General features: G+C 71.2%; 49 protein-coding genes (2 of these 49 only partly in view). 31 read left to right on the top strand and 18 right to left on the bottom strand.

Features of this window, described 5'->3' with window-relative positions; all coding sequences use genetic code 11:
• The 4 genes from ASC56_RS14900 to ASC56_RS14885 form a co-directional block, all read right to left on the bottom strand.
• Positions 1 to 72, bottom strand: partial view of an NAD(P)/FAD-dependent oxidoreductase gene (locus ASC56_RS14900; RefSeq protein ID WP_055491853.1) — the start only. It extends 1,425 nt beyond the left edge of the window; the window shows 72 of its 1,497 coding nt (coding positions 1-72); its start codon is at positions 70 to 72; its stop codon lies beyond the left edge, outside the window.
• A 503-nt stretch (positions 73 to 575) separates the two neighbouring features.
• Positions 576 to 1,211: a TetR/AcrR family transcriptional regulator gene (locus ASC56_RS14895; RefSeq protein ID WP_055491852.1), complete on the bottom strand. Its 636-nt coding sequence runs from the start codon at positions 1,209 to 1,211 to the stop codon at positions 576 to 578.
• 56 nt (positions 1,212 to 1,267) lie between these two features.
• Positions 1,268 to 3,352, bottom strand: a complete 2,085-nt coding sequence (locus ASC56_RS14890) for a YhgE/Pip domain-containing protein (protein WP_055491851.1) — start codon at positions 3,350 to 3,352, stop codon at positions 1,268 to 1,270.
• Positions 3,324 to 4,262, bottom strand: coding sequence for an ATP-binding cassette domain-containing protein (locus ASC56_RS14885; RefSeq protein WP_055491850.1), 939 nt, complete (start codon positions 4,260 to 4,262; stop codon positions 3,324 to 3,326). Before ASC56_RS14885 ends, ASC56_RS14890 begins: the two co-directional genes overlap by 29 nt.
• Before the next feature lie 192 nt (positions 4,263 to 4,454).
• Here ASC56_RS14885 and ASC56_RS14880 point away from each other — a divergent pair, with 192 nt between their 5' ends.
• The 3 genes from ASC56_RS14880 (at position 4,455) to ASC56_RS14870 (ending at position 6,630) form a co-directional block, all read left to right on the top strand.
• Positions 4,455 to 4,994, top strand: a complete 540-nt coding sequence (locus ASC56_RS14880) for an SAV_6107 family HEPN domain-containing protein (RefSeq protein ID WP_055491849.1) — start codon at positions 4,455 to 4,457, stop codon at positions 4,992 to 4,994.
• A gap of 204 nt (positions 4,995 to 5,198) precedes the next feature.
• The gene (locus tag ASC56_RS14875; protein ID WP_055491848.1) at positions 5,199 to 5,969 is read left to right on the top strand and encodes a methyltransferase; all 771 of its coding nucleotides are present in this window, start codon (positions 5,199 to 5,201) and stop codon (positions 5,967 to 5,969) included.
• A 277-nt stretch (positions 5,970 to 6,246) separates the two neighbouring features.
• Positions 6,247 to 6,630 (top strand): DUF3040 domain-containing protein, encoded by a 384-nt coding sequence (locus ASC56_RS14870; RefSeq protein ID WP_055491847.1) that lies wholly within the window; start codon positions 6,247 to 6,249, stop codon positions 6,628 to 6,630.
• Between the two features lie 160 nt (positions 6,631 to 6,790).
• On the opposite strand, the gene ASC56_RS14865 is transcribed toward ASC56_RS14870, so the two are convergent.
• The 4 genes from ASC56_RS14865 to ASC56_RS14850 all read right to left on the bottom strand — a co-directional run bounded on the left by ASC56_RS14865 (position 6,791) and on the right by ASC56_RS14850 (position 12,674).
• Entirely contained in the window at positions 6,791 to 9,298 is a 2,508-nt protein-coding gene (locus ASC56_RS14865; RefSeq protein ID WP_055491846.1) for a DUF3488 and transglutaminase-like domain-containing protein, read from the bottom strand.
• The gene (locus tag ASC56_RS14860; protein WP_055491845.1) at positions 9,295 to 10,653 is read right to left on the bottom strand and encodes a DUF58 domain-containing protein; all 1,359 of its coding nucleotides are present in this window, start codon (positions 10,651 to 10,653) and stop codon (positions 9,295 to 9,297) included. The genes ASC56_RS14865 and ASC56_RS14860 overlap by 4 nt, the downstream gene beginning before the upstream one ends.
• Entirely contained in the window at positions 10,653 to 11,681 is a 1,029-nt protein-coding gene (locus ASC56_RS14855; RefSeq protein ID WP_055491844.1) for a MoxR family ATPase, read from the bottom strand. Before ASC56_RS14855 ends, ASC56_RS14860 begins: the two co-directional genes overlap by 1 nt.
• A gap of 387 nt (positions 11,682 to 12,068) precedes the next feature.
• On the bottom strand, positions 12,069 to 12,674 hold the full coding sequence (locus tag ASC56_RS14850; RefSeq protein WP_079102500.1) for a carbonic anhydrase: 606 nt from the start codon (positions 12,672 to 12,674) through the stop codon (positions 12,069 to 12,071).
• 376 nt (positions 12,675 to 13,050) lie between these two features.
• On the opposite strand from ASC56_RS14850, the gene rsmH reads away from it, so the two are divergent.
• The 16 genes from rsmH to ASC56_RS14770 all read left to right on the top strand — a co-directional run bounded on the left by rsmH (position 13,051) and on the right by ASC56_RS14770 (position 31,063).
• Positions 13,051 to 14,007 (top strand): 16S rRNA (cytosine(1402)-N(4))-methyltransferase RsmH, encoded by a 957-nt coding sequence (gene rsmH, locus ASC56_RS14845; RefSeq protein WP_079102499.1) that lies wholly within the window; start codon positions 13,051 to 13,053, stop codon positions 14,005 to 14,007.
• A gap of 210 nt (positions 14,008 to 14,217) precedes the next feature.
• Positions 14,218 to 14,781, top strand: a complete 564-nt coding sequence (locus tag ASC56_RS14840) for a septum formation initiator family protein (protein WP_055491842.1) — start codon at positions 14,218 to 14,220, stop codon at positions 14,779 to 14,781.
• Positions 14,782 to 14,786: 5 nt separating this feature from the next.
• Positions 14,787 to 16,739: a penicillin-binding protein 2 gene (locus tag ASC56_RS14835; protein ID WP_305793668.1), complete on the top strand. Its 1,953-nt coding sequence runs from the start codon at positions 14,787 to 14,789 to the stop codon at positions 16,737 to 16,739.
• A 225-nt stretch (positions 16,740 to 16,964) separates the two neighbouring features.
• Entirely contained in the window at positions 16,965 to 18,485 is a 1,521-nt protein-coding gene (locus tag ASC56_RS14830; protein WP_055491840.1) for a UDP-N-acetylmuramoyl-L-alanyl-D-glutamate--2,6-diaminopimelate ligase, read from the top strand.
• 4 nt (positions 18,486 to 18,489) lie between these two features.
• Positions 18,490 to 19,905, top strand: coding sequence for a UDP-N-acetylmuramoyl-tripeptide--D-alanyl-D-alanine ligase (gene murF / locus ASC56_RS14825; RefSeq protein WP_055491839.1), 1,416 nt, complete (start codon positions 18,490 to 18,492; stop codon positions 19,903 to 19,905).
• Positions 19,902 to 20,975: a phospho-N-acetylmuramoyl-pentapeptide-transferase gene (gene mraY, locus ASC56_RS14820; RefSeq protein WP_055491838.1), complete on the top strand. Its 1,074-nt coding sequence runs from the start codon at positions 19,902 to 19,904 to the stop codon at positions 20,973 to 20,975. Before murF ends, mraY begins: the two co-directional genes overlap by 4 nt.
• Complete coding sequence (murD, locus tag ASC56_RS14815) at positions 20,957 to 22,384, top strand: UDP-N-acetylmuramoyl-L-alanine--D-glutamate ligase (protein ID WP_199835990.1); 1,428 nt, start codon at positions 20,957 to 20,959, stop codon at positions 22,382 to 22,384. Before mraY ends, murD begins: the two co-directional genes overlap by 19 nt.
• A 147-nt stretch (positions 22,385 to 22,531) precedes the next feature.
• Complete coding sequence (gene ftsW / locus ASC56_RS14810; RefSeq protein ID WP_055491836.1) at positions 22,532 to 23,869, top strand: putative lipid II flippase FtsW; 1,338 nt, start codon at positions 22,532 to 22,534, stop codon at positions 23,867 to 23,869.
• Positions 23,870 to 23,875: 6 nt separating this feature from the next.
• A complete protein-coding gene (gene murG, locus ASC56_RS14805) occupies positions 23,876 to 24,967 on the top strand; it encodes an undecaprenyldiphospho-muramoylpentapeptide beta-N-acetylglucosaminyltransferase (RefSeq protein ID WP_055491835.1) in 1,092 nt (363 codons plus the stop codon).
• A gap of 25 nt (positions 24,968 to 24,992) precedes the next feature.
• Positions 24,993 to 25,778, top strand: a complete 786-nt coding sequence (locus ASC56_RS14800) for a cell division protein FtsQ/DivIB (protein ID WP_055491834.1) — start codon at positions 24,993 to 24,995, stop codon at positions 25,776 to 25,778.
• A 279-nt stretch (positions 25,779 to 26,057) separates the two neighbouring features.
• Positions 26,058 to 27,245, top strand: coding sequence for a cell division protein FtsZ (ftsZ, locus tag ASC56_RS14795; RefSeq protein ID WP_055491833.1), 1,188 nt, complete (start codon positions 26,058 to 26,060; stop codon positions 27,243 to 27,245).
• Complete coding sequence (gene pgeF / locus ASC56_RS14790; RefSeq protein ID WP_055491832.1) at positions 27,242 to 27,970, top strand: peptidoglycan editing factor PgeF; 729 nt, start codon at positions 27,242 to 27,244, stop codon at positions 27,968 to 27,970. The genes ftsZ and pgeF overlap by 4 nt, the downstream gene beginning before the upstream one ends.
• A 6-nt stretch (positions 27,971 to 27,976) precedes the next feature.
• Positions 27,977 to 28,696: a YggS family pyridoxal phosphate-dependent enzyme gene (locus tag ASC56_RS14785; RefSeq protein ID WP_055491831.1), complete on the top strand. Its 720-nt coding sequence runs from the start codon at positions 27,977 to 27,979 to the stop codon at positions 28,694 to 28,696.
• Between the two features lie 129 nt (positions 28,697 to 28,825).
• Entirely contained in the window at positions 28,826 to 29,467 is a 642-nt protein-coding gene (gene sepF / locus ASC56_RS14780) for a cell division protein SepF (protein WP_055491830.1), read from the top strand.
• Positions 29,468 to 29,520: 53 nt separating this feature from the next.
• A complete protein-coding gene (locus ASC56_RS14775) occupies positions 29,521 to 29,811 on the top strand; it encodes a YggT family protein (protein WP_055491829.1) in 291 nt (96 codons plus the stop codon).
• Between the two features lie 52 nt (positions 29,812 to 29,863).
• Complete coding sequence (locus tag ASC56_RS14770; protein ID WP_055491828.1) at positions 29,864 to 31,063, top strand: DivIVA domain-containing protein; 1,200 nt, start codon at positions 29,864 to 29,866, stop codon at positions 31,061 to 31,063.
• Positions 31,064 to 31,265: 202 nt separating this feature from the next.
• On the opposite strand, the gene ileS is transcribed toward ASC56_RS14770, so the two are convergent.
• Positions 31,266 to 34,397: an isoleucine--tRNA ligase gene (gene ileS, locus ASC56_RS14765; RefSeq protein ID WP_055491827.1), complete on the bottom strand. Its 3,132-nt coding sequence runs from the start codon at positions 34,395 to 34,397 to the stop codon at positions 31,266 to 31,268.
• Positions 34,398 to 34,998: 601 nt separating this feature from the next.
• On the opposite strand from ileS, the gene ASC56_RS43105 reads away from it, so the two are divergent.
• The 6 genes from ASC56_RS43105 (at position 34,999) to ASC56_RS14730 (ending at position 41,697) form a co-directional block, all read left to right on the top strand.
• Entirely contained in the window at positions 34,999 to 36,924 is a 1,926-nt protein-coding gene (locus ASC56_RS43105; RefSeq protein WP_371330066.1) for a TraR/DksA C4-type zinc finger protein, read from the top strand.
• Positions 36,925 to 37,005: 81 nt separating this feature from the next.
• A complete protein-coding gene (lspA, locus tag ASC56_RS14750; RefSeq protein WP_055491825.1) occupies positions 37,006 to 37,683 on the top strand; it encodes a signal peptidase II in 678 nt (225 codons plus the stop codon).
• 52 nt (positions 37,684 to 37,735) lie between these two features.
• Positions 37,736 to 38,680 carry an RluA family pseudouridine synthase gene (locus tag ASC56_RS14745; protein ID WP_055491824.1) on the top strand — a complete coding sequence of 315 codons (945 nt, stop codon included), beginning with the start codon at positions 37,736 to 37,738 and terminating at the stop codon, positions 38,678 to 38,680.
• The gene (locus ASC56_RS14740) at positions 38,677 to 39,144 is read left to right on the top strand and encodes a GNAT family N-acetyltransferase (protein ID WP_055491823.1); all 468 of its coding nucleotides are present in this window, start codon (positions 38,677 to 38,679) and stop codon (positions 39,142 to 39,144) included. Before ASC56_RS14745 ends, ASC56_RS14740 begins: the two co-directional genes overlap by 4 nt.
• Before the next feature lie 129 nt (positions 39,145 to 39,273).
• Positions 39,274 to 40,860 carry a Na+/H+ antiporter gene (locus ASC56_RS14735; protein ID WP_055491822.1) on the top strand — a complete coding sequence of 529 codons (1,587 nt, stop codon included), beginning with the start codon at positions 39,274 to 39,276 and terminating at the stop codon, positions 40,858 to 40,860.
• Between the two features lie 96 nt (positions 40,861 to 40,956).
• Positions 40,957 to 41,697 carry an SDR family NAD(P)-dependent oxidoreductase gene (locus tag ASC56_RS14730; RefSeq protein ID WP_055491821.1) on the top strand — a complete coding sequence of 247 codons (741 nt, stop codon included), beginning with the start codon at positions 40,957 to 40,959 and terminating at the stop codon, positions 41,695 to 41,697.
• 11 nt (positions 41,698 to 41,708) lie between these two features.
• Here the strand turns inward: ASC56_RS14730 and ASC56_RS14725 are convergent, their stop codons facing one another.
• Entirely contained in the window at positions 41,709 to 42,818 is a 1,110-nt protein-coding gene (locus ASC56_RS14725) for a mechanosensitive ion channel family protein (protein WP_055491820.1), read from the bottom strand.
• A gap of 104 nt (positions 42,819 to 42,922) precedes the next feature.
• Between ASC56_RS14725 and ASC56_RS14720 the strand changes: the two genes are divergently transcribed.
• Positions 42,923 to 43,492: a dienelactone hydrolase family protein gene (locus tag ASC56_RS14720; RefSeq protein ID WP_055491819.1), complete on the top strand. Its 570-nt coding sequence runs from the start codon at positions 42,923 to 42,925 to the stop codon at positions 43,490 to 43,492.
• Positions 43,493 to 43,555: 63 nt separating this feature from the next.
• Here ASC56_RS14720 and ASC56_RS14715 read toward each other — a convergent pair whose 3' ends face one another.
• The 3 genes from ASC56_RS14715 to ASC56_RS14705 form a co-directional block, all read right to left on the bottom strand.
• Complete coding sequence (locus ASC56_RS14715; RefSeq protein WP_055491818.1) at positions 43,556 to 44,395, bottom strand: thioredoxin domain-containing protein; 840 nt, start codon at positions 44,393 to 44,395, stop codon at positions 43,556 to 43,558.
• Between the two features lie 95 nt (positions 44,396 to 44,490).
• Complete coding sequence (locus tag ASC56_RS14710; protein ID WP_055491817.1) at positions 44,491 to 45,168, bottom strand: hypothetical protein; 678 nt, start codon at positions 45,166 to 45,168, stop codon at positions 44,491 to 44,493.
• A gap of 114 nt (positions 45,169 to 45,282) precedes the next feature.
• A complete protein-coding gene (locus tag ASC56_RS14705; protein ID WP_055491816.1) occupies positions 45,283 to 46,608 on the bottom strand; it encodes a DUF2252 domain-containing protein in 1,326 nt (441 codons plus the stop codon).
• A 293-nt stretch (positions 46,609 to 46,901) separates the two neighbouring features.
• Here ASC56_RS14705 and dnaE point away from each other — a divergent pair, with 293 nt between their 5' ends.
• On the top strand, positions 46,902 to 50,441 hold the full coding sequence (dnaE, locus tag ASC56_RS14700) for a DNA polymerase III subunit alpha (protein ID WP_055491815.1): 3,540 nt from the start codon (positions 46,902 to 46,904) through the stop codon (positions 50,439 to 50,441).
• 102 nt (positions 50,442 to 50,543) lie between these two features.
• On the opposite strand, the gene ASC56_RS37960 is transcribed toward dnaE, so the two are convergent.
• On the bottom strand, positions 50,544 to 50,723 hold the full coding sequence (locus ASC56_RS37960) for a hypothetical protein (protein WP_079102497.1): 180 nt from the start codon (positions 50,721 to 50,723) through the stop codon (positions 50,544 to 50,546).
• Positions 50,724 to 50,946: 223 nt separating this feature from the next.
• On the opposite strand from ASC56_RS37960, the gene ASC56_RS14695 reads away from it, so the two are divergent.
• The 4 genes from ASC56_RS14695 to ASC56_RS14680 all read left to right on the top strand — a co-directional run bounded on the left by ASC56_RS14695 (position 50,947) and on the right by ASC56_RS14680 (position 54,971).
• Positions 50,947 to 52,161 carry an NYN domain-containing protein gene (locus ASC56_RS14695; protein ID WP_055491941.1) on the top strand — a complete coding sequence of 405 codons (1,215 nt, stop codon included), beginning with the start codon at positions 50,947 to 50,949 and terminating at the stop codon, positions 52,159 to 52,161.
• Between the two features lie 183 nt (positions 52,162 to 52,344).
• Positions 52,345 to 53,316 (top strand): ABC transporter ATP-binding protein, encoded by a 972-nt coding sequence (locus ASC56_RS14690; RefSeq protein WP_055491814.1) that lies wholly within the window; start codon positions 52,345 to 52,347, stop codon positions 53,314 to 53,316.
• Between the two features lie 115 nt (positions 53,317 to 53,431).
• The gene (locus ASC56_RS14685; protein WP_055491940.1) at positions 53,432 to 54,250 is read left to right on the top strand and encodes an ABC transporter permease; all 819 of its coding nucleotides are present in this window, start codon (positions 53,432 to 53,434) and stop codon (positions 54,248 to 54,250) included.
• A gap of 34 nt (positions 54,251 to 54,284) precedes the next feature.
• On the top strand, positions 54,285 to 54,971 hold the full coding sequence (locus tag ASC56_RS14680; protein WP_055491939.1) for a DUF2567 domain-containing protein: 687 nt from the start codon (positions 54,285 to 54,287) through the stop codon (positions 54,969 to 54,971).
• Positions 54,972 to 55,169: 198 nt separating this feature from the next.
• Here ASC56_RS14680 and ybaK read toward each other — a convergent pair whose 3' ends face one another.
• The 4 genes from ybaK to ASC56_RS14660 form a co-directional block, all read right to left on the bottom strand.
• Complete coding sequence (gene ybaK, locus ASC56_RS14675; RefSeq protein WP_055491813.1) at positions 55,170 to 55,673, bottom strand: Cys-tRNA(Pro) deacylase; 504 nt, start codon at positions 55,671 to 55,673, stop codon at positions 55,170 to 55,172.
• Between the two features lie 25 nt (positions 55,674 to 55,698).
• Entirely contained in the window at positions 55,699 to 56,439 is a 741-nt protein-coding gene (locus tag ASC56_RS14670) for an LON peptidase substrate-binding domain-containing protein (protein WP_055491812.1), read from the bottom strand.
• A gap of 11 nt (positions 56,440 to 56,450) precedes the next feature.
• Positions 56,451 to 57,533: a hypothetical protein gene (locus ASC56_RS14665; RefSeq protein WP_055491938.1), complete on the bottom strand. Its 1,083-nt coding sequence runs from the start codon at positions 57,531 to 57,533 to the stop codon at positions 56,451 to 56,453.
• Positions 57,534 to 57,662: 129 nt separating this feature from the next.
• A protein-coding gene (locus ASC56_RS14660; RefSeq protein ID WP_055491811.1) for a hypothetical protein crosses the window boundary here: on the bottom strand, positions 57,663 to 57,671 show its end. 1,572 nt of this gene lie beyond the right edge of the window; the window shows 9 of its 1,581 coding nt (coding positions 1,573-1,581); its start codon lies beyond the right edge, outside the window; it ends in the stop codon at positions 57,663 to 57,665.

Raw genomic sequence — 57,671 nt, 5'->3', positions numbered from 1 at the left:
GCCCGCGACGGCGAGCCGGGCGGCGGCCGCCATCGCGCCCATCCCGGCGCCGATCACCGCAATCCGTGCCATGCCAGCGACTCTATAGGCCGCCGCCGACAATCCCGCCGCGCGCCCCTGACCAGTCCTTTCGGGGACCTCACCGGCTTCGCCGCCGACCGGGTGAGTGCCGATACGGACGCGAAGCCCATCAGTGGGCCCCGGAGCGTCCTGGGGATGAGTGCGCGCGAGTGAGTATCCGTACCTAGGCAGTGAGAGTACGCGCGCGGATGGGGGCCGACCTGCGCGAACGAGAGAGTGGAGACACGGAAAGGGGTACGGCTCCGGCACCGCCGACACGGGGCGGCGGAACGGTGCCCGCCCCTGGCCGCTCCTTCCGTCGTCCCCTACGGCGGAAGCGAGACAGGGGGAGACCCGGGGGAACGACCGAACGGGGGTCCAACGGGGGACGACGGGGGAGCACGACGGAGCGCCGGTTCGAGGCGGCCCGCGGGAGACGCGGCCACCCCGACCGGCGCTTTCGTCCGCCCCGCTCCCTGATACTCCAGCAGCGGTTCGTGTCCTGAGCTGCGTCTTTACTGACGGGCGCCGCTCACGCGCCCCTGGAGCAGCCGCGACAGCGAGGCGTGGACGTCGTCCAGGGAGCGCTCCGGCTGGAACGCCTGCCAGTCCAGGGCCGCGACCAGAACCATCCCGACCAGCGCGGCAGCCGTCAGCGGGATGTCGATCTCGTCGCTGAACTCGCCGTTCGCCACGCCGTCGCGCAGCACGCGCTCGATCACCGCGACGACCTGCTGCCGGACCACCATGAGCGTGGACTGCCAGGCCCGGTTGGTGCGCCACAGCTCGGCCACGTACAGCTGGGTGAAGGCCGGGTAGCGGGCGATGAAGCCGAGTCCCGCGCGGATCATCGCGTCCAGGGCGTCCACCTTGGTGCCGCCGGCCAGATCCGTGTTCTCGGCCGCCTCCTGCAAGGACGCGGTCAGGAGCCCCACACCGTGCCGCAGCAGTTCCTCGAAGAGGACGGACTTGCTCGCGAAGTTGTAGTAGACCGTGCCCTTGGCGACCCCGGCCCGTTCGGCGATCTCGTCGACGGTGGTCGCGGAGAACCCCTGCTCCGCGATCAGGGTGACGGCTGCTTCGTAGAGCTTCTGCCGGGTCGCCTCACGACGGCTCGAACCGCCTCCCGCGGCGGCGCTGCTGCGTTCCATGGCCCTGATTGTCACAGGCACCGCCGCCCCGGAGGGCGCAGGCCCGGCCACGGCCGTCACAGGCTCAGCTCCGGGTGCAGCCGGTCGAGGGTCCACACCTGCCTGCGGCGGGCCGACAGGGCGGTGAGCGCGAGGGCGCCCGCGGTGAACGCCGTCAGCACGGCGCACGCCTGCCACACCGGCCCGAGTCCGCCGCCCGTGATGAGCCGCCTGAGGGCCTCGACGACGTAACTCATCGGCAGGAAGGGGTGGATCGCGTTGAAGAAGCCGGGACTGGTCTGCACGGGGTACGTGCCGCCCGCGGAGGTCAGCTGGAGCATCAGCAGTGCGAGGACGAGGATCCGGCCCGCCGCGCCGAATCGCGCGTTCAGCCACTGGACGATCGCCGCGAAGCACGCCGCCACCAGGAACAGGAAGCCGATCGTCCCGGCCGCCCGCAGCATCCGCAGGCCGATCGCCCAGTGCAGCACGGCCATGAGGGCGGCCGTCTGGAGCACACCCACGGCGGCCACCGGAAGCCAGCCCGCCAGCGCGATCCGCCAGGCCGAGGCGCCCGCCGCGAGCGCGCGCCGGTTCAGCGGCGGGATCAGCATGTACGCCACCATCGCACCCACCCACAGCGACAGCGGGATGAAGTACGGGGCGAAGCCGGTGCCGTAGTTGGGGGCCTTGTGCAGGTCGTTGGTGGCGAGGTGCACCGGGTCGGACATCACCTCCGTGTGCCGGTCGCGGTCCTGCTTGCCGTAGTCCGGGATCTTCCCCGCGCCGTCGTGGAGTCCGCCGGCGAGCTTCCCGGAGCCGTCGACGAGCTTGTACATGCCTCCGTTGAGGTCGATCGCCCCGGTCGTCAGCTTGCCGACGCCCGCGTCAAGGTCCGCCGCGCCCGTCCTGGCGGTGCCGAGGCCGGTGTGCAGCTTCCGGGCCCCCTTGGCGACCTCGGCGGCGCCCCTGTTGAGCGCGTCCACCTTGGTGACCGCGTTGTCGAGGTCCTCGGACAGGTGCGGTGCCGCCTTGGCGAGCGCCCGGGCCTGCCGCTGGAGGGTCTTGAGGTCCCGCTGCATGCCGGTCATGTCGCCGTGGTAGTCCTGTACCACGGTGTTCACGTCCTTGGCGAGACGGGCCGCCTGGGCCGCCGCGTCCTTCGCCTTCTCGAGGTCGTCGCACGCCGGGTCGGGCACGAGCTGCTCGACGCAGCGCCTGCGGTAGACCGCGTCCAGCGCTTCGGACGCCTTGCGGGTGCCGTCCGCCGCGATGGGGGCCGTGGTGACGAACGTGTCGAGGTGGCCGCTGATCACATCCGCCGAATCGGCCACCACGGTCGCGGTGTCGGCGATCTGCCTGCCGTTGTTCTTCAGGAAGGGCCGCACCTGGTCGGCCGCCCCGTGCACCCGGTCGGCCAGCGCCTGCGTGCCGTCCGCGACCTGTTGCGCGCCGTCCTCAAGGTCGCCCGCGCCCGTGTCGAGCTTGTTCACACCGCTCGAGAGCTTCCCGCTGCCGTTCCTGGCCTGCCCGAGTCCGTCGGCGAGGTCCTTGGAACCCTTCTCCGCCTTCCCGATGCCGCCCGTGAGCCGGTCGGCGCCCTTGGCGGCCTTCACCGTCGCACCGTGGATGTCGGAGAACGAGATGTAGATCCTGTCGAGGAACGACCGCGACGCCTTCGTGGAGGCCGCCGCGCGCACCTCGTTGAACACCGTCTTGGAGATCTGCCCGACGATGTAGTTGTTCGCGTCGTTCGTGCGCACCTGGAGGGCGCCCGTCTCGGGGGAGTGCCCTGAGCTGGAGGCGATGCGCGCGCTGAAGTCGGACGGCATGGTCAGCGAGAGGTAGTACGTGCCGTCCTCGACGCCCTTCCTGGCCTCGGCGGAGCTGACCTCGTGCCACTCGAAGGTCTCGCTCCTCCGCAGCCCCTCGACGAGGTCGTCGCCCGCGGTGAGTCTTTGCCCGGCCGCGGTCGCTCCCTTGTCGTCGTTGACGAGCGCCACGGGGATGCGGTCGAGCCGCCCGTACGGGTCCCAGAACGACCACAGGTACAGGGCGCCGTACAGCAGCGGCAGCAGCAGGAGCGCGACCATTGCCGCGCGGGGCAGCCTCCCCCTGCCGAACCGCCTGAGCTCAAGCGCGGCCAGTCTCGGCGAGCGCATCCGCCGTCTCCTTGTCGTCGTCGCTGCCGTCCCGGGACGGCTCCTGGGGGGTGGCCGCCTCGCGTGCGTCCTGCTTGCCGCCGGCGGCGTCCGAGGGGTCCTGCTCGCCGCTCGCGCCGTCCACGGGGTGCGGTTCGCCGCCCGCGGCCCCGGGCGAGTCCTCGGCGTGGCCCGGTCGTGGGCCGTCGTGGGGCCCCGCGCCGGCCGCGGGTGCCGTGGACACCACGACGGCGCCCTCGGGGGCCTCGGCGCACACCGCGAGGACCGTGGTCCCGGCCTCGGTGAGGGACCTCAACATGCCCCAGGCGGCGGCCCGTTCGGCGCCGGACAGCTTGAGGTCGGCGTCGTCGACGGCCAGCAGGAGCGGACGGCCGATCAGGGCCAGCGCCACGGACAGCCGCAGGGACTCCAGCCGCTCCAGGTCGCGTACGGCGGTGCGGGTGCCCTTCGGCAGCGCCTCCGGGTCGAGTCCGGCGGCCGCCAGGGCGGTGTCGATCCGCCGCCCCTTCTCGGCCGCCCGCTCGCTCCGCGGTCGCAGCAGCGCCCGCAGGGAGTCCCCGAACCGGGCTTCCAGCAGGGCCCGTTCGCGCAGGTGCTCGCCGACGGTCAGCGCCGGGTCGAGGTCGGTGACCCCGGGCACGTGCGCGAGCGCGCTGATCCGGCGCACCGTGGACATGTCCTTGGGCAGCCGGTGGCGCCCGACCGTGGCACGCCCCTCGGTCGGCTTCATCCGTCCGGTGAGCGCGAGCAGCAGACAGGTCCGGCCGGAGCCCGAGGGTCCGGCGACGGCGATGAGCGAGCCGGGCTCCGCATCGAATCCGACGCCCCGGAACGTCCAGCCGCGCGGCCCCTTCAGCCCGAAGTCCACAGCGCCGACGGCGACCCCGGCCGCCTGCTCCTGCATGTCCATGCCCCCCTTGTTCTCCCCTGGTCGGCCGGCCCGGGTCACGGGCCGCGTCTTTTGAACTGACTGGTCAGTGCAAAAGCTACCCCGAACCCATGAGCGAAGCAAAAGCCCAGGTCGGAACGGATTGTCAGTGCCATACCGCACGATGAGCACATACGGCCACAGTGCCGTCACACAGACGACAGGAGGTTCGTCATGGCCAGCGACCACGCAGCCGCCGCACGCCGGCGCCGCGGCACCGGCCCTGCCCCCTCACTGACCGGCCCGGCGGCCGACGTGCACCCCGTGCTGCGCCGGGCCACGGCCCCGCCCGCCGCGCTCGACCTGCTCGCCCAGGCCCGCGCCGGACTCGACGAGGCGACCGTCCTCGAAACGCCCAACGAGCGGTATGCGACCGCCCATCTGGCGGCCCTGCGCACGGCGGCCGCCGTCCTCGCGGCGCGCGGGCGCCCGGAGCCCACGGCGCGGCGCCGCGCCAGGATCAGGAGCGCCTGGGAAGTGCTCCCCGAGATCGCGCCCGAACTCACTGAGTGGAGTGCGCTGTTCGCCTCGGGCGCCTCCCGGCGCGCCCGCGCCGAGGCCGGCATCCAGGGCGCGGCCAGCACCCGCGACGCGGACGATCTGATACGCGACGTGGCGATGTTCCTGCGGCTGGTCGAACGGATGCTGGTGCTCCAGCCGGTGCTCCCACAGCCCCGGCAGGAGGGGGACCGCGAGATCCCGGACGCGGGCTGAGCCCGGGGCGTCGCGGGGCCGTCGACGGGGGCGGGCCGGGGCCCGCCGGCCCGGACGGGAGCGGAGTGGGTCGGGGCTCCGGGCAGTGCGCGAGAGGCAATAGGGTGGAGGCGCCTGAAGCCTTTCGCCCTGGTACCGGGGCCGGAAGGCCGTCCGATCGCTCCGCCGTACACCAGGCGGTGCCGCGCCGAGGAGTCAACTGCCGTGTCGGACCCGATGCGCCCCCGCGCCTCTCTCCGTACCGCCGTGGTCTGGGAGGTCCTCAAGGACGCCCTCGACCGCCGCGTCAAGGCCACGGGGCGGGATGTGCTGGACGTCCTCGACACCGGCGGCGGCAGCGGCAACTTCGCCGTGCCCGTCGCCCGCCTCGGCCACCGTGTCACGGTCGTCGACCCCAGCCCGAACGCGTTGTTCGCCCTGGAGCGCCGGGCCGCCGAAGCCGGTGTCGCCGACCGGGTCCGGGGCGTCCAGGGCGACGCCCACGGCCTCTTCGACGTGGTGCAGCCCGGTGGCTACGACGTAGTGCTGTGCCACGGCGTCCTGGAGTACGTGGACGACCCCGCCGAGGGTGTCCGCAACGTGGTCGCCGCGCTGCGCCCCGACGGCGTTCTGAGCCTGCTCGCCGCCGGTCTCGGCGGAGCCGTGCTCGCGCGGGCCCTCGCCGGGCACTTCAAGGAGGCCAAGCAGGCGCTGGAGGACCCGAACGGCCGCTGGGGGGCGGGCGACCCCGTGCCGCGCCGCTTCACCGCCGAGCAGCTCACCGCGCTCGTCGAGGACGCGGGCCTGAGCGTCGGCGCCGTGCACGGTGTCCGGGTCTTCGCGGACCTCGTCCCCGGCGTCCTGGTCGACACCGAACCCGGCGCCCTGGAGGCGCTGCTCAAGCTGGAGTCCGCGGCCGCCGAGGTCCCCGCGTTCCACTCCGTGGCCACGCAACTCCATGTCCTCGGTGAGACCCAGGGGGCGGCGGAGGCCTGAGCCGGCTCCCGTGACCCGCCGCTGATCAGCGGCTTGGCGGCGGATGGAGTACGCCACAGGCCCCCCCACAGGGCGGTGTGCGCCGTATGATCGAGAGAGACCGCCCGGCATGACGGGTCGGCCGCTGGGGAATGGAAGCCTCAGCGAGCCGGGACGGCCATGGCGGATCTCGGTTGGCCAATTGGCGCAGAGGGGCGGGTTTCAAGGGGGCGATTCCCTGCCTATCCTGAAGGGGACCCCCCGGTCGCCCAGGCGACTGCACGATGAGGAGGACTCCGTGCCGCTCTCGGAGCACGAGCAGCGAATGCTCGAGCAGATGGAGCGAGCGCTGTACGCCGAAGATCCCAAGTTCGCGACAGCGCTTGAGGGAAGCGGGCTGCGTACGTACACCCGGCGACGGGTCTACCAGGCGGCCGCGGGCTTCCTGGTGGGTATCGCGCTCCTCATGGCCGGAATGGTCGCACAGCAGATCTGGATCAGCGTGGTCGGGTTCCTCGTCATGCTGGGCTGCGCCGTGCTCGCCGTGACCAGTTGGCGCAAGGTCCCCAAACCGGGCGAGCAGGCGGCGCCGGGCGTCCGCAGGCAGGTCCGGCAGCGACGCTCCATGATGGACCGCATCGAACAGCGCTGGCAGCGGCGCCGGGACGAACAGGGCCATTAGCCCGGGCGAGAGCCGAGGACACGGAGACATTCGTGCAGGGGGCGACCACCGAGAGGTGGTCGCCCCCTGATGTCATGCGTTGACGACTTGCCATGCCGCGACGACGGCCCACCGCGTACCGGAACAGGAGCAGCGCCCCAGGGCGGAAGCCCGCCGGGTGTCAGCCGCCGCCCTGCTGTCCGGACGGGCGCCGCATCAGGATCGCCCAGCGCTCCGCCCAGCGAGCTCTGACAGCCGCCCAGCGGTCGCCGGCGGCCCACAGGGCACGCATGGCCGAGCGCGGTGCCACCACCGCACGCACCCGGGCCCGCCGGTCGGCCGTGGACCGCAGTGCCGCCCGCAGAGTGCGCACATCGTCGACCAGACCGGCACGGGAACGCGGCTGCGGGGCGAAGAGCACCTGCTCCACGGCTCCGGCCACCCGCTGCACGGCCTCGGCCGTCGGTGCGTCCAGCCCGCCGAGCCGCACGATCCGCTCGGCGGCCTTCCGCGGGGTCAGGGCGTCGTCCGGCGGAATGCCGTAGTCCCACGCGGTGTCCGTGAGCTCGCGCCACACGGCCAGGGTGTGCCCCACGACGACCTCGGCCATCACTTCCGGAGGCGCCTCGCCCGGCAGGGCGCTCACCCCGACCTCGTCCGTGCGGCGCGCACCCGCCCCGCCCTCGTGGCTCTCCACCCGGCGCAGCGGCAGGGTGGACGGCGCGTGCCGGGCGGAGGCCAGCCGCACCGACCGGCTTCTGAGCCGCCACAGCATCGGCGCCAGCGGCACCGCGACCAGGGCCAGCCCCAGCAGTGCCCACACGAGGATCCGGTACCACGGCGGTCCACCGTCCCCGGAGCCCGCCGCGGCCTGCGCGGACTGGGTCGGGCACGCCTCCAGCTTCCGCATGCTCGCCGAGCAGCTCTCGCTCGCCGAGGGCGCGATGGACGGCATCGTGGACGACGACACCGACGGCCGCGGCACGGCCGGGCTGTCCCCGGTCGGTGCGTCCGACTGCGTGTACGAAGGCGTCGACCCACGGTTCGGGGTCGGCTCGAAGCGGGTCCAGCCCACGCCCTCGAAGTACAGCTCGGGCCATGCGTGCGCGTCCCGCAGCCCGACCGACATCGAACCGTCCGCCTGCGGCACACCCGGGGTGAAGCCCACCGCGACCCGCGCCGGTATCCCCAGCGTCCGGGCCATCGCGGCCATCGCGAAGGAGAAGTGCACGCAGAAGCCCTGCTTGTCCTTCAGGAACCGCCCGATCGCCCCGGCCCCGCTGCCGGCCTGCACCTGCGTGTTGTACGTGAACCCGCCGGAGACGGCGAAGTAGTCCTGCAGCTTGACCGCTTGCTCGTAGTGGTTGTACGACCCGGTGGTCACCTTCCGGGCAGTCCGCGCCACCACCGCCGGCAGGGACGCCGGAACCTTCGTGAACTCGCGCCTGAGCGATGCCGGCGGCTCCGGCGCCGTGGCCAGCTGCTCCGCCGTCGGCTGGACGATCAGGCTCTTCACCGCGTACTGCAGGCCCCGTGTGTTCTGCCCGTGGTCACCGACGAGGGTGCGGCCCACCGGCTCGTACCGCCAGCTGCCGTTGATCTTCACGCTGGTCGGGGGGTACGGCATCGGCAGCCAGTCCTGCGCGTACCAGTCCGCCGCCGAGATCCGCGTCTCGATCTCGGTCCGCCGCACGCTGCCCGCCAGACCTGTCGGCGTGGGCAGTCTGTCCGGTACGGCGACGATGTGCCGTTGGGCGGGCTTCCAGGTGGTGCCGTCGAAGTCGTCCAGGGCGACGATCCGCAGATACATGTCCTGGTTGTCGTCCGTGTTGGTGCGGTACGCCATCACCTGACGGTCCTGACTCACGTTCAGGCTGTCGCGCAGGGACACCAGCGGGTTGACCGCGGAGATCGTGCTGCCGTCGCCGATGCCCGCTCCGACACCGCCCCCCGTGCCGTCCAGCAGCCCGCCCCGCAGCGAGGGCAGGGCGAGCGGGACCACCAGGGCGACGCCCAGCGCGACCGCGCCGATACGCCGACCGGTGCGCACGGGGGCGACCGCGCCGCCGGAGTCCGCAACCGTGGTGCGGGGCGCGCCGCTGAAGACCCGCCCCCACTGGGAGAGCCGGTCGCGGCCCTCGGCCAGCAACAGCATCAGATAGCCGCTCGCGGCGACGAGGAACCACAGCCAGTCGGTGCCGCCGTTGGAGAGGCCCGCGGCCACCGAGTACAGGGCGAGCAGCGGAAGCCCGGCGGGCGCCGCGGCACGGAACGTCACCGCCACCGCGTCCACCAGCAACCCGATCAGCAGGACCCCGCCGACGATCATCAGCCGGATCCCGGGGGTCAGCGGTGCCGGGATCGCATACCGCCCGACGTCGTCCGAGCCCGACCGCAACAGCTCCGCGAAGTGGCGGAGGGCGTCGGGGCCGGGGATGAACCCGACGATGGACTGGCCGCGGGCGAAGGTCAGCGTGAGCAGCAACAGGCTGACCGTCGTCTGACAGGCGAGGGTCAGGGGGCGCGCCAGTGGGACCCGTCGGGTCAGCGCGCCGACGGCGGACTGCACCGCGACCAGGAAGGCCGCCTGGAAGATCCAGGTGGCCGGGGCCACCAGCGGCAGCAGGGCGCACGCCGCCATCAGCGTCGCCGCCGCGGCGCACAGCGCCAGCCGCGCCCGCCCGCTCATGACCCTCCCTCCGCACCACTCACACAGCCCACGCCCGTGCGCTGCTGGTCCGCCTCGCGCCACAGCTCCGCGAGCGAGACGCCCCGGGGCACCCGCACAGCGGCCCAGCCCGCTTCGCGCAGCATCCGCAGCCGCTCCTCGCTCCGGTCCAACGGGCCCGGCACATCGGTCGGTTCGCGCACCCAGGCGCCGCTGTCCAGCAGGAAGGCGAGCGCGCCGCCGCTGCGCCTGCTCATCTTGGCGGCCATCGAGGCCTGCTCCTCGTCGAGGTCCCCGAAGAAGGCCACAAGGAGTCCCTCGTTCCCGCCGCGCAGCACGTCGTAGGCGCGTGACAGGCCCGTGCCGTCCGAGTGGTCGATCACGGCGAGCGTGTCCATCATCAGCCCGGCCGCGTCCGCGGACTCCTTGCTCGCGCCCGCGAACCCCTCCGCGCCCTCCCCGGGCACCGAGCTGCCGGTGTCGGTCAACAGCCTTACCGAGAAGCCCCGTTCAAGCATGTGCACCAGCGTGGAGGCCGTGCCCGCCACCGCCCACTCGAAGGCCGAGTCCGGCCCCGCGCCCCGGTAGGCGATGCCCCGGGTGTCGAGCAGCACCGTGCACCGGGCGCGCTGCGGCTGCTCCTCACGGCGCACCATCAGCTCGCCGTAGCGCGCGGTGGAGCGCCAGTGCACCCGGCGCAGGTCGTCACCGTGCCGGTAGCCGCGCGGGATCACGTCGTCCTCGCCCGCCAGCGCCAGTGAGCGCTGCCGCCCGTCGCCGTACCCCCTGGCCTCACCCGTGAGCAGCACCGGGGGCAGCGGCTCCACGCGGGGGATGACCGTAAGGGTGTCGTACGTCGAGAAGGAGCGGGTCAGCTCGCACATCCCGAAGGGGTCGGTCAGGCGCAGCTGGAGCGGGCCGAGCGGATAGCGGCCGCGCAGGTCCGAGCGCACCCGGTAGGACACCTCGCGGCGACCGCCCGCCTCCACCCGGTCCAGCACGAACCGGGGGCGCGGACCGAGCACGTACGGCACCCGGTCCTGGAGCATCAGCAGGCCGGTGGGCAGCCGCGAGACGTTGTCCATCCGCAGATGGACCCGGGCCTCGGAACCCGCGGGCACCCGGGAGGGGGACAGCCGGCGGCTGCCCGCGACCCGGTACCGCGTGCGGTACAGGACCGTCGCGCACACCAGGGGCAGCACGGCGAGCAACAGCCCGACCCGGAGAAGATCGCTCTGGCCGAGGACGTAGGCGCAGATCGCGGCCGCGACGCCGGCGGCCAGGAAGGAGCGCCCGCGCGTGGTCAGTCCGGTCAGCGCGGTACGCAACCCGCCGCCTTCCTCCCCGGCGGTGGGCGCCGTCCCCCCGTGCGTCATCACAGCCTCCGGGGCGGCTGCTGGCCGTAGCCGCGGCCCATGGTGAGGCCGGACTGTTGCTGGGGCGCGGTGGGCACCGGGGTGTGCTGCAGGATCTCCTGGACGACCTGCTCCGCCGTGCGCCGGTTGAGCTGGGCCTGGGCGGTGGGCAGCAGACGGTGGGCCAGGACGGCCACGGCGAGGGCCTGGACGTCGTCCGGCAGCGCGTACTCCCGGCCGCCCAGGGCCGCGGAGGCCTTCGCCGCGCGCAGCAGGTGCAGGGTGGCGCGCGGTGAGGCGCCGAGTCTGAGGTCGGGGTGCGTGCGCGTGGCGGAGACCAGGTCCACCGCGTAGCGCCGGACCGGCTCGGCGACGTGGACGCCGCGGACGGCCTCGACCAGCTTCACGATGTCGTGCGCGTGCGCCACCGGCTGGAGGTCGTCCAGCGGGTTCACCCCGCCGTGGATGTCGAGCATCTGCAGCTCGGCCTCCGCGCTGGGGTAGCCGATGGAGACACGGGCCATGAACCGGTCGCGCTGGGCCTCCGGCAGCGGGTACGTGCCCTCCATCTCGACCGGGTTCTGGGTGGCGACCACCATGAAGGGGCTGGGCAGTTCGTAGGTCTTGCCGTCGATGGTGACCTGGCGCTCCTCCATCGACTCCAGGAGCGCGGACTGGGTCTTGGGCGAGGCGCGGTTGATCTCGTCGCCGATGACGATCTGGGCGAAGATCGCGCCCGGCTTGAACTCGAAGTCGCGGCGCTGCTGGTCCCAGATGGAGACGCCCGTGATGTCCGAGGGCAGGAGGTCGGGAGTGAACTGGATGCGCCGCACCGAGCAGTCGATGGAGCGCGCCAGCGCCTTGGCGAGCATGGTCTTGCCGACGCCGGGCACATCCTCGATCAGCAGATGCCCCTCGGCGAGCAGCACGGTCAGCGAAAGCCGTACGACCTCGGGCTTGCCCTCGATCACTCCTTCCACCGAACTGCGGACACGCTCCACAGTGGCGGTCAGATCAGTAAGGCTCGCTCGATCGTCATAGGTCGTCACCCGGCCCTCCTCGGCCCGTTCTTTCTCCGGGCCGACGCTCTGCGATGCGGACCGGCCCACCCCGAAACACGGACACCACGCGGGGAAAGTTCCGCGTGACGCCACACCCGCATTCTTGTTGCCGTTACCGGTTCGTGTCACTCGCCTGTGGATAACTGGTCGCGACATGTCGGCCTCAGAGCTCCGAACAGAATGGGAGTCCGATCAGCTCGCGGCGTCTGGCGCGTGCGATCGCAAGGCGAGCGTGTGCCAGGCGCCGCGAGCCGGGCGCCCATTCTGTTTGGAGCTCTTACGGCCTGGTCGGCATACCCGCGCCGGGACTCTTGTCCGAATGATTGTTCGTTGAGTGACGGAACGCGGTGCCGAGGTGGGCGCCCGTGCGTGGTGTCACGCGGGGTCGATCTCCCGCAGCAGTCCCGTCCTCACATCGAAGACGAACCCGCGGACGTCGTCGGTGTGCAGCAGGAAGGGGGAGGTGCGCACACGCTGCATCGACTGCCGTACGTCCTGGTCGACGTCGCGGAAGGCCTCGACCGCCCAGGCGGGCCGCTGGCCGACCTCCATCTCCAACTCGTGCCGGAACTCCTCGGTCAGGGACTCCAGCCCGCAGCCGGTGTGGTGGATGAGGACGACGCTGCGGGTGCCGAGCGCCCGCTGGCTGATGGTGAGCGAGCGGATCACGTCGTCGGTGACGACGCCGCCCGCGTTGCGGATGGTGTGACAGTCGCCGAGTTCGAGGCCGAGCGCGGCATGCAGGTCCAGCCGGGCGTCCATGCAGGCCACGACCGCGACACGCAGGACGGGACGGGCGTCCATCCCGGGGTCGGTGAACGCCGCGGCGTATCGCTGGTTGGCCTCCACGAGGCGATCGGTGACGGGGCCGCCTATGGCGCCTTCGGGATCGATGGGAACGGATGCAGAAGTCGTCATACCCATGACGTTACTGGTCACGGCCGATCCAGGCCTGCTGTGAGAGCGGACAAAGAACGTCATCGCGGCTTGTTGTGACATGACCCACACCAGGGTGGTGCCTCCGTCGAACGGGTGAATCCCGTCGCGTCGCACGGCACCGGCGGGCGGGGTGCGCGACGCGCAGGCCGGTTGATTGACCGCAACACCGGGTGGACTAAAGTGACGCGGAGCGGGAGGCGAGACGCTCTCCCTGCGGACTGTTCACCCCGGAGACACCGGCGGCGCGCCGGTATCTCCCCGCGTGCGCGGCGCGTACGTACGGCTCGGCCTCCTCCCGCTCCCGGTCGGCTGACGCCTCCGGCGCCGGCGGGCCTCCCCTTCATGGGGGCCCCAGCGTCGGCCGGGGGAGGGTGGGGGACGGCCGGGCGGACCGGCGCGCCGGATCTGAGAGGCCCCCTTGAGCAAGAGTCGACACGTGCCCGTCATGCTCCGGCAGTGCCTGGACATGCTGGCCCCGGCCCTCGCCGAGCCGGGGGCCGTCGTGGTCGACTGCACCCTCGGGCTCGGCGGTCACAGCGAGGCGCTGCTGACGCGGTTCCCCGAGGCCCGGCTCGTCGGGCTCGACCGTGACAAGGAGGCGCTGCGCCTGTCCGGGGAGCGGCTCGCCCCCTTCGGAGAGCGTGCCACGCTGGTGCACGCGGTCTACGACGAACTCCCCGACGTGCTCGACCGGCTGGGCATCGAGCGCGTCCAGGGCGTGCTCTTCGACCTCGGCGTCTCCTCCATGCAACTCGACGAGGCCGAGCGGGGTTTCGCGTACGCGCAGGACGCCCCGCTCGACATGCGCATGGACCAGACGACGGGCCTCAGCGCCGCCGAGGTCCTCAACAGCTACCCGGCGGGCGAACTCGTACGGATCCTGCGGGCCTACGGCGAGGAGAAGCAGGCCAAGCGGATCGTCTCGGCGATCGTGCGCGAGCGCGAGAAGGAGCCCTTCACCCACAGCGCGCGCCTGGTGGAGCTGATCCGGGACGCGCTGCCGCAGGCCGCCAAGCGGACCGGCGGCAACCCGGCCAAGCGCACGTTCCAGGCGCTGCGCATCGAGGTCAACGGCGAGCTCGCCGTCCTGGAGAGGGCGATCCCCGCGGGCGTGAAGGCCCTCGCCGTCGGTGGCCGGATCGCCGTCCTGTCCTATCACTCGCTCGAAGACCGCCTGGTCAAGCAGGTGTTCGCGGCCGGCGCCGCCACCACCGCGCCCCCCGGGCTGCCGGTCGTCCCGGAGCGTTACCAGCCTCGGCTCAAGCTCCTCACGCGCGGTGCCGAACTTCCCACCGAGGAAGAGGTCGCCGAGAACCGCAGGGCGGCCCCGGCCCGCCTGCGCGGCGCCCAGCGCATCCGTGAGGACGCCGAGTGAGCCGTACGAAAGGGGTGGGCGAGTGAGCAGGAGACCCGAAGGGCGCCCGGGCGCGCCGGCCCGCGAAGGGCGCCCGCCCCGCCCCGGGACCGCCACCCCGACCCGTCCGAAGCAGCCCCCCGCCCCCACCGGGCCGCCCCGTGCGTCCCGGCCCCGGACGACACACCGAAGGACCCGGCACGAGGGCGGGGAAGCGCGGCGGGAGGGCGCGTGAGCAGAAGACCCGAACTCAGGGGGCGCGCCGCCCGGCTCGCGCGGCTGATCCCCGTCGGCGGTGGCGGCGGGGCCGCCCGCACCCCCTTCGTGCTGCTCGTCGTCGCGTTGCTCGGCGGTGGGCTCATCGCGCTTCTCGTACTGAACTCCGCGCTCAGCGAGGGGGCGTTCGAACTCGACGACCTGCAGAGGCAGACCAAGAGCCTCACCGACGAGGAACAGGCCCTCCAACGGGACGTCGACGCCTACTCGGCCCCCGACGCACTCCAGCGCCGCGCCCGCGAACTCGGCATGGTCCCGGGCGGCGATCCCGCCTTCCTCAACCGAGACGGCACCGTCAGGGGCGAGCCCCAGGCCGCCGCCCGGCAGTCCGCGGCGAGCGGCGCGGCCCTGCGGCCGCCCGAGGTGCTCAGCCCGTACCCGAGCCCCAAGGCGCCGTCGTCCTCACCCTCGCCGTCCCGCAGCGCCCCCTCGCCGTCCCCGAGCGCCCCCTCACCGGCCGGCTCCACGGCGCCACCCTCCTCCCAGCCCGCACGCCCCTCCCCGACCCACGGCAGGTGACGGAAGTGTCCGACAGGGAACCGCCACGCCGCCGGGTGCCCGGCCCCGCGCGGCCCGTACGGCCCGACGCCCGGCGCCGCCCGAACCCCGGTGCCCACCCCCCGCGTCGCCCGGCGCCGGCGCGTGGCCCCGCCCCGAGCACCATCCGGCTCGGCAGCCCCCGCCCCCGACTGCGGATGGTCGGCCTCGCCCTGACGCTGGTCGTGCTCGCCTTCGTCGTACGGCTGGTCCAGGTGCAGGCCGTGGACGCGAGCGCGTACGCCGCCAAGGCCGACCTGAACCGGTACGTCGGCCGGACCCTGGCCGCAGTACGCGGCGAGATCACGGACCGTAACGGCGTCGAGCTGGCGAGCAGCGTGGACGCGTACGACATCACGGCCGACCCGACGCTGTTCACGCCGGAGGCGACCCGGACACCGGACGCCCCCGAGCAGGCCGCAGCGCTCCTCGCCCCGATCCTCGGCCAGGACTCCGCCTCGGTCGCCCAGAAGCTCAGGACCCCGCACACCCGCTATGTCCTGCTGGCCCACCGCCAGACCCCGCAGGTCTGGAACCAGATCAAGGACCTGAGGAACACGCTCGCCGCCAAGGCGCGGACCGACCGGGGCACGGCCAACGTCCTCGCCGGCGTGCTCGCCGAGCCCACCAGCAAGCGCGTCTACCCCAACGGCGATCTCGCCGCCGGGATACTGGGCTGGGTCAACGCCGACGGCAAGGGCGGCGGCGGTATCGAGCAGCAGCTGAACAAGGAGCTGGCCGGCAAGGACGGCAAGATCCGCTATGCCCAGTCCGGCGGCCGTCTGGTCCCGACCGCGGGCTCCACCGAGACGCCCGCCGTGGCCGGTTCCGACGTCGAGCTGACCATCGACCGCGACATCCAGTGGGCCGCCCAGAGCGCCATCACCGACCAGGTGAGGAAGTCCGGGGCGGACCGCGGGTACGTGGTGGTGCAGGACACGCGCACCGGCCAGATCCTGGCCATGGCGAACTCGCCCGGCTTCGACCCCAACGACCTCTCGGGGGCCAATGCGGCGGCCCTGGGCAACGCGGCCCTGCAGGACGCGTACGAGCCCGGCTCCACCGCCAAGGTCATGTCGATGGCCGCCGTACTGCAGGAGAACGTCGCCACCCCCATGACGCACGTCACCGTGCCCAACCGGCTGCACCGCGGCGACCGGCTCTTCCAGGACGACGTGGACCACGGGACCTGGTACCTGACACTCAACGGCGTCCTCGCCAAGTCCAGCAACATCGGCACCATCCTGGCCACCGGACAGCTCGGCAGGACCCAGGCGGAGGCGAACGGGACCCTCTACTCGTATCTGCGCAAATTCGGCATCGGCAGACCCACCGGACTGGGCTTCCCCGGTGAGACGAACGGCATCCTGGCACCGCCCGGCAAGTGGTCCACTTCGCAGCAGTACACGATTCCTTTCGGCCAGGGCATGTCGATCAACGCGGTGCAGGCCGCATCCGTCTACTCGACCGTCGCCAACGGCGGCGTCCGTGTCGAACCCACCCTCGTGCGCGGCACGAAGGGACCGGACGGCCGCTTCACACCGGCCCCGAAGCCCGCGACGACCAGGGTGGTCAGCGACAAGACGGCGAAGACGCTCGCCCAGATGCTGGAGTCCGTGGTGGACGACGAACAGGGCACGGGTGTCAAGGCGCGCATCCCCGGCTACCGCGTCGCGGGCAAGACGGGGACGGCCAACCGCGTGGATCCGGCCACCGGCAAGTATCGCGGCTACACGTCCTCCTTCGCCGGGTTCGCGCCCGCGGACAACCCCCGCGTCACCGTCTACTGCGCCATCCAGAACGCCACCAAGGGCAGCTACTTCGGCGGCCAGATCTGCGGCCCCATCTTCAAGCAGGTGATGGAGTTCGCCCTGAAGACCCTCCAGGTCCCGCCCACCGGGGCCGGGGCCGCGAACCTGCCCGTGACGTTCACGCCATGATCAGCACTACGGGAAAGACCGACCAGGAACCAACTCGTGACAACGATCACCCCGGATCCCGGGAACCAGACCCCGCCCTCGCCCTCTCCCGCCCGTCTCCCACCACCACCCCCGCCGGACCGCGCTTCGCGCGGACTCCCTTTTCGCTCCGGCGGGGGTGCGCCCGGTACGCTCACCGCCGTGCCACACGCTGATCAGTCCCACATCACCCAGAAGGGCGCTTCCGTGACATACCCGGGACCGCCGCGACCGGTTCACGTCTCCGCCGCACCCCTCGCGGAGCTCGCCGATCAGCTGGGTGCCACCGCGCCGGAGAGCGCCGCCGAGGTCACGGGCATCACCCATGACTCGCGCGCCGTCCGCCCCGGCGACCTGTACGCCGCCCTGCCCGGCGCCCGCCTGCACGGCGCCGACTTCGTCACCCAGGCGGCCGGCCTCGGCGCGGTCGCCGTGCTGACCGACCCGGCCGGCGCCGAGCGCGCCGTCGCCACCGGGCTCCCGGTCCTGGTGACCGACGACCCGCGCGGGCGGATGGGCGAGCTGGCCGCCACGATCTACGGCCACCCGGGACGCGATCTGCTCCAGATCGGCATCACCGGCACCTCAGGCAAGACGACGACCGCCTACCTCGTCGAGGGCGGTCTGAAGACCAGCCGCAGCACCGGACTGGTCGGCACCGTGGAGATGCGCATCGGCGACGAGCGCATCAAGTCCGAGCGCACCACCCCGGAGGCCACCGACCTGCAGGCCCTGTTCGCGGTCATGCGCGAGCGCGGGGTCGAGGCGGTCGCCATGGAGGTCTCCAGCCACGCGCTGGTGCTCGGCCGTGTCGACGGCTGTGTCTTCGACATCGCCGTGTTCACCAACCTCAGCCCGGAACACATGGAGTTCCACTCCGACATGGAGGACTACTACCGGGCCAAGGCACAGCTGTTCACGGAGAAACGCAGTCGGCTCGGCGTGGTCAACCACGACGACGAGTACGGCCGCAGGCTCGTCAAGGAAGCGGGCGTCCCCGTCGTCACCTTCTCCGCCGAGGGCCACCCCGACGCCGACTGGCGCGCCGAGGACGTCCGGATCGGCCCCCTGGACTCCACGTTCACCGTGATCGGCCCCAAGGACCAGCGGATCATCGCGAAGTCGCCGCTTCCGGGCCCCTTCAACGTGGCCAACACCCTCGCCGCCATCGTCGCCCTCGCCGAGGCCGGTCTCGATCCGCAGGCCGCCGCCGACGGTGTCGCCGCCGTGCCGGGTGTCCCGGGACGCCTGGAGCGTGTGGACGCCGGACAGCCCTACCTCGCGGTGGTCGACTACGCCCACAAGACCGACGCCGTCGAATCGGTGCTGCGCGCCCTGCGCAAGGTCACCGAGGGCAGGCTGCACGTCGTGCTCGGCTGCGGCGGCGACCGTGACCGGACGAAGCGCGCCCCCATGGGCGCCGCCGCGGCCCGGCTCGCCGACACGGCCGTACTGACCTCCGACAACCCCCGCTCCGAGGACCCCCTCGCGATCCTCGCCACCATGCTGGAGGGCGCGGCCTCGGTGCCGGCGCACGAACGCGGTGAGGTGCAGGTCTTCGAGGACCGGGCCGCCGCCATCGCCGCGGCCGTCGCCCGGGCACGGCCCGGGGACACCGTGCTGGTCGCGGGCAAGGGCCACGAGCAGGGCCAGGACATCGCCGGAGTGGTCCGTCCCTTCGACGACCGCCAGGTGCTTCGCGAAGCTATCCAGAACACCCAGGGATGAACTTGTGATCGCCCTCTCCCTCGCCGAGATCGCAGCAGTCGTCGGCGGGCAGACGCATGACATACCGGATCCGTCCGTCCAGGTCACCGGACCCGTCGTCCGGGACTCCCGCGAGGTGGAGCCCGGCAGCCTCTTCGTCGCCTTCGTCGGCGAGCGCGTGGACGGACACGACTTCGCGGCAGCGGTCGTCCAGGCGGGTGCCGCCGCCGTCCTGGCGTCCCGCCCCGTCGGCGTGCCCGCGATCGTGGTGGACGACGTACAGGCCGCTCTCGGCGCCCTCGCGCGCCACGTCGTCCAGCGGCTGGGAGCCGCCCTCGTGGCACTCACCGGATCCGCGGGCAAGACCAGCACCAAGGACCTGATCGCCCAGGTGCTCCAGCGCAAGGCGCCGACCGTGTGGACGCCCGGCTCGCTCAACAACGAGATCGGGCTGCCGCTCACCGCCCTGAGCGCCACCGAGGAGACGAAGTTCCTCGTCCTGGAGATGGGCGCCCGCGGCATCGGCCACATCCGCTACCTCACCGGCCTGACCCCGCCGAGGATCGGTCTCGTGCTCAACGTGGGCACCGCTCACATCGGCGAGTTCGGCGGCCGCGAGCAGATCGCGCAGGCGAAGGGCGAACTCGTCGAGAGCCTGCCCTCGTCCGACGCCGGCGGCGTCGCGGTCCTCAACGCCGACGATCCGCTCGTACGAGCCATGGCGTCCCGTACCAAGGCGAAGGTGATCCTTTTCGGAGAGTCCGGCGAAGCGGACGTACGCGCCGAGAACGTGAGACTCACGGACAGCGGACAGCCCGCGTTCAGCCTCCACACACCCTCCGGGTGCAGCGACGTGACCATGCGCCTGTACGGTGAGCACCACGTGTCGAACGCGCTCGCCGCGGCCGCCGTCGCCCATGAGCTGGGCATGTCCGCAGACGAGATCGCCCTCGCGCTCTCCGAGGCGGGCTCCCTCTCCCGCTGGCGGATGGAGGTCACCGAGCGTCCGGACGGCGTGACGGTCGTCAACGACGCCTACAACGCGAATCCCGAGTCCATGAGGGCCGCACTGCGCGCGCTGGCAGCCATGGGCAAGGGACGGCGGACCTGGGCGGTGCTCGGCAAGATGGCCGAGCTCGGGGACGAGGCGCTCGCCGAGCACGACGCGGTCGGACGGCTCGCCGTCCGGCTCAACGTCAGCAAGCTCGTCGCGGTCGGGGGCAGGGAAGCGTCCTGGCTGCAACTGGGCGCATATAACGAGGGTTCGTGGGGTGAGGAGTCGGTGCACGTGTCCGACGCACAGGCGGCGGTCGACCTGTTGCGCAGCGAGTTGCGCCCGGGAGACGTCGTACTCGTGAAGGCGTCCCGGTCGGTCGGGCTCGAGAGTGTGGCGCAGGCGCTGCTCGAGACCGGTGCCGAGGGTGAGGTTGCCGCCCGATGATGAAGCAGATCCTGTTCGCAGGAGTCATTGGCCTCTTCCTGACCATGATCGGCACCCCGCTGCTGATCAAGCTGCTGGCCCGCAAGGGCTACGGCCAGTACATCCGCGACGACGGCCCGCGCGAGCACGCCAGCAAGCGCGGTACGCCGACCATGGGTGGTATCGCCTTCATCCTGGCGACGATCGCCGCGTACTTCCTGTCGAAGGTGATCACGGGCAAACCGCCGACCTTCTCCGGGCTGCTGGTGCTCGGCCTGATGGGCGGCATGGGCCTGGTCGGCTTCCTGGACGACTACATCAAGATCGTCAAGCGGCGCTCGCTCGGTCTGCGGGCCAAGGCGAAGATGGCCGGCCAGCTGATCGTCGGCATCGCCTTCGCCGTGCTGGCCCTGCAGTTCGCCGACGCCCGCGGCAACACCCCGGCCTCCACCAAGCTCTCCTTCGTACAGGACTTCGGCTGGACCATCGGCCCGGTGCTCTTCGTGGTCTGGGCACTGTTCATGATCCTCGCGATGTCGAACGGCGTGAACCTCACCGACGGTCTCGACGGCCTGGCCACCGGCGCCTCCGTGCTGGTCTTCGGCGCCTACACCTTCATCGGCGTCTGGCAGTTCCAGGAGTCCTGCGCCAACGCGCAGACCCTGACCAACCCGGCCGCCTGCTACGAGGTACGGGACCCGCTCGACCTGGCGGTCGTCGCCTCCGCGCTGATGGGCGCCTGCCTCGGCTTCCTGTGGTGGAACACCTCGCCCGCCAAGATCTTCATGGGTGACACCGGCTCGCTGGCCCTGGGCGGCGCGCTCGCCGGTCTCGCGATCTGCTCCCGCACCGAGCTGCTGCTCGCGCTGCTCGGCGGCCTCTTCGTCCTGATCACCATGTCGGTGGTCATCCAGGTCGGCTCGTTCCGCCTGACCGGCAAGCGGGTCTTCCGGATGGCGCCGCTCCAGCATCACTTCGAACTGAAGGGCTGGTCAGAGGTGCTCGTCGTGGTCCGCTTCTGGATCATTCAGGGCATTTGCGTCATCGTGGGACTTGGCATCTTCTACGCGGGATGGGCAGCGGAAAAGTGACCGACTGGCAGGGGAAGCACGTCACCGTCGCGGGCCTCGGCGTCTCCGGCGTCCCGGCGGCCAAGGTGCTGCACGGGCTCGGCGCGGTCGTGACGGTCGTCAACGACGGCGACGACGAGCGGGCCCGGGCGCAGGCCGCGGAGCTGGAGGCGCTCGGCATCACGGTCCGCCTCGGCGACGGCGCAACCCTGCCCGAGGGCACCGAACTGATCGTCACCACGCCGGGCTGGCGGCCCGACAAGCCGCTGTTCGCCGCCGCGGCCGAGGCGGGCGTCCCGGTCTGGGGCGACGTCGAGCTGGCCTGGCAGCTGCGGGGCCCCGACGCTGCCCCCTGGCTCGCGGTCACGGGCACCAACGGCAAGACCACGACCGTGCGGATGCTCGCCTCCATCCTCCGGGCGGCGGGCCTGCGCACGGCCGCCGTCGGCAACATCGGGGTCTCGCTGCTGGACGTCGTCCTCGGCGAGGAGCCGTACGACGTCCTTGCGGTGGAGCTGTCCAGCTACCAGCTCCACTGGGCGCCCTCGCTGCGCGCCCACTCCGCCGCCGTGCTCAACCTGGCGCCCGACCACCTCGACTGGCACGGCTCCATGGAGGAGTACGCCGCCGACAAGGGCCGCATCTACGAGGGCAATCGCGTCGCCTGCGTGTACAACGTCGCCGACAAGGCGACCGAGGACCTGGTGCGCGAGGCGGACGTCGAGGAGGGCTGCCGGGCCATCGGCTTCACACTGGGCACGCCCGGGCCGTCCCAACTCGGCGTGGTGGACGGCATCCTGGTCGACCGCGCCTTCGTCGAGAACCGGCAGAAGAACGCCCAGGAGCTGGCGGAGGTCTCCGACGTCAACCCGCCGGCCCCGCACAACATCGCCAACGCCCTTGCCGCGGCGGCCCTCGCGCGTGCCTTCGGGGTGCCCGCCCAGGCCGTGCGGGACGGGCTGCGGGCCTTCACACCGGACGCCCACCGCATCGCGCACGTGGCGGACGTGGACGGGGTCGCGTACGTCGACGACTCCAAGGCCACCAACACGCATGCCGCGGAAGCCTCGTTGGCGGCGTACGAGTCGATCGTGTGGATCGCGGGCGGGCTCGCCAAGGGGGCGACCTTCGACGAGCTGGTCGCCAAGTCGGCACAGCGGCTCCGGGGTGCGGTGCTCATCGGTGCGGATCGCGCGCTGATCCGCGAAGCCCTCGCGCGACACGCGCCTGAAGTACCGGTCGTCGACCTCGAACGGACCGACACTGGGGCGATGCGCGCGGCTGTGCGGGAGGCGCGGGGGCTCGCCCACCCCGGCGACACGGTGTTGCTGGCGCCGGCCTGTGCCTCCATGGACATGTTCGCGAACTACAACAAGCGCGGGGACGCGTTCGCGGAGGCCGTTCGCGAACTCGACGCCGCGGGCGCCTGAGGCGGGTCCCCGGCCGGACCGGGCGAGCCCGGAATGCTTGGGAGGGACGCGTGACTCGGATGTGGCCGGGGATCCGGCGGTGGCATTCCCCGCCCGGGGCGACCCCCGGCGGGACGTTCTCCCCCGGTGTGACGGGGGTGAGCGCCGGTGCCCGGTAGCCGTACCGTCCAGCGGCCCCCCAAGCGCCCCCCTGCCCCGCGGCCCTCGGGCGACAACCCCGTCGCCCGGCTCCTCGCGCGTGCCCGGCGGGCCTGGGACCGGCCCCTGACCGCCTACTACCTGATCCTCGGCGGCAGTCTGCTGATCACCGTGCTGGGTCTGGTGATGGTCTACTCGGCGTCGCAGATCACCGCGCTGCAGATGTCGCTGCCCGGCTCTTACTTCTTCCGCAAGCAGTTCCTCGCTGCCTCGATCGGGGCCGTGCTGCTGGTCGTCGCCTCGCGGATGCCCGCGAAGCTGCACCGGGCGCTGGCGTATCCGATACTGGCGGGCAGCGTCGTCCTGCTGGTCCTGGTGCAGGTGCCGGGGATAGGGATGGCGGTCAACGGCAACCAGAACTGGATCTCGCTCGGCGGTTCCTTCCAGATCCAGCCCAGCGAGTTCGGCAAGCTCGCGCTGGTGCTGTGGGGCGCCGACCTCATCGCGCGCAAGCAGGAGAAGCGGCTGCTCACACAGTGGAAGCACATGCTGGTGCCGCTGGTGCCGGTGACGTTCCTGCTGCTCGGGCTGATCATGCTCGGCGGCGACATGGGCACGACGATCATCCTGACCGCGATCCTGTTCGGCCTGCTGTGGATGGCCGGGGCGCCCACCCGACTGTTCGTCGGCGTGCTGACCGTCGCCGTGGTGCTCGCTGCCATCGCCATCGAGACCAGCCCGCACCGCTTGAACCGGCTCGCCTGCATCGGCGCCACCGACCCCGGACCGAACGACATCTGCTGGCAGGGCGTGCATGGCATCTACGCGCTCGCGTCGGGTGGAATTTTCGGTTCCGGACTCGGTGCCAGTGTGGAGAAATGGGGCCAACTGCCCGAAGCACACACCGACTTCATCTTCGCCGTCACCGGTGAGGAACTGGGCCTCGCGGGGACGCTGTCGGTGGTCGCCCTCTTCGCGGCTCTAGGCTATGCGGGTATCCGCGTGGCCGGACGCACGGAGGATCCCTTCGTGAGGTATGCCGCGGGAGGCGTGACGACCTGGATCATCGCGCAGGCGGTGATCAACATGGGTGCGGTGCTCGGTCTGCTGCCGATCGCCGGTGTCCCCCTCCCGCTGTTCTCCTACGGGGGATCCGCCCTGTTGCCGACCATGTTCGCCATCGGGCTGCTGATCGCCTTCGCGCGCGACGAGCCCGGTGCGCGGGCGGCGCTTGCGATGCGGCAACCCCGCTTTGGTAGAAAGCGGGCTGGAGGTCCTTCGGGACCTCGGAGATGGAACACGATGCGACGGCGTGCCTCGGCGGCGCGTTCGTCCGGAGAGCGGTGAATTTCGGTGCATGTCGTACTCGCCGGTGGGGGGACCGCCGGCCACATCGAGCCCGCGCTCGCCCTCGCGGACGCCCTGCGCAGGCAGGATCCGACCGTGGGGATCACGGCCCTGGGCACGGAGCGCGGCCTGGAGACCAGGCTCGTCCCCGAGCGGGGCTATGAACTCGCGCTGATCCCCGCCGTCCCCCTGCCGCGCAAGCCCACCCCCGAGCTGATCACGGTCCCCGGGCGGCTGCGCGGCACGATCAAGGCGGCCGAGCAGATCCTGGAGCGCACCAAGGCGGACGTCGTCGTCGGCTTCGGCGGCTATGTCGCCCTGCCCGGCTATCTCGCCGCCAAGCGCCTGGGTGTGCCGATCGTCATCCACGAGGCCAATGCGCGCCCCGGCCTGGCCAACAAGATCGGCTCCCGGTACGCGGCCCAGGTCGCCGTATCCACCCCGGACAGCAAGCTGCGAGGCGCCCGGTACATCGGCATCCCGCTGCGCCGCTCGATCGCGACCCTGGACCGGGCCGCCGTGCGCCCGGAGGCCCGCGCCGCGTTCGGTCTCGACCCCAACCTGCCCACACTGCTGGTCTCCGGCGGCTCGCAGGGCGCCCGCCGGCTCAACGAGGTGGTCCAGCAGGTCGCCCCCTACCTCCAGCAGTCGGGCATCCAGATCCTGCACGCGGTCGGCCCGAAGAACGAACTGCCGCAGGTGCACCAGATGCCGGGGATGCCCCCCTACGTCCCGGTACCGTACGTGGACCGGATGGACCTCGCGTACGCGGCGGCCGACATGATGCTCTGCCGTGCGGGCGCGATGACCGTCGCCGAGCTCTCCGCCGTCGGACTCCCGGCCGCGTACGTTCCGCTGCCCATCGGCAACGGCGAACAGCGGCTGAACGCCCAGCCGGTGGTCAAGGCCGGCGGCGGACTGCTGGTCGACGACGCGGAACTCACCCCCGAGTGGGTTCAGCAGAACGTCCTGCCCGTGCTCGCCGACCCGCACCGGCTGTACCAGATGTCCCGCGCCGCAGCCGAGTTCGGCCGCCGGGACGCCGACGACCTGCTCGTCGGCATGGTGTACGAGGCGATCGCCTCGCGCCACCACTAGGACCACATGAGGGAAGGCAGGGAGCGTGGCCGGACCGACGACCGCCGAGAGCGGCGAACGGCACCAACGGGAGTCCGGCCCGCACCGGCCGCCCCGCACCGGGCGGCTGCTGCGCCTTCGTATGCTCATCATCCTTTTGTGCGCCTTCGGGTTGGTGGTCGGCGGCTGCATCTGGCTGCTGTACGGCTCCCCGTGGCTGCGCGTTCAGCGGGTCTCCGTCTCCGGGGCGCGCGTTCTGACCGAGACACAGGTGCGCGAGGCGGCCGGCGTACGGCTCGGAACTCCCCTGATCTCCCTCGACACCGATGCGATCGGGGCCCGTCTGCGCCGGAGACTGCCCCGGATCGACTCGGTTGACGTCGTCCGATCGTGGCCCCGTGGAATCGGCCTGAAGGTGACCGAACGTACTCCCGTCCTGGTCGTCGGGGACGGCGGAAAGTTCGTCGAAGTGGACGGCGAAGGCGTGCGTTTCGCCACGGTTCCCCACCCCCCGGCGGGCGTTCCCGCACTGCAATTGACGGTGTCCCGGTCGGTCGGTCTGCGCCGCTTCGGCATCGACCGGCTGACCCGCGAGGCGGCCCGTGTGGCCCGGGAGGTACCGGCCGCCGTGGCCCGCGACATACGGACCGTCAAGGTCGGTTCGTACGACTCCATCTCGCTGGAGTTGACGGGCGGTCGGAGCGTGATGTGGGGCAGTGACGAGAAGGGCGGAGCGAAGGCGGCCACGCTGAGCGCCCTGATGAGAGCCGCCCCGCGTGCCCGGCATTTCGACGTGAGCGTTCCCACCGCCCCTGCGTCATCGGGGAGTTGACGCACATCCGCGCAGGCCAGCACCCTGGTTGGGCACTGCTATGGCTGATCACATAGGGTGAAAAGAAAAACGGGAGGTTCGGCGTGTTCGTTGAACGTGCGCCACTTGTCGACTTAGTGTCCTGTTCGGAAGAGTCCAAGGAACAGACACACTGGTAACCCTAAACTTCAGGGTTAGGGTTCGGGTCGGCGTTCGGACCGTCCCATTCGGCATCAGCCGTCGGACCGCGGGGCACCCGGGGGACGAGGGCAACGTAATTCGAGGCGAGAGGCCTTCGACGTGGCAGCACCGCAGAACTACCTCGCAGTCATCAAGGTCATCGGTGTCGGCGGCGGTGGTGTCAATGCCATCAACCGGATGATCGAGGTCGGTCTCAAGGGCGTCGAGTTCATCGCCATCAACACCGACGCGCAAGCTCTGTTGATGAGCGACGCCGACGTCAAGCTCGACGTCGGCCGCGAACTCACCCGCGGACTCGGCGCCGGCGCCAACCCGGCCGTCGGCCGCAAGGCCGCCGAGGACCACCGCGAGGAGATCGAGGAGGTCCTCAAGGGGGCCGACATGGTCTTCGTCACGGCCGGAGAAGGCGGCGGAACCGGCACCGGCGGCGCGCCGGTCGTGGCCAACATCGCGCGCTCTCTCGGCGCCCTCACCATCGGCGTGGTCACGCGCCCGTTCACCTTCGAAGGACGGCGCCGCGCCAACCAGGCCGAGGACGGCATCGCCGAGCTGCGCGAAGAGGTCGACACCCTGATCGTCATCCCGAACGACCGGCTGCTGTCCATCTCGGACCGCCAGGTCTCCGTCCTCGACGCCTTCAAGTCGGCGGACCAGGTGCTGCTCTCCGGTGTTCAGGGCATCACCGACCTCATCACCACCCCCGGTCTGATCAACCTCGACTTCGCCGACGTCAAGTCCGTGATGTCCGAGGCCGGTTCGGCCCTCATGGGCATCGGCTCGGCGCGCGGCGACGACCGCGCGGTGGCCGCGGCCGAGATGGCGATCTCCTCGCCGCTGCTCGAGGCGTCCATCGACGGCGCCCGCGGTGTGCTGCTGTCCATCTCCGGCGGTTCCGACCTCGGCCTCTTCGAGATCAACGAGGCCGCCCAGCTGGTGAGCGAGGCCGCGCACCCGGAGGCCAACATCATCTTCGGCGCCGTCATCGACGACGCCCTCGGGGACGAGGTACGGGTCACCGTGATCGCCGCCGGCTTCGACGGCGGCCAGCCCCCGGCCAAGCGGGAGAACGTGCTCGGCTCGTCCTCGGTCAAGCGCGAGGAGCCGGTCCGGCCCGCCGAGAGCCGTCCGTCGTTCGGCTCGCTGGGCAGCGTCACGCCGAAGGAGATGCCGGAGCCCCAACCGGAGCCGGTGAGCGACCTCCCGGTGGCCCCGCCGGTGGTCCCGCCGTCGCGGACCTACTCGGACAGCGCCGCCGAGGAACTGGACGTACCGGACTTCCTCAAGTGATAGGACAGCGCGACACCGTGAGCGGCGCGCACTTCGCCTTCACCGACCGGTGGGGCGGGGTGAGCGCCGCTCCGTACGAGGAGCTCAATCTCGGCGGCGCGGTCGGTGACGACCCCGACGCCGTGCGCACCAACCGTGAGCTGGCCGCGCGGTCGCTGGGACTCGACCCGGCCCGGGTGGTCTGGATGAACCAGGTGCACGGACCGGATGTGGCGGTGGTCGACGAGCCCTGGGGCGCGAAGCCGGTGCCCGACGTGGACGCGATCGTCACCGCGCGGCGCGGCCTCCCCCTCGCCGTGCTCACCGCGGACTGCACGCCCGTTCTGCTCGCCGACCCCGTCGCCGGGATCGCGGCCGCCGCCCACGCGGGCCGGCCCGGCATGGTCGCCGGGGTCGTGCCCGCCGCGGTACGCGCGATGATGGAACTGGGCGCCGAGCCGTCCCGGATCGTCGCCCGCACGGGACCCGCGGTCTGCGGCCGGTGCTACGAGGTGCCGGAGGTGATGCGCGCCGACGTGTCCGCCGTCGAGCCGGCGGCGCACGCCGAGACCAGCTGGGGCACTCCCGCGGTCGACGTGACCGCCGGCGTGCACGCGCAGCTCGAACGGCTCGGGGTGCGCGACCGGGAGCAGTCGCCGGTGTGCACACTCGAATCGGGCGACCACTTCTCGTACCGCCGCGACCGCACCACTGGGCGGCTCGCGGGCTACGTCTGGCTGGACTGATGGAGCATGACGGATCGTAAGCACCAGATCGCCGCGAACCTCGCGAAAGTGGAGGAGCGCATCGCGGCCGCCTGCCGGGCCGCCGGGCGCAAGCGGGAGGAGGTGACCCTGATCGTGGTCACCAAGACCTACCCCGCCGACGATGTGCGAATTCTGTCGGAACTCGGTGTGCGACATGTGGCCGAGAACCGGGACCAGGACGCGGCTCCCAAGGCGGCCGCATGCTCGGATCTGCCGCTTACCTGGCACTTCGTCGGTCAATTGCAGACCAACAAGGTGCGATCCGTGGTCGGTTATGCGGATCTCGTGCAGTCCGTAGATCGTTCCAAGCTCGTCACAGCACTGTCACGGGAGGCCGTACGGGCCGGGCGCGAGGTGGGCTGCCTCCTGCAGGTGGCCCTCGACGCGAGCGAGAGCGGGCGCGGGGAGCGCGGAGGTGTGGCACCCGCGGGAATCGAAGAGTTGGGCGACCTCGTCGCGGAGGCTCCGGGGCTGAGGCTGGACGGCCTGATGACCGTAGCCCCGCTCACCGGAGAGTACGCGGGGCGTCAAGAGGCGGCGTTCGGGCGGTTGATGGATTTGTCGACCGACCTGCGCCGAGCCCATCCGGCTGCAACCATGGTCTCGGCAGGGATGAGTGCGGACCTCGAACAGGCCGTGGCCGCCGGGGCGACACATGTGCGCGTCGGCACCGCGGTACTCGGAGTCCGCCCCAGGCTCGGGTAACGTCGCCAAGAAGTCGGACCACAGCAGAAAATATGGTCATTCCCGCTGATGGGCGGGCATAACGACCTCGTGGATCGCGGGCATTTGGCAGTCGTCAGTCGATCCACCACAGAGCGGAGGACTCAGAGCATGGCCGGCGCGATGCGCAAGATGGCGGTCTACCTCGGCCTCGTGGAGGACGATGGGTACGACGGCAGGGGATTCGACCCCGACGACGACTTCGAGCCCGAACTCGACCCGGAACCGGAGCGGGACCGCAGGCGGCATGAACCGCCCCACCAGTCGCACCAGGCACTTCAACCCCAAAGGGATGAATCGGTGCGAGTCGTCCAGCCGCCGGCGCAACGTGAACCGGTGCCCCAATCCGCTTCGCTACCCGCGGAATCCGGGCGTCCGGCCCGCATCGCCCCCGTGGCATCCATCACACAAGAACGCCAGAGCCTGGAGAAGAACGCACCGGTGATCATGCCCAAGGTCGTGTCCGAACGAGAGCCGTACCGGATCACCACGCTTCACCCCCGGACCTACAACGAGGCCCGTACCATCGGGGAACACTTCCGTGAGGGCACTCCGGTGATCATGAATCTGACTGAGATGGATGACACAGATGCGAAGCGACTTGTCGACTTTGCGGCCGGTTTGGTGTTTGGTCTTCACGGCAGCATCGAGCGGGTGACGCAGAAGGTGTTCCTGTTGTCGCCTGCTAACGTCGATGTCACGGCGGAGGACAAGGCCCGCATCGCAGAGGGCGGGTTCTTCAACCAGAGCTGAGACGCACCACCGGAAAGACGGACACGGGTACAGGGGAGAGGGAAGCACGGATCATGGGCGTGGTCTTGGACGTCATCAAAGTCGCGCTGATGTGCTTCCTCGTCGTGCTGATTTTCCGGTTGGTCATGGACTACGTCTTCCAGTTCGCCCGCTCATGGCAACCCGGCAAGGCGATGGTGGTCATTCTGGAGGCCACCTACACTGTCACTGATCCACCGTTGAAGCTTCTGCGGCGGTTCATCCCGCCGCTGCGTCTCGGGGGCGTGGCGCTCGACCTGTCCTTCTTCGTACTGATGATCATCGTCTACATCCTGATCTCCATCGTGGGCAGCTTCGCGAGGTGAATGTGGACGATACGGTCTTGCCGGTTGCCGATGACTACGTTGAGGTGAAGAGATGCCGTTGACCCCCGAGGACGTGCGGAACAAGCAGTTCACGACCGTCCGCCTCCGAGAAGGCTATGACGAGGACGAGGTCGATGCCTTCCTCGACGAGGTCGAAGCCGAACTGACCCGCCTGCTCCGGGAGAACGAGGACCTGCGCGCCAAGCTGGCCGCTGCCACGCGTGCCGCCGCGCAGAACCAGCAGAACATGCGCAAGCCCCCGGAGCCGCAGGACCAGCAGCAGGGCATGCGCGGTCCCGGGGCTCCCGTCCCCGCCGGGATATCGGGCCCGCCGCAGCAGCAGATGGGTGGCCCCATGGGTGGCCCGCCCCAGCTGCCGAGCGGTGCCCCGCAGCTGCCCGCCGGCCCGGGCGGCGGCCAGGGTGGTCCCCAGGGGCCCGGCCCGATGGGTCAGGGTCCGATGGGCCAGGGTCCGATGGGCCAGGGCCCCATGGGTCAGGGGCCGATGGGCCAGGGTCCGATGGGTCAAGGGCCGATGGGTCAAGGGCCGATGGGGGGCCAGCCCCCGATGCAGCAGCAGATGGGCGGCCCCATGGGTGGTCCGATGGGCGGCCCCATGGGTGGTCCCATGGGCGGGCCCGGCCAGGGTCCCGGCGGCGACAGCGCCGCGCGTGTCCTCTCGCTGGCCCAGCAGACCGCCGACCAGGCGATCGCCGAGGCCCGTTCCGAGGCCAACAAGATCGTCGGCGAGGCTCGCAGCCGCGCCGAGGGTCTGGAGCGCGACGCCCGTGCCAAGGCCGACGCCCTGGAGCGGGACGCGCAGGAGAAGCACCGTGTCGCGATGGGCTCGCTGGAGTCCGCCCGCGCCACGCTGGAGCGCAAGGTCGAGGACCTGCGCGGCTTCGAGCGCGAGTACCGCACGCGTCTGAAGTCGTACCTGGAGTCGCAGCTGCGCCAGCTGGAGACCCAGGCCGACGACTCGCTGGCCCCGCCGCGCACCCCGGCCACGGCCTCCCTGCCGTCGCCGTCGGCGCCGTCGATGGCTCCGGCGGGTGCGAGCGCCCCGTCGTACGGCGGCAGCCAGACGATGGGCGGCGGCCCGGCTCCGTCCGCCCCGTCCTACGGCGGTCAGCAGCAGATGTCCCCGGCGATGACCCAGCCGATGGCGCCGGTCCGCCCGCAGGGCCCTTCGCCGATGGGCCAGGCCCCGTCGCCGATGCGCGGGTTCCTCATCGACGAGGACGACAACTGACGGTCATGAGTACGCCGTAGGTGTCGGCAGCGTTCAGGGCGGGGCCCCGGATCTCGATCCGGGGCCCCGCCCTTGTGCTACGCGCGCTCGGAGGCACCGGCCTCTGTGTTCGGACGTGGGAGCGCTTGTGCGTGCGTACGCAACGCCGAAGGCCCGGACCCGCCAAGATTCTTCCGGCGGGTCCGGGCCTTCGTGTGGGCCGTTACGCCTTGCGCAGGCGGAAGGTCAGGGAGAGGGACTCGTCGACGAACGGCTCACCGTATGTCTCGTCCGCCTCGCCCTGGGCGAAGTCCGTGGCCAGGACCTCGTCGGCGATCAGCTCGGAGTGCTCGGTCAGGGCCGCGATGACCGCCGGGTCCGTGGACGTCCAGCGCAGCGCGATGCGGTCGGCGACGTCCAGGCCGCTGTTCTTGCGGGCCTCCTGGATCAGCCGGATCGCGTCGCGGGCGAGGCCCGCCTGCCGGAGCTTCTCGGTGATCTCCAGGTCGAGGGCGACCGTCGCGCCGGAGTCGGACGCCACCGACCAGCCCTCCCGCGGGGTCTCCGTGATGATCACCTCGTCGGCGGCGAGGGTGACCGTCTCACCGTCGACCTCCACCGTCGCCGTACCCTCGCGCAGCGCCAGGGACAGCGCCGCCGCATCCGCGTTCGCGATGGCCTTGGCCACGTCCTGGACGCGCTTGCCGAACCGCTTGCCCAGCGCGCGGAAGTTCGCCTTCGCCGTCGTGTCGACGAGCGAGCCCCCGACCTCGCTCAGGGACGCGAGCGCCTCGACGTTCAGCTCCTCCGTGATCTGCGTGTGCAGCTCGGTGTCCAGCGTCTCGAAGCCGGCCGCGGCGACCAGCGCGCGGGACAGCGGCTGACGCGTCTTCACGCCCGACTCCGCGCGGGTGGCGCGGCCCAGCTCCACGAGGCGGCGCACCAGCACCATCTGCTTGGACAGCACCGGGTCGATCGCGGAGAGGTCCGCCTCCGGCCAGGACGCCAGGTGTACCGACTCCGGGGCGCCCGGGGTCACCGGCACGACGAGGTCCTGCCAGACCCGCTCGGTGATGAACGGGGTGATCGGGGCCATCAGCTTGGTGACCGTCTCCAGGACCTCGTGCAGCGTGCGCAGCGCCGCCTTGTCACCCTGCCAGAAGCGGCGACGGGAGCGGCGGACGTACCAGTTCGACAGGTCGTCGACGAACGCCGACAGGAGCTTGCCCGCGCGCTGGGTGTCGTACGCCTCCAGGGCCTGGGTGACCTGGTCGGTGAGCGCGTGCAGTTCCGACAGCAGCCAGCGGTCGAGGACCGGGCGGTCGTCCGGGGCCGGGTCGGCCCCGGACGGGGCCCAGCCGCACGTACGGGCGTACAGCGCCTGGAAGGCGACCGTGTTCCAGTACGTGAGGAGCGTCTTGCGGACGACTTCCTGGATGGTGCCGTGCCCCACGCGACGGGCCGCCCACGGGGAGCCGCCCGCGGCCATGAACCAGCGGACCGCGTCCGCGCCGTGCTGGTCCATCAACGGGATCGGCTGCAGGATGTTGCCCAGGTGCTTGGACATCTTGCGGCCGTCCTCGGCGAGGATGTGGCCCAGGCACACGACGTTCTCGTACGACGACCTGTCGAACACCAGCGTGCCGACCGCCATCAGCGTGTAGAACCAGCCGCGGGTCTGGTCGATGGCTTCCGAGATGAACTGCGCCGGGTAGCGGGACTCGAACAGTTCCTTGTTCTTGTACGGGTAGCCCCACTGCGCGAACGGCATCGAGCCCGAGTCGTACCAGGCGTCGATGACCTCCGGCACGCGCGTGGCGGTCCTGCCGCACTGCGGGCAGGCGAAGGTGACCTCGTCGATGAACGGGCGGTGCGGGTCCAGCTCCGACTGGTCGGTGCCGGTGAGCTCGGTCAGTTCCGCGCGGGAGCCGACACAGGTGAGGTGGTCGTCCTCGCAGCGCCAGATCGGCAGCGGAGTGCCCCAGTAGCGGCTGCGGGAGAGCGCCCAGTCGATGTTGTTGTTCAGCCAGTCGCCGAAGCGGCCGTGCTTGACCGTCTCCGGGTACCAGTTGGTCTTCTCGTTCTCCTGCAGCAGGCGGTCCTTGATGGCCGTGGTGCGGATGTACCAGGACGGCTGCGCGTAGTAGAGGAGCGCGGTGTGGCAGCGCCAGCAGTGCGGGTAGCTGTGCTCGTAGGGCAGGTGCTTGAAGAGCAGCCCACGCTGCTTGAGGTCCTCCGTGAGCTTCTCGTCCGCCTTCTTGAAGAAGACGCCGCCGACCAGCGGGACGTCCTCCTCGAAGGTGCCGTCGGGGCGCACCGGGTTGACCACCGGCAGGCCGTACGCGCGGCAGACCCTCAGGTCGTCCTCACCGAAGGCGGGGGACTGGTGGACCAGACCCGTGCCGTCCTCGGTGGTGACGTACTCCGCGTTCACCACATAGTGGGCCGGCGCGGGGAACTCCACCAGCTCGAAGGGACGCTGGTACGACCAGCGCTCCATCTCGGCTCCGGTGAAGGTCTGCCCCGTGGTCTCCCAGCCCTCTCCGAGCGCCTTCCCGACGAGCGGCTCGGCGACGACGAGCTTCTCCTCGCCGTTCGTCGCGACGACATAGGTGACCTCGGGGTGCGCGGCGACCGCGGTGTTGGAGACCAGCGTCCAGGGGGTCGTCGTCCACACCAGGAGCCAGGCCTCGCCGGCCAGCGGACCGGAGGTGAGCGGGAAACGGACGTAGACGGACGGGTCGACGACTGTCTCGTAGCCCTGCGCGAGCTCGTGGTCCGACAGGCCCGTGCCGCAGCGGGGGCACCAGGGGGCGACGCGGTGGTCCTGGACCAGCAGCCCCTTGCCGAAGATCTCCTTCAGCGACCACCAGACGGACTCCACGTACTCCGGGTCCATCGTGCGGTACGCGTCGTCCAGGTCGACCCAGTAGCCCATACGGGTGGTGAGCTCGGCGAAGGCGTCGGTGTGGCGGGTCACGGACGCGCGGCACTTGGCGTTGAACTCGGCGATGCCGTACGCCTCGATGTCCTTCTTGCCGTTGAAGCCGAGCTCCTTCTCGACCGCCAGCTCCACCGGGAGGCCGTGGCAGTCCCAGCCGGCCTTGCGGGCCACGTGGTAGCCGCGCATGGTGCGGAAGCGCGGGAAGACGTCCTTGAAGACGCGGGCCTCGATGTGGTGGGCGCCCGGCATGCCGTTGGCCGTGGGCGGGCCCTCGTAGAACACCCACTCGGGGCGGCCCTCGGACTGCTCCAGGCTCTTGGCAAAGATCTTCTGCTCGCGCCAGAAGTCGAGCACGGTGTGCTCGAGTGCGGGCAGGTCGACCTGGGCGGGCACCTGGCGGTACTGCGTCATGGATCTTCCTCCGGCGGACGTGCTGCCTTCCGTCGGAGGGACGAGAGCCGGGAATCGTGTCGATTCTCCGTACGCCGTGTGCGGCGCGCTCCCGCGGTACCACCCTCCTTGGCTCCCCGGTGCGCCGTACGCGCCGGTGAGCCCCCTCATTGGGGTCGCGATACCGGTTCTACTGGCCCTGGGCGGGCGTTCTTCCGGCGGCTCCGGGGTGATCTTCGCGTCGCGCTCGCCCCCGGGCTTCCACCGTCCCCGGGTCGCTCATGGCTGCGTACGCCGCTACTCGTCCCCATCCACGCTTTTCGCTCCGCCCAGTGTACGGCGCCGCACGCGTCGCGGCCGACCGGATTTCCCGCTCCCGCGGCCGGGGGCGGCGAGGGGTGGCGGGTGACCCGAATGGCGAGGCGCCGACGTGCGGATCCCCCGGACGCCCGGCCCGGCGGATTACCGGGCGGAGAGCTGGGCACAACCGATGCAGGCTCGCCGCGGAGCACGCGCGGGGCGGGCAAAGCGCTGGCGTGCCCCGTTGCCGCGGGTCAGAAGTCGATTTATCGTCCCAGCACGATTCGCGCGCGAAATCACACTGTGTGAAGGGGCCGCGGCCATGGTGGCGAAGAAGACGGCCGTACAGCAGTCGGCGTCCGGCAGATCCACGGGTGCGGCTGCCTCCGGCGGCGTGGCGGCCAGGGATGTGAACGGCAGGAAGAACACCCACGCGGCATCGGCGAGGCGGAAGGCCAGGCCGGTGACGACGCTGGGCACGGCGCCCGACGGGGCCGGCCGGACGAGGGCGGCCGGGCAGACGGCTGCCATGGAGGCGGGGGGCACGCCGAAGCAGGCTTCGGCGACGGCTGCCGGGGATACGGCTGTCCAGGAGACGGCTGCTGCAAGGGCGGCCGCCGGGCCCGCGGTGTCCCGGCAGACGGTCTCCGGGGAAGCGGCGGCGTCGCGGACGACCGCTCCTGAGACGACCGAGCAATCGGTCTCCAGGAAGGCGGCCCGCAACGAGGCGGCCGCGGGGAAGCAAACGACCGTGAGGACGGTCGCCGGAACGGAAGCCGCCGGGGAGACGGATCCTGGGACGGCGGCCCGCAATGAGACGGCCTCCGCCAAGAGGGCCGCGAAGGAGGCGCCTTCCGTGAAGGGTGCCGTGCAGCAGGCGGCCTCTGCGAAGGCCGCCAAGGAGGCGGATTCCGCCAGGGCCGCCACCAAGAGCGCAACTCCTGACAAGGCGGCCGCGGGGAAGACGGCTCCTGCCAAGGAGACCCGCACGACGACGGCCACCGGGAAGGAGGCCGCCGGGAAGGCGGCTGCTCCCAAGACCGCGGCTGCCGGGAAGTCCGCCGCCAAGAAGGCGGCGGTGTCCAAGGAGACATCGTCGAAGCGGGCGGCCGGGGGAGCGGCCGCGTCCAGGAAGACGACCAAGGAGGAAGGCGGTCCCCGGCGACCGGCGGCGAAGAAGGCGGCGGCCGGCACAAGCGGCACAGGGACGGCGGCGAGCGGCACGGCCGCCAAGAAGGTGGCAAAGAGGGCCCCGGCCAAGGAGGTGGCGAAGAAGGCGGCTGCCAAGAAGGTGGCGAAGAAGGCCCCGGCCAAGGAGGTGGCGAAGAAGGCGGCTGCCAAGAAGGTGGCGAAGAAGGCCCCGGCCAAGAAGGTGGCGAAGAAGGCCCCAGCCACGAAGGTGGCGAAGAAGGCCGTTGCCGAGAAGGCGGCGGCCAAGAGCGTCCCCGCGAAGAAGTCGGCGGCGAAGACGTCGGCGGCGAGGAAGGTCGCCGCGAAGAAGACGGTGGCGAGGAAGGTCGCCACGAGGGAGACGGCGGCCAGGAAGGCCGTCAGGGAGGAGACGGCGGCGAGGAAGCTCGCCGCGAGGGAGACGGCGGCCAGGAAGGCCGTCGGCGAGGAGTCGGCTCCTGTCAAGGCCGCTGCCCGCAAGAGCGCCGTCGCGAAGGGCGGCACCCAGAAGAGCACCCCCACGAAGAGCGCGGCCAAGAAGAGCACGGCCAAGAAGGCGGGCACGGTCGAGGTCGCCGAGCAGACGGGAGCCACGACGGTGGTTGCGAAGAAGACTCCTGGCACGGCCACGGCGGCGAAGAGCCCCACCGCGGTACCCAAGGCACGGCTCGCCGCGGTGGAGCCCGGCGAGTTGGCGGTGCGCCCCGGCGAGGACCCGTGGACCCCCGAAGAGGTGGACGAGGCACGCGCGGAGCTCCAGTCCGAGGCGGTGCGGCTGCGCGGCGAGATCGACGCGTCCGAGCAGGCGCTGGCCGGACTGATGCGCGACTCGGGCGACGGCGCCGGTGACGACCAGGCGGACACCGGCGCCAAGAACATCACCCGCGAGCACGAGATGGCGCTCGCCGCCAACGCGCGCGAGATGCTCGAACAGACCGAGCGCGCCCTGGAACGCCTCGACGCCGGCACCTACGGCCTGTGCGAGAACTGCGGCAACCCCATCGGCAAGGCCCGCATGCAGGCATTCCCGCGCGCCACGCTGTGCGTGGAGTGCAAGCAGAAGCAGGAACGCCGCTGATGATCCCGTCCTGAACACGGTGTCCTGCGGGGAGGTGCCGTAGTCTCGTCCTCAGTCAGGCACCTAGGTTGAGGGACTCACGTGGCAGAGGCGGAGCGCATCATCGGTACGCCGGATATCCCAGACGCGGCGGGGGCCGGACCGGAGCGGTCCGGCCACCGGGCTCCCTCCGGTGAGCGAACCGCCCCGGATTCCGCCGTCGCGCCCGCGAAGACGCCTGCCGAGGGCTCCGGCGTGCGGGAGCCGGGGTCCGGCGCAGCCGGGCATCCCCGGGGCAGGCGCCGGATCGCGGTGCTGTTCGTGGTCGCCGCCTTCGCCTACGCGCTCGACCTGATCAGCAAGTTGATGGTCGTCGCGAAGCTGGAGCACCACGTGCCGATCCGGATCATCGGGGACTGGCTGAAGCTGGAGGCCATCCGCAACCCGGGCGCCGCCTTCGGCTTCGGCGAGGCCTTCACGGTGATCTTCACGGTGATCGCGGCCGCCGTGATCGTGGTGATCGCCCGCCTCGCGCGCAAGCTCTACAGCCTGCCCTGGGCGATCGCGCTGGGCCTGCTGCTCGGCGGCGCCCTGGGCAACCTCACCGACCGGATCTTCCGCTCCCCGGGCATCTTCCAGGGCGCGGTGGTCGACTTCATCGCGCCCAAGCACTTCGCCGTCTTCAACCTGGCCGACTCGGCGATCGTCTGCGGCGGCATCCTGATCGTGCTGCTGTCCTTCCGGGGCCTCGACCCGGACGGCACGGTCCACAAGGACTGAGCGCCCGGGCCTCTCGTACGGCGCTGTCGGACCCGTCCGGCATACTCGACGGGTGAGCACGCTTCCCGAGATCCGTACCCTGCCCGTGCCCGACGGCCTGGAGGGCGAGCGCGTCGACGCCGCCATCTCCCGCATGTTCGGCTTCTCCCGTACGAAGGCGGCGGAGCTGGCCGCCGCGGGCAAGGTGCTGGTCGACGGCACGGTGGTCGGCAAGTCGGAGCGGGTGCGCGGCGGTGCCTGGCTGGAGGTCGAGATGCCGCAGGCGCCCGCGCCGGTTCAGGTGGTCGCGGAGCCGGTCGAGGGCATGGAGATCGTGCACGACGACGAGGACGTGGTCGTGATCGTCAAGCCGATCGGCGTGGCCGCGCACCCGTCGCCCGGCTGGTCAGGCCCGACCGTGATCGGCGGTCTCGCCGCCGCCGGGTACCGCGTCTCGACATCGGGGGCCGCCGAGCGCCAGGGCATCGTGCACCGCCTCGACGTCGGCACGTCCGGCCTGATGGTGGTGGCCAAGTCGGAGCGCGCGTACACCTCGCTCAAGCGCCAGTTCAAGGAGCGCACGGTCGACAAGCGCTACCACACCCTCGTCCAGGGTCACCCGGACCCGACGAGCGGCACCATCGACGCGCCCATCGGCCGCCACCCCACCCACGACTACAAGTGGGCGGTCACCGCCGACGGCAAGCCCTCCATCACGCACTACGACCTGATCGAGGCGTTCCGCTCGGCCTCCCTGCTCGACGTCAAGCTGGAGACGGGACGTACCCACCAGATCCGTGTCCACATGGCCGCCCACCGGCACCCGTGCGTCGGTGACCTGACGTACGGCGCGGACCCGACCATCGCCAAGCGGCTCGGCCTGACCCGGCAGTGGCTGCACGCCGTACGCCTCGGCTTCGAGCATCCGGGGGAGGGGGAGTGGGTCGAGTTCGAGAGCGCCTACCCCACCGACCTGCAGAAGGCGCTGGACAAGGTGCGTGAGGAGAGCTGGGCATGAGTTCCGGGTATGTGGTGCGGGTCGCCGAGGACCCCGCCGACCGCGAGGCGTGCTTCGCGGTCCGCAAGGAAGTCTTCGTCCGTGAGCAGGGCGTCCCCGAGGACATCGAGTACGACGCCTACGACGCCGGCGCCGTGCACGTCCTGGCCGTACGGGAGGGCGGCGTGGTGCTCGGGACGGGCCGGCTGCTGCACGGGGAGGCGGCCGCGGCCAAGAACGGCGGCGACCCGTCCGTGGGCTCCCTGGGGCGGCTCGCGGTGTCCCGGGAAGCGCGCGGTCTTGGCGTCGGCGCGGCGCTGGTGCGGGCGATGGAGGACGCGGCACGCGCGCGTGGGCTCACGGCGGTCGATCTGCACGCGCAGACGCATGCGCTGGGCTTCTACGAGCGGCTGGGGTACGAGGCGTACGGGCCGGAGTTCCCCGACGCGGGCATACCGCATCGGGCGATGCGCCGCCCTCTGTAGCGGAGGGCGCCCGCAAGCCGCCGAGGGCGTCGCACGCGGCCGACGGCGCCCGCAACGCGGGTGACAGGGGATGACATGGCAGGCTTGAGGTCTGCCGTGTGAACGTCGAACTTCCCGGAGCGCACCACCGTGGACCAATTGGCCCTCCTGCTGCTGCTGTTGCTCGGGGCCGTGGTGAGCGTACCGGTCGGGGACCGCTTCCGGCTGCCGGCGCCGGTGCTGATGACACTGCTCGGCATCGTGCTGGCCGTGCTGGACTTCGTGCCCGATGTGAACATCCCGCCCGGCCTGATCCTGCCCGCGCTGCTGCCGCCGCTGTTGTACGCCGCCGTACGCCGCACCTCCTGGCGGCAGTTCGCGGCCAACAGACGGCCCATCTTCCTGCTGGCCGTGGCGCTGGTGTTCGTCACGACCGTGTGTGTGGCCGCCGTCGCCCATGCGATCGTGCCGGGACTGCCGATCGCTGCCGCGATCGCCCTCGGGGCTCTGGTCGCGCCGCCCGACCCGGTCGCGGCGACCGCCGTCGCGGGACAGCTGGGACTGCCCCGCCGACTGGTGTCGATCCTGGAGGGCGAGGGCCTGTTCAACGACGTGACGGCGATCGTGCTGTACCACGTCGCGATCGCCGCCGCCGTCAGTGGGACGTTCTCGCTGCCGCACGCCCTGCTGGAACTGGCCCTCTCCGCGGCCGTCGCCCTCGGCGTCGGGCTCGCGCTCGGCTGGGCCGCCAACAAGCTGCTGGACCTCCTCGGTGACGCCACCCTGCAGATCGGGCTGACGCTTCTGGTGCCGTACGCGTCGTACGTCCTGGCCGAGGAGTTGCACGGCTCCGGCGTGCTGGCAGTGCTCACCACCGCGCTGTTCCTGGCGGAGTACGCCGCCGATCCGGACGACGTGATGATGCGGCTGGCCGGACATACGTTCTGGGACATCGTGGACACCCTGGTCACCGGGGTCGCGTTCGGGCTCATCGGACTCGAACTGCACCACGCCTTCCGCACCGCGTCCGGGCGGTGGGGCCAGATGCTCGGCTGGGCCGCCGCGATCGTGGCCGTCGTGGTGCTCGTACGGCTTGCGTGGCTGCTGCCCGCGACCTGGCTGACCAAGCGGCTGCACGCCAAGCGGGACCACGACGAGGACATCCCCACGTCGTGGCGCGAGACCGTCGTCATGTGGTGGTCGGGGATGCGGGGCGTGGCGTCGGTGGCGCTGGCCCTGGCCATCCCGCTGAAGAGGGACGACGGATCACCCTTCCCCGACCGGAACGAGATCGTCTTCATCGCGTTCGGCGTCATCATGGCGACGCTCGTGCTCCAGGGACTCACCCTGCCGTGGCTGGTGAAGAAGCTGGGGGTGCGGGCCGACACGGAGCGGGAGAAGGAGTTCGAACGGGCGCTGGCGACCCGCGCGGCCAAGGCGGCGAAGCGGAGGCTGAAGGAGATCGAGGAGGTCGAGGAGCTGCCGGAGGAGTTGTCCGAGCAGTTGCTGCGGCGGGCCTTCGACATCGGCGCGCGCATCAGCCCCGACCTGGGCGACGAGGAGCGGCGAGAGGCGTACGAGCAGCGTGCCCGGCGCATGAAGCGGCTGCGCAGGATCCAGGGGGAGATGCTGAGCGCGGCACGGCACGAGGTGCTGGCGGCGCGCAGTGAACCGGGCTCCGACCCGGAGGTCGTCGACCGGGTGCTGCGCCATCTGGACGTGCGCAGCCTGCGCTGACACCGCCGGTGCGGGAGACACCGGCCTTTCGAGACCCGCGGACGGATCGGCTTGAATCAACCCCTCGTCGCGGTCCCTCCTTTGTAGGCTCTGATCATGGCGCGCAACGTGGTGATCAGTGGTGGCGGTACGGGAATCGGCCTTGCGGCGGCGCGGGCCTTCGCCGCGGACGGGGACCAGGTGCTGCTCCTCGGGCGGCGGGCGGAGGTGCTGGAGAAGGCCGACGTGCCCGGGGCGCTGACCCACGCGGCCGACCTGAGCGATCCGCACGCCGTGCGCGGGGTCGCCCAGTTCGTGGCCGCGGAGCTCGGCACCGTGGACGTCCTCGTCAACAACGCGGGTGGGGCCGGGAATCCGGAGGCCGGGGCCGACACCGACGAGCCGCTCGAAGCGGTCGCGCACACCTGGACCGTCAACTTCCGGCAGAACGTGCTGACCGCGGCGCTGCTCACGGAGGCGCTGCGGGAGCGGCTGGCCTCACCCGGCGGGCGCGTCCTCTTCCTCAGCTCCATCGCCGCCTACCGTGGCTCCGGCAGCGGGGCGTACGCCGCGTCCAAGGCCGCGCTGCACCCGTACGCCTTCGATCTGGCCCGGGATCTGGGCCCCCGCGGCATCACGGTGAACGTGGTCGCGCCCGGCTATGTCGAGGACACCGACTTCTTCGGTGAGGCGATCGACCCGGCGCGGCGCGACCGGCTCGTCGCGGAGACGTCGACCGGCCGAGCCGGTACGCCCGGCGACATCGCCGCGACCCTGCACTGGCTGGCCTCCCCGGGCGCCGGGCACATCACCGCGCAGGTGATCCAGGTCAACGGTGGGGCAGAGCGGGGTCACTGACGGGCCGGGCCTCAGCCCCGGCCCGTCCGCGACGACTCGTACTCCCGGTGGCCCGCTCCATCGGCCCAGGCATGCCCGTTCCTGCTCGGCGGCGCTATCGCCTCCGCCGTGTTGACCCGTGGCAGCGCGTACGGATGCTCCTCGGTCAGCCAGCGGATCATCTGCTCACGGACCGTGACCCGGACCGTCCAGATGTCGTCGGCGTCCTTCGCGGTCACCAGCGCCCGGACCTCCATGGTGGTGGGCGTCGTGTCGGTGACGACCAGGCCGTGGGCGCGGCCGTCCCACGCCGGGCACTGGCGCACGATGTCGCGGAGCCTCTCGCGCATCGCCTCCACCGGCGCGGAGTGGTCGACGTGGAAGAAGACGATGCCGGTCATCTGGGAGCCACCGCGCGACCAGTTCTGGAACGGCTTCGAGGTGAAGTACGTCACCGGCATGGTGATCCGGCGCTCGTCCCAGGTCCGCACCGTCAGGAACGTCAGCGTGATCTCGTCGACGGTGCCCCACTCGCCGTCCACCACGACCGTGTCGCCGATCCGCACCATGTCGCCGAACGCGATCTGCAGACCGGCGAAGAGGTTGGCGAGCGTGGACTGCGCGGCGACACCGGCGACGATGCCCAGGATGCCGGCCGAGGCCAGCAGTGAGGCGCCGGCCGCCCGCATCGCCGGGAACGTCAGCAGCATGGAGGCGGCGGCCACCACCCCGACGATCGCCGACACCACCCGCATGATCAACGAGACCTGGGTGCGCACACGCCGGACCCGGGCCGGATCGCGGTGGACGCGGGCGTAGCGGGTGTAGGACGTCTCCACGACGGCGCCCGCGATACGGATGACCAGCCAGGCGGCGGATCCGATCAGCACCAGTGTCAGCGCCTGGCCGATCCCGACCCGGTGGGCCTCCAGAAGCTTGGCCTGGTCGTAGGAGCCTCTGAGCAGGGCCGCGCAGAGGACGAGCTGGTAGGGGATGCGGCCGCGTCGCAGCAGGCCCCACAGGGGCGTCTCGGGGTGGGAGTCGTTCGCCTTGCGCAGCAGGAGGTCCGTGGCCCAACCGATGAGCAGGGTGAGCACGACCGAGCCACCGACGACGATCACCGGGCGCAGTACATTCTCCATGCCTTCGAACGTAACCGGATGAGGGCGGTGTGAACCTCTGATCCCGTTTCGGTCGCAAACACGCTGCGTACGGCGCGGTCGGTGCCGACTGGCACCATGGGCTCATGAACATCATGCTCTTCCACTCCACATACGGACTGCGGCCCGCCGTCCGCGCCGCCGCCGACCGGCTGCGCGCCGCCGGGCACGAGGTGTGGACCCCTGATCTGTTCGACGGCCGCACCTTCGAGACGGTCGAGGAGGCCATGGCCTTCAAGGACGAGATCGGCAAGGAAGAGCTGCTCAAGCGGGCCGTCCTGGCCTGCGCGCCGTACTCGGAGCGAGGGCTTGTGTACGCGGGGTTCTCGCTCGGCGCCGCCACCGCGCAGACCCTGGCCCTCGGTGACAAGCACGCGCGCGGCCTCCTGCTGCTGCACGGGACCTCGGACATCGCGGCCGGCGCCTCGGTGGACGATCTCCCGGTCCAGCTGCACGTGGCCGAGCCGGACCCGTTCGAGACGGACGACTGGCTGAGCGCCTGGTATCTGCAGATGCGCAGAGCTGGCGCGGACGTGGAGATCCACCGGTACGTGGGCGCCGGCCACCTCTACACCGACCCCGATCTGCCGGACTATGACGAGGAGGCGGCCGAGGCCACCTGGCGGGTGGCGCTCGGCTTCCTCGACAGCCTCTAACCGGCCGCTCAGCCTCTAGCCGGCCGCTCGCGGACGATCTGGTGTGTCCTGTCCGGTGCCGGCTCAGGCCTTGAGGGCCGCGTCCACCAGCGAGGTGAACTCGCCCACCGTCATCGGCGGGTTGCCGGCGGAGGTGGTGAGCACCTTGCCGTTCATGACGAAGCTCGGCGTGCCCGTGACGCCGTCCTTGTTGGTGTCGAACGTCTTCGACATCGCCAGCGCCCAGGCGTCATAGGTGCCGTTCTTCACCGCGTTCTGGAACGCGGTGCTGTTCTTCAGGGCCGGGACGGTGTCCGCGACCTTGAGCAGGTAGTCGCGGCCCTTGAACTTGTCGCTCGTCTCGTCCGGGTGCCACTGCTTCGAGTACAGCGCGCTCTTGTACTCGAGGAAGGCCTCCGGGCTGACGTTGAGCGCGGCGCCCATGGCGCTCATCGCGTTCTTGGAGCCCTCGCCGCGCGTACCGATCGTGCCCTTGCCCAGCTGGTCGCCGTCGATGAACGTGCCGCCGATGTACTGGATCTTGAACTTGCCGTCGTCGATGTCCTTCTTGACGGTCGTACCGACGGTCTGCTCGAACTGGGCGCAGATCGGGCAGCGCGGGTCCTCGTAGACCTTGAGGGTCTTCTTCGCGGTGCTCTTGCCGATGACCACGGTCGTCCCGTCGGTGCCCGTGGTGTTGGCCGGCGCCACGACCTTGGCGCTCTTCAGGGCCTCCCAGTGACTGGGCTTGTTGGCCTGGACGACGGCGTAGCCGACCCCGCCGGCTATCGCGAGGACGCCGACGATCGAGCAGGCGACGATGACCTGCCGCTTCACCTTGTCGCGCTTGGCCTGCCGCTCGCGCTCCTGACGCAGCCGCTCACGGGCCGCCGTCTTCGCCGTCTGGCTGTTCCGCTTGCTCATCGGGTGATCTCCATGGGGACGCGCGCACACGCTGTGCGCGGGTTGTGTAAAGGGGGGTCTTGCGGTGCTCGGGTGCTTCGGATGCTTCGGGTGCTTCAGCCGAAGGTGACCGAGCGCGGCGGACCCCGCCGTCCCAGGGAGTGCGCGAACAGGGGAATGCGGACGGTGACGACACGGTGCGCGGGCCGCGGGGCCCGACGCATCGGGGCGAGCCGCACCTCCACCGCGGCGACGGCGATCAGCAGCGGCCGGAACGTGGTCGCGGCCATCGCGCGCAGCAGCTGGGCCAGCGCCCGCTCGCCCCGGCGCAGCCAGGCGGCCGCGAGGAGCCCCACGCTCACATGGGCGGCGAGCAGCAGCCAGGCGGTCGCCGGGTCGGCGTGCGCCAGCAGAGCCGCGACCCGGTCGGTGCCCGGGCCGGCGACCCGGGTGCCCACGCTGCCGCCACTGCACAGGACGTCCAGGCCGACCGAGCGCAGCGGGCCGGTGACCGGGCCGCCCGCCCTGCCGTAGCAGGCGTGCTGGCCCGTGGTGAACACCGTGTCCGCGGCCAGCTCGAGCGGGACCAGCAGGGCCGCGATCTTCCCGAAGCCGCGCTCACGGCCCGCCAGCCCGTAGGCGACGGCGAAGACGGCTGCGGCGATCGCGGCCACCGTCCCCATCGGCAGCGGGACCTCGGACAGCAGCACGTGCGACGCGGCGCTGAGCGTCACGACCACCGCCGTGAACAGCGCCGCGCGTACGGCTCTGAGCTGGGTCCCGGATATGTCCATAGCGGTGAGAGTGTCCCACGCGCTCCCGTAAGGGTCCCCTAAAGGGGGGCCATGCGTTACGGGAGCGTTGTGTGGGAGCGGTCGGGGAGCCCTGGAGTCCCAGGAGCAGGAGGCCTACAGACCGGGGATCCGGCCGTTGCGGAACAGGTCCACGAAGATCTGGTGGTCCGTACGCGCGCGTGCCCCGTACTCGTGCGCGAAGTCCACCAGCAGCTCCGCGAAGCCGGCCTCTTCGGCGGCGATCGCCGCGTCGATGGCCCGCTCCGTGGAGAACGGCACCAGGGACTCGCCGGACTGGTCGTCCGCCGCCGCGTGCATCGTGGCGGTGGACCGGCCCAGGTCGGCGACGACCGCCGCGATCTCCTCCGGGTCGTCGATGTCGCCCCAGTCCAGGTCCACGGCGTACGGCGACACCTCGGCGACCAGCTGGCCCGCGCCGTCCAGCTCGGTCCAGCCCAGCCACGGATCGGCGTGCGCCTGCAGGGCACGCTGGGAGATCACCGTGCGGTGGCCCTCGTGCTGGAAGTACTCGCGGATGGCCGGGTCCGTGATGTGGCGGGAGACGGCCGGGGTCTGGGCCTGCTTGATGTAGATGACCACGTCGTTCTCCAGGGCGTCGCTGTTGCCCTCCAGGAGGATGTTGTACGACGGCAGGCCCGCCGAGCCGATGCCGATGCCCCGGCGGCCGACCACGTCCTTGACCCGGTAGGAGTCCGGGCGGGCCAGGGAGGACTCCGGCAGCGTCTCCAGATAGCCGTCGAAGGCGGCGAGCACCTTGTAGCGCGTGGCCGCGTCCAGCTCGATGGAGCCGCCGCCCGGCGCGAAGCGGCGCTCGAAGTCGCGGATCTCGGTCATCGAGTCCAGCAGCCCGAAGCGGGTCAGCGAGCGGGCGTCGCGCAGCGCGTCCAGGAGCGGGCCCTGGGCGGTGTCCAGGGTGAAGGGCGGCACCTCGTCGCTCTTGGCCCCGGTGGCCAGCGCGTGGACGCGCTCGCGGTAGGCCGTCGCGTACACCGTGACCAGCTCGCCGATCTGGTCGTCGCTCAGCGCCTTGGCGTACCCGATCAGCGCCATGGAGGCGGCGAAGCGCTTCAGGTCCCAGGTGAAGGGGCCGACGTACGCCTCGTCGAAGTCGTTCACGTTGAAGATCAGACGGCCCGTGGCGTCCATGTACGTGCCGAAGTTCTCGGCGTGCAGGTCGCCGTGGATCCACACGCGCGAGGTGCGGTCGTCCAGGTACGGGCCGCCGCGCTTCTCCGCGGCGAGGTCGTGGTAGAAGAGGCACGCCGTGCCCCGGTAGAAGGCGAAGGCGGAGGCCGCCATCTTGCGGAACTTCACGCGGAACGCGGCCGGGTCGGCGGCGAGCAGCTCGCCGAAGGCGGTGTCGAAGACGGCGAGGATCTCCTCGCCGCGTTGCTCGGCGCTGAGCTGCGGAACCGACATCGCGGGGTGCCTCCAGGTGCAGGTGGTGCGTGACGTGTGGGACGGATCGTCCGTCCCCTTCCAACGGACGACGGTACGCGGGAGTGCCCGCGACCCTCGTACGGAGACACGGGTGATGGGGCTCCTGTCCGTCGCACGAAGGTACGGGTGCGTGGCCCGTGTCCCCCGGATGAAGGTACGTAAGGAAACGCTCCGGGTGTCAGTGCCGAGGCATAGACTTCGAGGCTGTCCACCCAGACTGTCCGCAGCCTGCCGGACCCCCGTCGACGTCGTTCGCCCTGGAGGCCGAAGCCGTGTCAAAGCCGCCGTTCACGCACCTGCACGTCCACACCCAGTACTCGCTGCTGGACGGTGCGGCGCGGCTGAAGGACATGTTCAACGCGTGCAACGAGATGGGCATGACGCACATCGCGATGTCCGACCACGGCAACCTCCACGGGGCGTACGACTTCTTCCACTCCGCGAAGAAGGCCGGGATCACCCCGATCATCGGCATCGAGGCGTACATCGCCCCCGAGTCCCGCCGCAACAAGCGCAAGATCCTCTGGGGCCAGCCGCACCAGAAGAGGGACGACGTCTCCGGTTCCGGTGGTTACACCCACAAGACCATCTGGGCGGCGAACAAGACGGGTCTGCACAACCTCTTCCGGCTCTCCTCCGACGCGTACGCCGAGGGCTGGCTGCAGAAGTGGCCCCGGATGGACAAGGAGACCATCGCCCAGTGGTCCGAGGGCCTGATCGCCTCCACCGGCTGCCCCTCCGGCGAGGTGCAGACCCGGCTGCGCCTCGGCCACTTCGACGAGGCGCTCAAGGCGGCCGCCGACTACCAGGACATCTTCGGCAAGGGCCGCTACTTCCTGGAGCTGATGGACCACGGCATCGAGATCGAGCGCAGGGTTCGCGACGGCCTGCTGGAGATCGGCAAGAAGCTCGGCATCCCGCCGCTGGTCACCAATGACTCCCACTACACGTACGCGCACGAGGCGGGCGCCCACGACGCCCTGCTGTGCATCCAGACCGGCAAGAACCTCTCCGACCCGGACCGCTTCAAGTTCGACGGCACCGGTTACTACCTGAAGTCCACGGACGAGATGTACGCCATCGACTCCTCGGACGCCTGGCAGGAGGGCTGCCGCAACACCCTGCTGGTGGCCGAGCAGGTCGACACCACGGGCATGTTCGAGAAGCGCGACCTCATGCCCAAGTTCGACATCCCCGAGGGCTACACCGAGGTCACCTGGTTCCAGGAGGAGGTCCGCCGCGGCATGGAGCGCCGCTTCCCGGGCGGCGTCCCCGAGGACCGCCAGAAGCAGGCCGAGTACGAGATGGACGTCATCATCCAGATGGGCTTCCCGGGCTACTTCCTCGTGGTCGCCGACTTCATCATGTGGGCCAAGAACAACGGCATCGCGGTCGGCCCCGGCCGAGGCTCCGCGGCGGGCTCGATCGTCGCCTACGCCATGGGCATCACCGACCTCGACCCGATCCCGCACGGCCTGATCTTCGAGCGGTTCCTCAACCCCGAGCGCATCTCGATGCCCGATGTCGACATCGACTTCGACGAGCGTCGGCGCGTCGAGGTGATCAGGTACGTGACGGAGAAGTACGGCGCCGACAAGGTCGCCATGATCGGCACGTACGGCACCATCAAGGCCAAGAACGCGATCAAGGACTCCGCGCGCGTGCTGGGCTACCCGTACGCGATGGGCGACCGCATCACCAAGGCGATGCCCGCCGACGTCCTCGGCAAGGGCATCCCGCTCTCCGGCATCACCGACCCCAGCCACCCGCGCTACTCGGAGGCGGGCGAAGTGCGCGGGATGTACGAGAACGAGCCGGATGTGAAGAAGGTCATCGACACCGCCAAGGGCGTCGAGGGCCTGGTGCGGCAGATGGGTGTGCACGCCGCCGGCGTGATCATGTCCAGCGAGACCATCACCGAGCACGTCCCCGTCTGGGTCCGGCACACCGACGGCGTGACCATCACCCAGTGGGACTACCCGAGCTGTGAGTCGCTCGGCCTGCTGAAGATGGACTTCCTCGGCCTGCGCAACCTGACGATCATGGACGACGCCGTCAAGATGGTGAAGTCCAACAAGGGCGTCGACATCGATCTGCTGGGTCTGCCGCTCGACGACCCCAAGACCTTCGAACTGCTCCAGCGCGGCGACACCCTCGGCGTCTTCCAGTTCGACGGCGGCCCGATGCGCTCGCTGCTGCGCCTGATGAAGCCGGACAACTTCGAAGACATCTCCGCCGTGTCGGCCCTGTACCGCCCGGGCCCGATGGGCATGAACTCCCACACCAACTACGCCCTTCGAAAGAACGGCCAGCAGGAGATCACGCCGATCCACCCGGAGCTGGAGGCCCCGCTCAAGGAGGTCCTGGACGTCACCCACGGCCTGATCGTCTACCAGGAGCAGGTGCAGAAGGCCGCCCAGATCATCGCGGGCTACTCGCTCGGCGAGGCCGACATCCTCCGCCGTGTGATGGGCAAGAAGAAGCCCGAGGAACTGGCGAAGAACTTCACCATCTTCCAGGCCGGCGCCCGTAAGAACGGATACAGCGACGAGGCCATCCAGGCACTGTGGGACGTGCTGGTCCCCTTCGCCGGCTACGCGTTCAACAAGGCCCACTCCGCGGCGTACGGCCTGGTCTCCTACTGGACCGCCTACCTGAAGGCGAACCACCCCGCCGAGTACATGGCCGCACTCCTCACCTCGGTCAAGGACGACAAGGACAAGTCGGCCGTCTATCTGAACGAGTGCCGCCGCATGGGCATCAAGGTGCTCCCGCCGAACGTCAACGAGTCGGAGTCGAACTTCGCCGCCCAGGGCGACGACGTGATCCTCTTCGGCCTCTCCGCGGTGCGCAACGTCGGCACGAACGTCGTCGAGTCGATCATCAAGGCCCGCAAGGCCAAGGGGAAGTACACGTCCTTCCCGGACTATCTCGACAAGGTCGACGCCGTGGTCTGCAACAAGCGCACCACGGAATCGCTGATCAAGGCCGGGGCCTTCGACACGATGGGCCACACGCGCAAGGGCCTCACCGCGCAGTACGAGCCGATGATCGACAACGTGGTCGCGGTCAAGCGCAAGGAAGCCGAGGGGCAGTTCGACCTCTTCGGCGGCATGGGCGAGGAGCAGAGCAGCGAGCCCGGCTTCGGCCTCGACGTCACCTTCACCGACGAGGAGTGGGACAAGACGTATCTGCTCGCCCAGGAGCGGGAGATGCTCGGTCTGTACGTCTCCGACCACCCTCTCTTCGGCCTGGAGCACGTGCTGTCCGACAAGGCCGACGCGGGCATCGCCCAGCTCACCGGCGGTGAGCACGCGGACGGCGCGGTGGTCACCATCGGCGGCATCATCTCCGGCCTGCAGCGCAAGATGACCAAGCAGGGCAACGCCTGGGCGATCGCCACGGTCGAGGACCTGGCGGGCTCGATCGAGTGCATGTTCTTCCCGGCGACCTACCAGCTGGTGTCGACGCAACTCGTCGAGGACGCCGTCGTGTTCGTCAAGGGCCGCCTCGACAAGCGTGAGGACGTGCCACGGCTGGTCGCGATGGAGCTGATGGTCCCGGACCTGTCGAACGCGGGCACCAACGCGCCCGTCGTGCTCACCATCCCCGCGGTGAAGGTCACCCCGCCGATGGTCAGCCGCCTCGGCGAGATCCTCAGCCAGCACAAGGGCGACAGCGAGGTGCGGATCAGGCTCCAGGGTCCGCGCAAGACGACCGTCCTGCGGCTGGACCGGCACCGCGTCAAGCCGGACCCGGCGCTCTACGGCGATCTGAAGGTCCTGCTCGGCCCGGCCTGTCTGGCGGGCTGATCCCTCCGGAGCGCCGACATGTGCGGGGGCGCACCCGAAGCCGGGTGCGCCCCCTCCGTGTGTGCCCGGACCTGGGGCACAGCACGAGCCCGAACGCGGGCCTCAGTTGTGACCGAAGCGCTTCTGCTGCTTACGGGCAACACTCGCAGGGCTGCCCGGGGCCTGCGATATAGGAGACTCGTGCGTTTCCTGAGCGGGCCTGTGCATGTGCTCCTGCGCCTGTTCGGCCTGCGGCGAGCGGTTCTGCGGGCCGGACTGCTTGCGGTTCTTGTTCTTGGCCATGGGGATGCCTCCTGTGGGGGATCTAGGGGCCAGGGCCGGGACCAGAGTCACATAGGCTGACATCAGTCGCATGTCGGACAATTACCGTGGGTGACAGAGATCGTTCGAGGAGCGGGGCTCCGATCCGCCACGCCGAAGATCGAGTTCGGGCCGTTAACCTCCCCGCGGTCGGGCAGACTCGAAGGAAGCCCGAAGCAAACCTCCCGGGAAGAGGGTGGATCGCGTGGACCGCTGCATCGTCCTGGTGGACGCCGGGTATCTGCTCGGGGCTGCCGCCAGCCTGCTGGCCGGTGAGCCCTCGCGGTCCCGGATCACCGTCGACCACGCCGCCCTCATCCAGGGGCTGCGCGAACGCGCCGAGTCCGACACGGAACGACCGCTGCTGCGCATCTACTGGTTCGACGGCGCCCCCGACCGCGTACCGCAGCCGGAGCATCGCAGGATGCGCGTGATGCCCCGGGTCACGGTGCGCCTGGGCGCCCTGACCCGCAGCGACGGGCGGTGGGCGCAGAAGGGCGTCGACGCCGCGATGCACGCCGAGCTGACGGAACTGGCCCGCAACCGCGCCTGCTCGGACGTCGTGCTCGTCACCGGCGACGGGGATCTGCTGCCGGGCATGATGGCCGCGAAGGAGCACGGGGTCGCCGTGCACCTGTGGGCCGTGCAGGCCGCGGACGGCGACTACAACCAGTCCGAGGACCTCGTCGCCGAGGCCGACGAGCGGCGCGTGCTCGACCGGGCGTGGATCATCAAGGCGGTACGGGCGAAGGAAGTGGGCGGGGTGTGCGCGCCCCCGCCGGTGCCACGGCCGGAGATCGCCGCGATCCTGTCGGCTCCGCTGCCGGAGTCGGCGCTCGCGGCCACGACGGACCGGCCCGCCGAGGAACCGGAACACGTCCCGGCGGCTGCCTCGGCGAACGGCTCCCAGGAGCGCGTGCCCACGTCCAAGGGCGTACCGACGCCGAAGGACCTGGCCGCGCTCCGGGCGCCCGGCACCCAGACAGCGCAGCAGCCCGCCGGGGCGACGTTGCGGTGGTCGTCCGACAAGGGCTGGGTCGACCGGCCCGTCGCGGCCGAGTCGCCGGAGGCCGCCTCGCTGCCCACGCTCGCGCAGCTGACGACCGCGGAGCAGCGATGGGCCGACCGGGAGGAGGACATCACCACGGTCGGCGGCGACCCGTACGAGGTGGGCCAGGTGTTCGCGCGGCGGTGGATCGAGCGGCTCGCCGATCCCTCGCACCTGCAGAAGCTGTCGGGCATGTATCCGCGGGTGCCGCACCGCATCGACGGGGAACTGCTGCGGTACGCGGCGCGTTTCGGGCTGCTCGCGCACAAGGACGACCAGATCGACGAGCACGACCGGTATGCCATCCGGGCGGGGTTCTGGCGGGAGATCGATCAGCGGACGACGGCGGAGCACGCCCCCGCGGGAGACTGAGCCCGACCGGCGTGTCACCCCGGGCGGCGCCGTCGTGATCGAGCGCCGTTACGGCCGATTTGGGCTGAGCGGTCGATATGCGCACATGGGTCGACCCGCGCGTGGCTCCGCCCCCGGCACCCCGTACTCTCGTCCCTTGTGAGTACGCGCACCGCACAGGCACAACCGCAGGGCGGCGATGTCGTGTGCGCCGTGCGCGGGCTGACCAAGACCTATCCGGCGGTACGGGGCCGGCGCGGCGCGCCCGGTACCCCCGAGGTGCGGGCCACCGACGAGGTACGGCTGGACATCCGGCGCGGGGAGATCTTCGGACTGCTCGGGCCGAACGGCGCCGGCAAGTCCACCCTCGTACGGCAGCTGACCGGGCTGATGCGGCCCGACCACGGGAGCGTGGAGATCCTCGGACACGACATCGTGCGCCATCCCGAGCGGGCCGCGCGGATCCTCGCCTACCTCGGACAGGAGTCCACCGCCCTCGACGAGCTGACCGTCTCGCTCGCCGCCGAGACGACCGGACGGCTGCGCGGTCTCGAACTGCGGCGGGCGCGCGAGCAGAGGGACGCCGTCCTCGACGAGCTCGGGCTCACCCCGATCGCCGCCCGGCCGCTCAAGAAGCTCTCCGGCGGTCAGCGCCGGCTCGCCTGCTTCGCCGCCGCGCTGATGGGGGAGCGGCCGTTGCTGGTCCTCGACGAGCCGACCACCGGAATGGACCCTCTGGCACGCAGGGCCGTGTGGGCCGCCGTGGACCGGCGTCGGGCCGAACGCGGAACGACCGTCCTGCTGGTCACCCACAACGTCATCGAGGCGGAGACCGTCCTGGACCGGGTCGCCGTCCTCGACCGGGGCCGCGTCATCGCCTGTGACACCCCGGCCGGGCTCAAGGAGCGGGTCGCGGGCGAGGTACGGGTGGAACTCGTATGGCGCCAGCAGGCGCCGCTCGAGGTGCCCGAGGTCGCCGCGCTGCGCGCCCGTGCCGTCGAGTCCGGGCGCCGCTGGTCGCTGCGGATGGCCCCCGAGGAGGCGCGCGCGGCCGTCGCCACCGTGACCGGAGGCGCCGCGTTCGCGGCCCTCGACGACTTCACGCTGGCCACCCCCAGTCTGGAGGACGTGTACCTGGCGCTCGGCGGCAGCACCCACGGGCTGGTGAAGGCATGAGCGCGTGGGGCGTATCCGTATCGAGCTGCAGGGGCGTCGCGTCCGTATCGAGCGGCAGGGGCGTCGCGTCCGTGGGGGACTGGGCGGCGGCAGGAACGAAGAGGAGCAGCACGACGTGAGTGTCGTACCCGCCGAGGTTCTGCCCGGCGCCGGGGTCGTGGACGGCGGCGCCGGGGACGAGAGCGCCCTCGGCGCGCGGGCGCGGCTGTGGCCGTCGCTCGCCGCCGTGTACCGGGCGCAGCTGTCCCGGGCGCGGGTCGCGCGGATCCCACTGCTGTTCGTGGCCACGTTCCAGTCCATCGGGATCATGATCATGATGCGCGGCGTCGTGGACGGCGGCCATGACGCACGGTCCGTGGTGGCCGGGGCGTCCGTGCTGGTCGTCGCGTACGTCGGACTGAACCTGCTGGCGCAGTACTTCGGTCAGCTGCGCGGCAGCGGCGGGCTCGACCACTACGCCACGCTGCCGGTGCCCGCCGCCGCCGTGGTGCTGGGAGCGGCCGGCGCGTACGCGTCCTTCACCGTGCCCGGGACCGTGGTGACCGCCGTCCTCGGGTCCGTGCTGTTCGGGCTGCCTCTCGCGCACCTGTGGGTGCTCGCCGCGGTGATCCCGCTGTCCGGGGCCGCCCTCTCGGGCCTCGGCGCCGCGCTGGGGCTGCTCGCGCCGAGGCCCGAACTGGCCACGCTGTTCGGGCAGTTGGGTATGTCGGCGGCGCTGCTGCTGGGGGTGCTGCCCGCCCACCGGATGCCGGAGACCGTGCAGATGGCGCGGGACCTGCTGCCCTCCACCTACGGTGTCGAGGCGTTCGCGCGGAGCTTCGACGGGCATCCGGACTGGGCGTTGGTCCTCGGTGACCTGGCCGTGTGTGCCGCGGTCGGCGTGGCCTCGCTGGCCATGGCGACCTGGGCGTACCGCCGGGCGGCCGTCCGGTGACGCGGCTGACAGACCCGCCTGGCAGGATGTGAAGGTGACCGCTCCGTTGACTCCGCCTCCGCCGCCGCATGAACAGCCCCCGCATTCTTCGCACGACGCGTGGCACGCCGTGTCCGCTCCTCCGGGTGCGGGGCCCGCTCCGCACGGCGCCACGGCCCTGTACGGGGCGGACGGTCCCGGTATGAAGACCGAGGTGCGGGAGGCCGCCGTGATCACGGTGGGCGTCGCGCTCGCCGGGGTGCTGCTCGGGGTGCTGTGGTCGTGGCTGGCGCCGCATGTGCCGCTGGTGGGGGACCTGGTCGACAAGACCTGGGTCGTCTATCTGAAGGACACCGAAGGGGAGCAGGCCATCGGCGTGGACGGGACGTTCACGCTGCTCGCATCGGCGTTCGGAGCGGTCAGCGCGCTGGTCGTCTTCCTGGTGCGCAAGCGGGGCGGCGTACCGCTGGTGGTGGCGCTCGGCGTGGGCGGGCTGCTGGGGTCGCTGCTCGCGTGGCGGCTGGGGGTCTGGCTGGGACCCACGCAGAACGTGATCGCGCATGCCAAGGCCGTGGGCAAGGGGGTGACGTTCTCCGCGCCGTTGAAGCTGGGGGCCAAGGGGGCGTTGCTGGCGTGGTCGGTGGCCGCGCTGGTGGTGCACCTCGGGCTGACGGCGCTGTTCGGTCCCCGGGACCCGGATCCGTACGCGGCGCCTTACGAGCCCACCACGCCCCCGGCCTAGGACGGACACGCCGCGCCCGCCCCTGTTCCTCCTGGAGCGCCGGAGCCCCCTGGACAGCTCTCCGGCGCTCGGGTGAGGGCGTGGCTACGCCGGGCGGTGGCCGTGATTCGCGTGGCCCTTCTTCATGCGCCATTTGCGCTTGCGTGTCCTCTTCGACATGTTTCCGTACTACTCGACGACGGCTCGTTCGTCGAGTGGTCACGCGCGGGCGATCGGGGCGAGGCGCGCCTCCGTGAGCTTCGCCAGGTCCTCGGGCGACAGTTCCACTTCCAGACCCCGGCGGCCCGCCGACACACAGATCGTGGCGTGCGACGACGCCGACGCGTCCAGGACCGTGCGCAGCTTCTTGCGCTGGCCCAGGGGGGAGATGCCGCCCCGCACATACCCCGTCGTGCGTTCCGCCAGCGCCGGGTCCGCCATCGCCGCCCGCTTGCCGCCCACCGCGGTCGCCAGTGCCTTCAGGTCCAGTGAGCCCGCCACCGGGACCACCCCGACCACCAGCGCGCCGTCCACGTCCGCGACCAGCGTCTTGAACACCCGATCGGGGGAGACCCCCATCGCCTCGGCCGCCTCCTCGCCGTAGGAGGGATGCGAGGGGTCGTGGTCGTAGGAGTAGACCGTGAACTCCACCCCGGCAGCCGTCAGCGCCACCGTCGCCGGGGTTCCCCCCGACTGCTGCTGCTTCTTCGCTCTCTTCGCCATCCGGCCCGTCCCCACGTGTCACGCGTCAGTTCAGGCTGGTCGGACCCCGCGTCAGTTCCGCCGCCGGCAACGAGGGCAGACTACGGATGATCGCCGTCTCCGAGCGAAGCAGTTTCAGCTCGTCACGCAGACGGGAGGCGGTGTCAGGAGCCTGCAGCAGCCGCTGCTTCGTCGGCGTGTCCAGCATCACCGCGGCCGCCACCAGGTACGACACCACCGCCGGTTCGTCCGGCAGGTCCGCGCCGGTCGACAGGGACCGTTCCCGAGCGCCCGCCAGCCGCTTCTGGTACTGCCGGAACGCCCGCAGCACCCCCTCGGCGAGCGCGCCCGCCTCGTCGCCCTGCTCCTCCGGCAACTCCTCCAGCTCGGCCGTGAGGAACGCGCCCGACGTGTCCACCGAGAGCAGACGGACCCGTGTCGTGCCCGTGGCCAGCACCTCGAAGGTGCCGTCGGCCCGCTCCCGGATCGTCGCCGCGTCCGCGATACAGCCCACCGCGTGGAACGCCTCGGCAGGGTCAGGGCCGAAGCCGGCCGTGGGCCCGTGCTGCGGCAGGGCCGTCGGATCCGGCATGCCCGGGGCGCTCGGGGCCACCTCGTGGCCGTCGCGGATCGCGACGACGGCGAAGCGGCGCGGTTCGTCCTCGGGGGTCTTGAGCAGGTCGCGCATCAGGGCGCGATAACGCTCCTCGAAGACGTTCAGCGGGAGCACGAGCCCCGGGAACAGTACCGAGTTCAGCGGGAAGAGCGGGAGCCGGACGGTGGTCACGACCCGAAAGCCTAATGGCCGCTGGCGCGGGCGTGTCCGGCGCGCTCACTCCGTGGAAGGAGAGGCCTCGCCGAATGCCGGGTTCGCGCCCTCGTCACGTGCCGGCGGACACCGTCCCGCACCTCCAGGAACCGGCCCAGCGGATCTTCGGAGATCCGGTCCCAGGGCGCGGAGGTGGCGAACGGGCCGATCATGCGCAGCTGTGTCCACGCGTCCTCCCAGCGCTCCAGTTCGACCAGCACATACGTGAGGAGGTTGCGCACCTCGGCGGGCCACGGGTCGGCTTCCGCGTACCGGGACGACAGCGCGATCGCCCGGTCCGCCGCCGCGTCCAGCCGGTCGCGGCCCACCCTCGCCCCGCCGCTCTCCGTCAGACACGCGAAGGCCGCGCGCACCGGAAGCGCCTGCACCAGCGAGTCGGGCAGCGTGTCCTGTGCGGCGGTCTCGGCGAAGTCGAAGCACTCGCCGTGGGAGCCGTGGCGGGTGTGGCGGGTGTCTCCGCACCGGGAGCGGCACTGGGAACGGCAGGCGGCCGACAGGTACTGAAGGGCCGCCACATGGCAGCCGTAGTGGTACGGGGAGCGGCGTACGGCCTCGGTCCACAGCCGTTCGAACTCTGCGTGGCCGGCGTCGGTGCCGCGCGCATGGTCGAGCGCCACCCGCCACGGCACCGGGTCGCGCGGATTGCCCTCGGCCGCCGCCGCGATCAAGGGGCCCACCTCGCGCAGGAGTTCGGAGCGGGCCGGCGAGGCCCAGCCGCGGGCCACGGCCAGCTCCGCCTTGACCAGCAGCGCGTCCGGATCGTCCGGGGCGGCCGCGCACCAGTCCCCGAGCCACTCCTCGCGCGAGCGTGCGAAGGCGGCGAGCCGTGTCACGTACCGGTCGCGGTCCTCCCACTCGGCGGCCTTCCGCGTGGTCGCGAGCAGTTCGGCCGCCGGGCCGTGGTCGCCACGGCCGGCCGCGACCAGGGCGGGGGCAAGGCGTTCGTCGGGCGCGTCGAGGAGGACCTCGTCGTCCGCGGGCAGCCCGGCGGCGAGGTGGGAGGGGCGACGGGGCGTCCGCGCCGTGCGGATGAATGGGGGCAGCAGTGCCATGGTGTCGACCATTGAAAGCCGCAGGTCGGGGAGGCGCCAGCACGAATGCGTAACCCGTATTTAGTTGTACTCTCAACAGTCAAGAGTAGGCAAAAGGCGGCTGTTTCTCCGCTGTTGGGGGGCTATGCGTCAGCTGCG

The sequence above is a fragment of the Streptomyces sp. TP-A0356 genome (assembly GCF_001417775.1).
Classification (GTDB): domain Bacteria; phylum Actinomycetota; class Actinomycetes; order Streptomycetales; family Streptomycetaceae; genus Streptomyces.
The sequence above is the reverse complement of the archived record's forward strand: the minus strand, read 5'-3'. Positions and strand labels throughout refer to the sequence as shown.

Bases quoted from the DNA above. Each gene is read 5' to 3' on its own strand.
- ASC56_RS14895 (WP_055491852.1), bottom strand. From the start codon at position 1,211: ATGGAACGCAGCAGCGCCGCCGCGGGAGGCGGTTCGAGCCGTCGTGAG.
- ASC56_RS14890 (WP_055491851.1), bottom strand. From the start codon at position 3,352: ATGCGCTCGCCGAGACTGGCCGCGCTTGAGCTCAGGCGGTTCGGCAGG.
- ASC56_RS14885 (WP_055491850.1), bottom strand. From the start codon at position 4,262: ATGGACATGCAGGAGCAGGCGGCCGGGGTCGCCGTCGGCGCTGTGGAC.
- ASC56_RS14880 (WP_055491849.1), top strand. From the start codon at position 4,455: ATGGCCAGCGACCACGCAGCCGCCGCACGCCGGCGCCGCGGCACCGGC.
- ASC56_RS14865 (WP_055491846.1), bottom strand. From the start codon at position 9,298: ATGAGCGGGCGGGCGCGGCTGGCGCTGTGCGCCGCGGCGGCGACGCTG.
- ASC56_RS14860 (WP_055491845.1), bottom strand. From the start codon at position 10,653: ATGACGCACGGGGGGACGGCGCCCACCGCCGGGGAGGAAGGCGGCGGG.
- ASC56_RS14850 (WP_079102500.1), bottom strand. From the start codon at position 12,674: ATGACGTTCTTTGTCCGCTCTCACAGCAGGCCTGGATCGGCCGTGACC.
- mraY (WP_055491838.1), top strand. From the start codon at position 19,902: ATGATGAAGCAGATCCTGTTCGCAGGAGTCATTGGCCTCTTCCTGACC.
- murD (WP_199835990.1), top strand. From the start codon at position 20,957: ATGGGCAGCGGAAAAGTGACCGACTGGCAGGGGAAGCACGTCACCGTC.
- ASC56_RS14785 (WP_055491831.1), top strand. From the start codon at position 27,977: ATGACGGATCGTAAGCACCAGATCGCCGCGAACCTCGCGAAAGTGGAG.
- sepF (WP_055491830.1), top strand. From the start codon at position 28,826: ATGGCCGGCGCGATGCGCAAGATGGCGGTCTACCTCGGCCTCGTGGAG.
- ASC56_RS14775 (WP_055491829.1), top strand. From the start codon at position 29,521: ATGGGCGTGGTCTTGGACGTCATCAAAGTCGCGCTGATGTGCTTCCTC.
- ASC56_RS14770 (WP_055491828.1), top strand. From the start codon at position 29,864: ATGCCGTTGACCCCCGAGGACGTGCGGAACAAGCAGTTCACGACCGTC.
- ileS (WP_055491827.1), bottom strand. From the start codon at position 34,397: ATGACGCAGTACCGCCAGGTGCCCGCCCAGGTCGACCTGCCCGCACTC.
- ASC56_RS43105 (WP_371330066.1), top strand. From the start codon at position 34,999: ATGGTGGCGAAGAAGACGGCCGTACAGCAGTCGGCGTCCGGCAGATCC.
- ASC56_RS14740 (WP_055491823.1), top strand. From the start codon at position 38,677: ATGAGTTCCGGGTATGTGGTGCGGGTCGCCGAGGACCCCGCCGACCGC.
- ASC56_RS14730 (WP_055491821.1), top strand. From the start codon at position 40,957: ATGGCGCGCAACGTGGTGATCAGTGGTGGCGGTACGGGAATCGGCCTT.
- ASC56_RS14725 (WP_055491820.1), bottom strand. From the start codon at position 42,818: ATGGAGAATGTACTGCGCCCGGTGATCGTCGTCGGTGGCTCGGTCGTG.
- ASC56_RS14720 (WP_055491819.1), top strand. From the start codon at position 42,923: ATGAACATCATGCTCTTCCACTCCACATACGGACTGCGGCCCGCCGTC.
- ASC56_RS14715 (WP_055491818.1), bottom strand. From the start codon at position 44,395: ATGAGCAAGCGGAACAGCCAGACGGCGAAGACGGCGGCCCGTGAGCGG.
- ASC56_RS14710 (WP_055491817.1), bottom strand. From the start codon at position 45,168: ATGGACATATCCGGGACCCAGCTCAGAGCCGTACGCGCGGCGCTGTTC.
- ASC56_RS14705 (WP_055491816.1), bottom strand. From the start codon at position 46,608: ATGTCGGTTCCGCAGCTCAGCGCCGAGCAACGCGGCGAGGAGATCCTC.
- ASC56_RS37960 (WP_079102497.1), bottom strand. From the start codon at position 50,723: ATGGCCAAGAACAAGAACCGCAAGCAGTCCGGCCCGCAGAACCGCTCG.
- ybaK (WP_055491813.1), bottom strand. From the start codon at position 55,673: ATGGCGAAGAGAGCGAAGAAGCAGCAGCAGTCGGGGGGAACCCCGGCG.
- ASC56_RS14665 (WP_055491938.1), bottom strand. From the start codon at position 57,533: ATGGCACTGCTGCCCCCATTCATCCGCACGGCGCGGACGCCCCGTCGC.